Origin of the sequence: Massilia sp. CCM 8734, from assembly GCF_011682155.1 — a bacterium.
Classification (GTDB): domain Bacteria; phylum Pseudomonadota; class Gammaproteobacteria; order Burkholderiales; family Burkholderiaceae_D; genus Telluria_A; species Telluria_A rubra.
On sequence record NZ_WHJI01000034.1, the window covers coordinates 1 to 56,067 of the forward strand.

Annotated in this window: 59 protein-coding genes (1 of these 59 only partly in view); 25 read left to right on the forward strand and 34 right to left on the reverse strand. The window is 58.9% G+C overall.

Annotated features, from left to right (window positions below; translation table 11 throughout):
• Positions 1-203 precede the first annotated feature (203 nt).
• The 12 genes from F2P46_RS25410 (at position 204) to F2P46_RS25465 (ending at position 9,981) form a co-directional block, all read left to right on the forward strand.
• Positions 204-647, forward strand: a complete 444-nt coding sequence (locus tag F2P46_RS25410) for an antirestriction protein (protein WP_166895502.1) — start codon at positions 204-206, stop codon at positions 645-647.
• A gap of 138 nt (positions 648-785) precedes the next feature.
• Positions 786-2,714 (forward strand): ParB/RepB/Spo0J family partition protein, encoded by a 1,929-nt coding sequence (locus tag F2P46_RS25415; RefSeq protein WP_166895504.1) that lies wholly within the window; start codon positions 786-788, stop codon positions 2,712-2,714.
• A 95-nt stretch (positions 2,715-2,809) separates the two neighbouring features.
• Positions 2,810-3,364, forward strand: coding sequence for a hypothetical protein (locus tag F2P46_RS25420; protein WP_166895506.1), 555 nt, complete (start codon positions 2,810-2,812; stop codon positions 3,362-3,364).
• A 20-nt stretch (positions 3,365-3,384) separates the two neighbouring features.
• Positions 3,385-3,888: a single-stranded DNA-binding protein gene (gene ssb, locus F2P46_RS25425; RefSeq protein WP_166895508.1), complete on the forward strand. Its 504-nt coding sequence runs from the start codon at positions 3,385-3,387 to the stop codon at positions 3,886-3,888.
• Positions 3,889-4,661: 773 nt separating this feature from the next.
• Entirely contained in the window at positions 4,662-5,168 is a 507-nt protein-coding gene (gene ssb / locus F2P46_RS25430) for a single-stranded DNA-binding protein (protein ID WP_229509463.1), read from the forward strand.
• A 128-nt stretch (positions 5,169-5,296) separates the two neighbouring features.
• The gene (locus F2P46_RS25435; RefSeq protein ID WP_166895512.1) at positions 5,297-5,590 is read left to right on the forward strand and encodes a hypothetical protein; all 294 of its coding nucleotides are present in this window, start codon (positions 5,297-5,299) and stop codon (positions 5,588-5,590) included.
• The gene (locus F2P46_RS25440) at positions 5,587-6,444 is read left to right on the forward strand and encodes a phosphoadenosine phosphosulfate reductase family protein (RefSeq protein ID WP_166895514.1); all 858 of its coding nucleotides are present in this window, start codon (positions 5,587-5,589) and stop codon (positions 6,442-6,444) included. Before F2P46_RS25435 ends, F2P46_RS25440 begins: the two co-directional genes overlap by 4 nt.
• A gap of 66 nt (positions 6,445-6,510) precedes the next feature.
• Complete coding sequence (locus F2P46_RS25445) at positions 6,511-7,425, forward strand: DNA cytosine methyltransferase (protein WP_166895516.1); 915 nt, start codon at positions 6,511-6,513, stop codon at positions 7,423-7,425.
• Between the two features lie 169 nt (positions 7,426-7,594).
• Complete coding sequence (locus F2P46_RS38870) at positions 7,595-7,780, forward strand: nuclease domain-containing protein (RefSeq protein WP_368737958.1); 186 nt, start codon at positions 7,595-7,597, stop codon at positions 7,778-7,780.
• Between the two features lie 684 nt (positions 7,781-8,464).
• Positions 8,465-8,983: a hypothetical protein gene (locus tag F2P46_RS25455; protein ID WP_166895518.1), complete on the forward strand. Its 519-nt coding sequence runs from the start codon at positions 8,465-8,467 to the stop codon at positions 8,981-8,983.
• A gap of 85 nt (positions 8,984-9,068) precedes the next feature.
• Positions 9,069-9,623: a hypothetical protein gene (locus F2P46_RS25460; RefSeq protein ID WP_166895520.1), complete on the forward strand. Its 555-nt coding sequence runs from the start codon at positions 9,069-9,071 to the stop codon at positions 9,621-9,623.
• 55 nt (positions 9,624-9,678) lie between these two features.
• The gene (locus tag F2P46_RS25465) at positions 9,679-9,981 is read left to right on the forward strand and encodes a DUF3717 domain-containing protein (RefSeq protein WP_166895522.1); all 303 of its coding nucleotides are present in this window, start codon (positions 9,679-9,681) and stop codon (positions 9,979-9,981) included.
• Positions 9,982-10,140: 159 nt separating this feature from the next.
• On the opposite strand, the gene F2P46_RS25470 is transcribed toward F2P46_RS25465, so the two are convergent.
• Genes F2P46_RS25470 through F2P46_RS25490 form a run of 5 tightly spaced genes read right to left on the reverse strand, consistent with a single transcriptional unit; the run spans position 10,141 to position 12,982 of the window.
• The gene (locus F2P46_RS25470; protein WP_166895525.1) at positions 10,141-10,941 is read right to left on the reverse strand and encodes a hypothetical protein; all 801 of its coding nucleotides are present in this window, start codon (positions 10,939-10,941) and stop codon (positions 10,141-10,143) included.
• 19 nt (positions 10,942-10,960) lie between these two features.
• Positions 10,961-11,167 carry a hypothetical protein gene (locus F2P46_RS25475; RefSeq protein ID WP_166895527.1) on the reverse strand — a complete coding sequence of 69 codons (207 nt, stop codon included), beginning with the start codon at positions 11,165-11,167 and terminating at the stop codon, positions 10,961-10,963.
• Positions 11,167-11,898 (reverse strand): hypothetical protein, encoded by a 732-nt coding sequence (locus tag F2P46_RS25480; RefSeq protein WP_166895529.1) that lies wholly within the window; start codon positions 11,896-11,898, stop codon positions 11,167-11,169. The genes F2P46_RS25475 and F2P46_RS25480 overlap by 1 nt, the downstream gene beginning before the upstream one ends.
• Positions 11,870-12,598, reverse strand: coding sequence for a conjugal transfer protein TraL (locus tag F2P46_RS25485; RefSeq protein ID WP_166895531.1), 729 nt, complete (start codon positions 12,596-12,598; stop codon positions 11,870-11,872). Before F2P46_RS25485 ends, F2P46_RS25480 begins: the two co-directional genes overlap by 29 nt.
• 9 nt (positions 12,599-12,607) lie before the next feature.
• A complete protein-coding gene (locus tag F2P46_RS25490; protein ID WP_166895533.1) occupies positions 12,608-12,982 on the reverse strand; it encodes a hypothetical protein in 375 nt (124 codons plus the stop codon).
• Between the two features lie 624 nt (positions 12,983-13,606).
• Between F2P46_RS25490 and F2P46_RS25495 the strand changes: the two genes are divergently transcribed.
• From F2P46_RS25495 to F2P46_RS25515, 5 genes are all read left to right on the forward strand, one after another.
• Complete coding sequence (locus F2P46_RS25495; protein ID WP_166895535.1) at positions 13,607-13,954, forward strand: hypothetical protein; 348 nt, start codon at positions 13,607-13,609, stop codon at positions 13,952-13,954.
• Positions 13,951-15,699: a type IV secretion system DNA-binding domain-containing protein gene (locus F2P46_RS25500; protein ID WP_166895537.1), complete on the forward strand. Its 1,749-nt coding sequence runs from the start codon at positions 13,951-13,953 to the stop codon at positions 15,697-15,699. Before F2P46_RS25495 ends, F2P46_RS25500 begins: the two co-directional genes overlap by 4 nt.
• Positions 15,683-18,568 (forward strand): MobF family relaxase, encoded by a 2,886-nt coding sequence (gene mobF, locus F2P46_RS25505; RefSeq protein ID WP_166895539.1) that lies wholly within the window; start codon positions 15,683-15,685, stop codon positions 18,566-18,568. The genes F2P46_RS25500 and mobF overlap by 17 nt, the downstream gene beginning before the upstream one ends.
• 90 nt (positions 18,569-18,658) lie before the next feature.
• Positions 18,659-19,375 (forward strand): M48 family metalloprotease, encoded by a 717-nt coding sequence (locus tag F2P46_RS25510; protein ID WP_166895541.1) that lies wholly within the window; start codon positions 18,659-18,661, stop codon positions 19,373-19,375.
• A 40-nt stretch (positions 19,376-19,415) separates the two neighbouring features.
• The gene (locus F2P46_RS25515; RefSeq protein WP_166895543.1) at positions 19,416-19,733 is read left to right on the forward strand and encodes a hypothetical protein; all 318 of its coding nucleotides are present in this window, start codon (positions 19,416-19,418) and stop codon (positions 19,731-19,733) included.
• Positions 19,734-20,595: 862 nt separating this feature from the next.
• On the opposite strand, the gene F2P46_RS25520 is transcribed toward F2P46_RS25515, so the two are convergent.
• Genes F2P46_RS25520 through F2P46_RS25635 form a run of 24 tightly spaced genes read right to left on the reverse strand, consistent with a single transcriptional unit; the run spans position 20,596 to position 40,514 of the window.
• Complete coding sequence (locus F2P46_RS25520) at positions 20,596-20,862, reverse strand: hypothetical protein (RefSeq protein WP_166895500.1); 267 nt, start codon at positions 20,860-20,862, stop codon at positions 20,596-20,598.
• The gene (locus F2P46_RS25525; RefSeq protein ID WP_166895545.1) at positions 20,859-21,113 is read right to left on the reverse strand and encodes a hypothetical protein; all 255 of its coding nucleotides are present in this window, start codon (positions 21,111-21,113) and stop codon (positions 20,859-20,861) included. Before F2P46_RS25525 ends, F2P46_RS25520 begins: the two co-directional genes overlap by 4 nt.
• A gap of 13 nt (positions 21,114-21,126) precedes the next feature.
• Positions 21,127-21,447, reverse strand: a complete 321-nt coding sequence (locus F2P46_RS25530; RefSeq protein ID WP_166895547.1) for a hypothetical protein — start codon at positions 21,445-21,447, stop codon at positions 21,127-21,129.
• 45 nt (positions 21,448-21,492) lie between these two features.
• On the reverse strand, positions 21,493-24,330 hold the full coding sequence (locus F2P46_RS25535) for a conjugal transfer protein TraG N-terminal domain-containing protein (protein WP_166895548.1): 2,838 nt from the start codon (positions 24,328-24,330) through the stop codon (positions 21,493-21,495).
• A 12-nt stretch (positions 24,331-24,342) separates the two neighbouring features.
• Positions 24,343-25,740 carry a conjugal transfer protein TraH gene (locus F2P46_RS25540; protein WP_166895550.1) on the reverse strand — a complete coding sequence of 466 codons (1,398 nt, stop codon included), beginning with the start codon at positions 25,738-25,740 and terminating at the stop codon, positions 24,343-24,345.
• 2 nt (positions 25,741-25,742) lie between these two features.
• Complete coding sequence (gene traF / locus F2P46_RS25545; RefSeq protein ID WP_166895552.1) at positions 25,743-26,549, reverse strand: conjugal transfer protein TraF; 807 nt, start codon at positions 26,547-26,549, stop codon at positions 25,743-25,745.
• Positions 26,549-26,905: a hypothetical protein gene (locus tag F2P46_RS25550; protein WP_166895554.1), complete on the reverse strand. Its 357-nt coding sequence runs from the start codon at positions 26,903-26,905 to the stop codon at positions 26,549-26,551. The genes traF and F2P46_RS25550 overlap by 1 nt, the downstream gene beginning before the upstream one ends.
• Positions 26,906-26,915: 10 nt before the next feature.
• Positions 26,916-27,995 (reverse strand): conjugal transfer protein TraN, encoded by a 1,080-nt coding sequence (gene traN, locus F2P46_RS25555; RefSeq protein ID WP_166895556.1) that lies wholly within the window; start codon positions 27,993-27,995, stop codon positions 26,916-26,918.
• A gap of 9 nt (positions 27,996-28,004) precedes the next feature.
• Positions 28,005-28,994, reverse strand: a complete 990-nt coding sequence (locus F2P46_RS25560; RefSeq protein ID WP_166895558.1) for a hypothetical protein — start codon at positions 28,992-28,994, stop codon at positions 28,005-28,007.
• The gene (gene trbC, locus F2P46_RS25565) at positions 28,991-29,686 is read right to left on the reverse strand and encodes a type-F conjugative transfer system pilin assembly protein TrbC (RefSeq protein ID WP_166895560.1); all 696 of its coding nucleotides are present in this window, start codon (positions 29,684-29,686) and stop codon (positions 28,991-28,993) included. Before trbC ends, F2P46_RS25560 begins: the two co-directional genes overlap by 4 nt.
• Positions 29,687-29,718: 32 nt before the next feature.
• Positions 29,719-30,783 (reverse strand): conjugal transfer pilus assembly protein TraU, encoded by a 1,065-nt coding sequence (gene traU, locus F2P46_RS25570; protein ID WP_166895562.1) that lies wholly within the window; start codon positions 30,781-30,783, stop codon positions 29,719-29,721.
• Positions 30,767-31,390: a type-F conjugative transfer system protein TraW gene (traW, locus tag F2P46_RS25575; RefSeq protein ID WP_166895564.1), complete on the reverse strand. Its 624-nt coding sequence runs from the start codon at positions 31,388-31,390 to the stop codon at positions 30,767-30,769. Before traW ends, traU begins: the two co-directional genes overlap by 17 nt.
• Positions 31,377-31,895, reverse strand: coding sequence for a S26 family signal peptidase (locus F2P46_RS25580; protein WP_166895566.1), 519 nt, complete (start codon positions 31,893-31,895; stop codon positions 31,377-31,379). Before F2P46_RS25580 ends, traW begins: the two co-directional genes overlap by 14 nt.
• A gap of 7 nt (positions 31,896-31,902) precedes the next feature.
• Positions 31,903-32,310, reverse strand: a complete 408-nt coding sequence (locus tag F2P46_RS25585) for a TrbI F-type domain-containing protein (protein WP_166895568.1) — start codon at positions 32,308-32,310, stop codon at positions 31,903-31,905.
• On the reverse strand, positions 32,307-34,913 hold the full coding sequence (gene traC / locus F2P46_RS25590; RefSeq protein ID WP_166895570.1) for a type IV secretion system protein TraC: 2,607 nt from the start codon (positions 34,911-34,913) through the stop codon (positions 32,307-32,309). Before traC ends, F2P46_RS25585 begins: the two co-directional genes overlap by 4 nt.
• Positions 34,910-35,491, reverse strand: coding sequence for a TraV family lipoprotein (locus F2P46_RS25595; RefSeq protein ID WP_166895572.1), 582 nt, complete (start codon positions 35,489-35,491; stop codon positions 34,910-34,912). Before F2P46_RS25595 ends, traC begins: the two co-directional genes overlap by 4 nt.
• A 14-nt stretch (positions 35,492-35,505) precedes the next feature.
• Complete coding sequence (locus F2P46_RS25600; RefSeq protein ID WP_166895574.1) at positions 35,506-36,288, reverse strand: DsbC family protein; 783 nt, start codon at positions 36,286-36,288, stop codon at positions 35,506-35,508.
• Positions 36,266-37,540: a TrbI/VirB10 family protein gene (locus tag F2P46_RS25605; RefSeq protein ID WP_166895576.1), complete on the reverse strand. Its 1,275-nt coding sequence runs from the start codon at positions 37,538-37,540 to the stop codon at positions 36,266-36,268. Before F2P46_RS25605 ends, F2P46_RS25600 begins: the two co-directional genes overlap by 23 nt.
• Complete coding sequence (locus F2P46_RS25610) at positions 37,533-38,288, reverse strand: type-F conjugative transfer system secretin TraK (RefSeq protein WP_166895578.1); 756 nt, start codon at positions 38,286-38,288, stop codon at positions 37,533-37,535. The genes F2P46_RS25605 and F2P46_RS25610 overlap by 8 nt, the downstream gene beginning before the upstream one ends.
• The gene (locus tag F2P46_RS25615; protein WP_166895580.1) at positions 38,245-38,823 is read right to left on the reverse strand and encodes a TraE/TraK family type IV conjugative transfer system protein; all 579 of its coding nucleotides are present in this window, start codon (positions 38,821-38,823) and stop codon (positions 38,245-38,247) included. Before F2P46_RS25615 ends, F2P46_RS25610 begins: the two co-directional genes overlap by 44 nt.
• 3 nt (positions 38,824-38,826) lie before the next feature.
• Positions 38,827-39,111, reverse strand: coding sequence for a type IV conjugative transfer system protein TraL (traL, locus tag F2P46_RS25620; protein WP_166895582.1), 285 nt, complete (start codon positions 39,109-39,111; stop codon positions 38,827-38,829).
• Between the two features lie 10 nt (positions 39,112-39,121).
• Positions 39,122-39,445 (reverse strand): TraA family conjugative transfer protein, encoded by a 324-nt coding sequence (gene traA, locus F2P46_RS25625; RefSeq protein WP_166895584.1) that lies wholly within the window; start codon positions 39,443-39,445, stop codon positions 39,122-39,124.
• Positions 39,442-40,053, reverse strand: a complete 612-nt coding sequence (locus tag F2P46_RS25630) for a hypothetical protein (RefSeq protein ID WP_166895586.1) — start codon at positions 40,051-40,053, stop codon at positions 39,442-39,444. Before F2P46_RS25630 ends, traA begins: the two co-directional genes overlap by 4 nt.
• Positions 40,017-40,514 carry a lytic transglycosylase domain-containing protein gene (locus F2P46_RS25635; protein WP_166895588.1) on the reverse strand — a complete coding sequence of 166 codons (498 nt, stop codon included), beginning with the start codon at positions 40,512-40,514 and terminating at the stop codon, positions 40,017-40,019. Before F2P46_RS25635 ends, F2P46_RS25630 begins: the two co-directional genes overlap by 37 nt.
• A gap of 220 nt (positions 40,515-40,734) precedes the next feature.
• Here F2P46_RS25635 and F2P46_RS25640 point away from each other — a divergent pair, with 220 nt between their 5' ends.
• Together F2P46_RS25640 and F2P46_RS25645 are read left to right on the forward strand one after the other, a co-directional pair.
• A complete protein-coding gene (locus F2P46_RS25640) occupies positions 40,735-41,184 on the forward strand; it encodes a hypothetical protein (protein ID WP_166895590.1) in 450 nt (149 codons plus the stop codon).
• 14 nt (positions 41,185-41,198) lie between these two features.
• Positions 41,199-42,035, forward strand: a complete 837-nt coding sequence (locus tag F2P46_RS25645) for a restriction endonuclease (RefSeq protein ID WP_166895592.1) — start codon at positions 41,199-41,201, stop codon at positions 42,033-42,035.
• Between the two features lie 298 nt (positions 42,036-42,333).
• Here the strand turns inward: F2P46_RS25645 and F2P46_RS25650 are convergent, their stop codons facing one another.
• Complete coding sequence (locus F2P46_RS25650) at positions 42,334-43,530, reverse strand: DUF1173 domain-containing protein (protein ID WP_166895594.1); 1,197 nt, start codon at positions 43,528-43,530, stop codon at positions 42,334-42,336.
• Positions 43,531-43,879: 349 nt separating this feature from the next.
• Between F2P46_RS25650 and F2P46_RS25655 the strand changes: the two genes are divergently transcribed.
• A complete protein-coding gene (locus F2P46_RS25655; RefSeq protein ID WP_166895596.1) occupies positions 43,880-44,743 on the forward strand; it encodes a helix-turn-helix domain-containing protein in 864 nt (287 codons plus the stop codon).
• Positions 44,744-44,753: 10 nt separating this feature from the next.
• Here the strand turns inward: F2P46_RS25655 and F2P46_RS25660 are convergent, their stop codons facing one another.
• Genes F2P46_RS25660 through F2P46_RS25670 form a run of 3 tightly spaced genes read right to left on the reverse strand, consistent with a single transcriptional unit; the run spans position 44,754 to position 47,821 of the window.
• Positions 44,754-45,530, reverse strand: a complete 777-nt coding sequence (locus tag F2P46_RS25660) for an SDR family oxidoreductase (protein WP_166895598.1) — start codon at positions 45,528-45,530, stop codon at positions 44,754-44,756.
• Positions 45,531-47,336 (reverse strand): hybrid sensor histidine kinase/response regulator, encoded by a 1,806-nt coding sequence (locus F2P46_RS25665; protein ID WP_166895600.1) that lies wholly within the window; start codon positions 47,334-47,336, stop codon positions 45,531-45,533.
• Complete coding sequence (locus F2P46_RS25670; RefSeq protein WP_166895602.1) at positions 47,333-47,821, reverse strand: molybdopterin-dependent oxidoreductase; 489 nt, start codon at positions 47,819-47,821, stop codon at positions 47,333-47,335. The genes F2P46_RS25665 and F2P46_RS25670 overlap by 4 nt, the downstream gene beginning before the upstream one ends.
• A 730-nt stretch (positions 47,822-48,551) precedes the next feature.
• Here F2P46_RS25670 and F2P46_RS25675 point away from each other — a divergent pair.
• From F2P46_RS25675 to F2P46_RS25695, 5 genes are all read left to right on the forward strand, one after another.
• On the forward strand, positions 48,552-49,391 hold the full coding sequence (locus F2P46_RS25675) for a ParA family protein (RefSeq protein WP_166895604.1): 840 nt from the start codon (positions 48,552-48,554) through the stop codon (positions 49,389-49,391).
• An 18-nt stretch (positions 49,392-49,409) separates the two neighbouring features.
• Positions 49,410-50,663: a ParB/RepB/Spo0J family partition protein gene (locus F2P46_RS25680; RefSeq protein ID WP_166895605.1), complete on the forward strand. Its 1,254-nt coding sequence runs from the start codon at positions 49,410-49,412 to the stop codon at positions 50,661-50,663.
• Positions 50,664-50,724: 61 nt separating this feature from the next.
• The gene (locus F2P46_RS25685) at positions 50,725-51,096 is read left to right on the forward strand and encodes a TrfB-related DNA-binding protein (protein ID WP_166895607.1); all 372 of its coding nucleotides are present in this window, start codon (positions 50,725-50,727) and stop codon (positions 51,094-51,096) included.
• A 267-nt stretch (positions 51,097-51,363) separates the two neighbouring features.
• Complete coding sequence (locus F2P46_RS25690; RefSeq protein ID WP_166895609.1) at positions 51,364-51,942, forward strand: helix-turn-helix domain-containing protein; 579 nt, start codon at positions 51,364-51,366, stop codon at positions 51,940-51,942.
• A gap of 416 nt (positions 51,943-52,358) precedes the next feature.
• Positions 52,359-53,756: a hypothetical protein gene (locus F2P46_RS25695; RefSeq protein ID WP_166895611.1), complete on the forward strand. Its 1,398-nt coding sequence runs from the start codon at positions 52,359-52,361 to the stop codon at positions 53,754-53,756.
• Positions 53,757-54,366: 610 nt separating this feature from the next.
• Here F2P46_RS25695 and F2P46_RS25700 read toward each other — a convergent pair.
• On the reverse strand, positions 54,367-56,067 hold the 3' portion of the coding sequence (locus F2P46_RS25700; protein ID WP_166895612.1) for a phage integrase family protein. The gene runs 144 nt beyond the window's last position; the window shows 1,701 of its 1,845 coding nt (coding positions 145-1,845); its start codon lies beyond the right edge, outside the window; the stop codon is at positions 54,367-54,369.

A 56,067-nucleotide genomic window follows, 5' to 3' on the forward strand; every position in this document is an offset into this window, starting at 1 on the left:
GGGGGGCTTGCTTGGGGATAAACGACGGAACGGGCTAGATACAGCGGCCCGTTACCTCGCTGCCTTGGACCCCACCCATCCCAACCCTGCCCGTGAGGGCAGGGCTTTCCCACCCCCCGCCCGCCCAGGCGGGAGCGAGAGAGTTCGAGCAAGAGGATCGATTTCCGAACCTTTCACCTGATCAACTTCTTAAGGAAACCAACATGCATGCCATCGTCAATGAGCACCTGAAAACACGGCTACCAATCGGGATTATTGCAAAAACGCTGGTCGAGCATCAGGGCGAGCGCCTGCAATGCCTACCGGAAATCGCTGGCGACCGTCACCCGGTCTTGGTACGAACGATCCACGAGATGATGCGTGGCATGACCGACGACCATGTGGGCGACCAGTGGAATTACTACACGTTGTCCAATGGTGCATTCTTCATGGCACCACGTACCTACAGGACATTTGACCTGGCATGCGAAAACGGCTTCGCGCACGAGGTTAGCGCCGACACGGCCGGGATCATCGCCTGCGCATCGGCCTATAGCCATCTTTCGATGGTTGAAAGCAGCGCGACATTCCGCATCGCGTACCAGCTCCTCTCCCTTTACATTTTTCAGCACCCGGACGCAGGAATTATTCGCGCCGCGCTGGACTAGAGCAGCAAGGCAGCACCCTTGGTCCAAGTGCTGCCTTTCGCTCCGCAAGGAGCAAGTGGACCGACAGCAGGGCCGTAGCGGGATGAGCAGATCGCGCAGCGGCCGTGAAACCAACCAGTCAGACTTTAGGAGCAGTATATGCAACTCGCAACCATTCACACCCCTTTCGCCAATGGCGTCCCGCACCTGAATGTCATCGCCTCGGCTATCGCAGAACTGACACAGCACTCGACGATCCGAACGGCACCTCTCTGCGATATGGTCCGCAGCAAACTTAACGTCCGGAAGAAAAACACCGATATCAGCGAATTAAAGGCGCTGATCGCGGCGCAGGGCTTGCTGCAAAACCTCGTCGGCTTCACGCAAGTGGTCGATGGCAAGGAGACTGGCATCATCGAAATCGTCGCCGGTGGCCGTCGCCTGATCTCGCTGGGCGAGTTGATCGCCGAGGGCGTTTTCCCGGATGACTACGCGATCCCCTACCTGCTGGTGACCGAGGACGAAGCCGTCGCGATCAGCCTTGCGGAAAACTCGGGCCGCGAGGACATGCATCCAGCCGATGTGTACGACGCGATGATGGAACTGTCCAAGCGCGGCAAGTCGGTGGACGATATCGCGCTCCTGTTCCGGCTCGATCCGCTCACGGTCAAGAAGCGCCTCAAGCTGGCCAACATCGCGCCGCGCCTGCTTGACCTGTATCGCAACGAGCAAGCCAGCTACGATCAAATGCAGGCGCTGGCGATCACCGACGACCACGCCGCCCAGGAACAGGCGTGGGACAGCCTGCCGAACCATAGCCGCCATTCCAGCGCCCTGCGCCGTCTGCTGACCGCGCAGCAGGTCAACGTGCGTTCCGACCGGCTGGCACGCTATGTCGGCATGGAAGCGTTCGAGAAAGCTGGAGGGGTCGTGACCCGCGACCTGTTTAGCAACGCGAACGACGGCTACATCGCCGACGTCGCACTGTTGGAACGGCTCGCGCTGGCGAAGCTGGAAAAACAGCGCGCCAAGCTGGTGAAGGAAGGCTTCGGCTGGGTTGAAATCGTGCCCCGCGCCGATCATTCAGAACTGTCTGCCTTCGGCAGCGTACGCACCAAACAGAGCGCACTCACAGATGAGCAGCAAGCGCGTGTGGCCGAACTGGACGAGAAAATCAGCCTGCTGGACGAAGCCATGGAAGCGCTTGACGAGGAAGACGACGCGGACGAATACGACCGTCTGGACAATGAGCGCAGCGCGCTCGACGCCGAGCAGCGCGCCATCTACAAGACCCGCGCCATGATCCCGAACGCCGACGACAAGGCGCTGGCCGGGGCTGTCGTCACCTTGGACGACTACGGCAACGTCGAGGTCAAGCGGGACGTCATCCGGCCTTCGGACAAGAGCAAGATGGTCAAGCTGGCCGACGACGCCGACACCGGTTCGGCACCGCGCCGCGTCAAGTCGATCCATTCCGACCGGCTTACGCATGAGTTGACGTCCCAGCGTACGGCCGCCCTGCAAGCTGAGATGATGGACCAGAGCGACATCGCGCTGGTCTACCTGACCTATACCCTCATGCGCAAGGTCCTGCCGGTCTATTCGGATGGCACGCTGGCGAAGATCAGCATCACCAAGCCAACGCTGGCCGAGGTGGCGAAGAAGAGCCGCGCCGCCGAGGCGTTCCACGAGCGCCGCGAGCAGCTGCTGGCGCGCCTTCCAGACGACAAAATCGGGTGCGGCTGGCTGGAATGGCTGGTGAACCAGCCCACCGCCGTGGTGATGGAATTAATGGCGTTCTGCGTCGCGAGCACGCTGGACGCCACCCAGCAGAGGGAAGGGGGTAATCCCCAGTTCGTCACGCTCGCCCAGGGCCTCAAGCTGGACATGTCGAAGTGGTGGAAGGCTACGGCCAGTGACTACTTCGGCCATGTCTCCAAGGAGCGCATGGTCGCCGTGGTAACGCAGGCAGTCTCGCCCGAGGCGGCAGTCCCCTTGGACAAGATGAAGAAGGCGGCGGCGGCGGACGCAGCCGAACGCGCCCTCGCCAACGTGGCGTGGTTGCCGGAAGCGATGCGGGCCGAGTAGTGCCGAGGCCCGGCACCGTGCCGGGCAATTCCATGTAGGTGAGCGGCGGCGTACCCGCCGCTCACTTTCGCGCGCGAAAGTAAAGAGGATCGATCATGCGAACTCAATTTGACGTTTTGACAATACCGGGCGGTGGCGTGGCGAGACTGGACGCGCATCAGGATGCTGCCGATCTGATTGCCGCAAGGCTGGCCAAGCCGGAAGCGGTGCGCGAGCGGATGCGCAAGTTAAATACGCTGGTGCGCAACCGAAACGCCAAGGGCCTGAAACGCCTCGGGTATGCCGACTCCACAGTGGCTCGCCTCCTGCAGCCCGACAGCGAGAACCGTTGCGCCTTCCACACCGAGTACAAGCTGCGCACCAATTACCAGCAGATCGTGGTGCTGCGCCGCATGGCACGCGAACTGGAGTCCATGGATCGGATAAACGTGAGCATCGACCAGGAGGACTACCATTACCGCGAGGACGCGAGCGCCCAGACGATCTCGTTCCGGTTCACGGCCAAGCCCGACAAGGCGTTGCGGGCGCTGCTACGCCGCGCCGGCTTCATTCTCAGGCCGTCGCGCAACACCTACGAGCGCACTTTGGACTGCGCCGGGATCGCGGCCGCTTCCCAACTGCGCGACCACCTGAACAAGTGGATGCACTGACAGGCGAGCGGCGAGCGATCATGGGCACGATAAACAAGGTCACATTGAAGGGGAGGCTTGGGAAAGAGCCCAGCTGGGGGACGCTGCCAAGCGGCGCGCTGGCTTGCCGCCTCTTGCTGGCTACCACCGCGTTCGAGGATGACAACTCCACCGGCAATGCGCGCCGGTGTACCGAGTGGCACAGGGCGGTACTCGAAGGACGGCTTGCCGAGCAGGTGCGCGACAGGCTGGCCAAGGGCGACGAGGTGTATATCGAAGGCGGGCTGAAGACGCGTACGTGGACAGATGGACAAGGTATTGCCCGCTACTGCACCGAAGTCTTCGCCCAAAATGTTCAGGTGTTTCCGCAGCTTCGCGCCAGATGCGCAACATTGGCGGAGAGCGAGCTGCTCGCTTGGGTATCGGACTACGACGAAGCCACGGCGCGGGAGGCGGCTGCAAAAGAAGAAAAGGACAAGGTGGTCCGGCAGCATCTGGCATCGTTCCGGTCGCGCCCGAGGCGGGGATTAGGCACTAGAGAGTAACTTCAGCTGCTTACCCGAGAGCGGTTCGGCGGTACCGGCTCGCGGACAACGCCGAGTACGCACGCTTTTACGGCGTGTCTTTAGGATGGGGCTAATGGTGGACGTGATGCGTGCGGGTACAAAAGAAGGCGGCGGACTGCCCGCTAAAACTTTGTAAGCGAAGGCGGGTCGAGCCGCCAGCATGCCCCACTACTTCGGCACGTTTTACTTCAAGTGCCACAGCCGGCTTCGAATACCCACAAAGATTTTGCCCTTCGGGCCGCTTGTGCTCAGCTGGACGAGTGTTGCTATTTCAACACGATATATTTGTGGTAAATCTGCGTTAGTTATACTTTTGTCTATTGACGGTCAATAGCAAGCCGCCTATAATACTTACATGGGTTCGGTAAATAGATGGTTTCCAGGTTAGTGATTTTGATGGGCTGGAATTCGTCGGTGTCGGGATGTTTTCGCTTAGGAGATCGGTCATGTACTCATGTAATTCTGTTCGTTACTGGAGAATTAACTCTATCGAAGGGCTAAAGATGGCGATGGTATACGGTGGCCCCCCGGCCGATTCCGAGGACAAGCAAAAGCGGGAGGATCGCCAAGCGGAATACCAATCTCTGCTGGCAATGGAAGCGGCTGTCTTGGCACGCTACCAGCGCATTTACGCTTCAAGGAATAGCCAGCGGTTGGCTGGTTAGGAATACGTAGCGTCGCGGGGATTTTTCGGAAATCAGTCATCGGAAAATCTAATTCCCGAACCAAAGAATCGAGGTCTCGTCATGGGAATGATCAATACAGTAACGTTGAAGGGGCGACTGAGCAAAGAGCCGAGGTGGAATGGCGCACCTGGTGGCAGGCTGGCGTGCCGCTTGGCCCTGACCACCATTGATGAGGGCGATGAGTACGCTCCCGGCAAAAGAAGGCAGCACACGGAATGGCACTTGGCCATACTTGAGGGCGAGTGTGCTGAGCAGGTGCGCAACAGGATATCGAAGGGCGACGAAGTGTATATCGAAGGCAGGCTGAAGACGCGTACGTGGACAGATGGACAAGGTATTTCCCGCTACTGCACCGAAGTCTTCGCACGAAATGTTCAGGTGTTTCCGCAGCTTCGCGCCATCTGCGCAACATTGGCGGAGAGTGAGCTGCTCGCTTGGGTATCGGACTACGACGATGCAACCGCGCGCGAGGCGGCTGCAAAAGAAGAAAAGGACAAGGTGGTCCGACAGCACCTGGCATCGTTCCGATCACGCCCGAGGCGGGGCGTTAGGCATCAGAAAGTAGCTTTCTGATGCTTAACGAGAGCGGTTCGGCGGTAATGGCTCGCGGACACCGCCGAGTACGCACACTTTTACGGCGCGTCTTTAGGATGGCTAATGGTGGACGTGATGCGTGCGGGTACAAATTCACCGCGGCCGGCATGATCAGCGAGGTCCAATCGACCTACGGCACCCGCGACGGCAAAAGCTCCGAGACGGAAATCGACGCGATCCGCAGGAGCGAAGACGCCGACCTGCTGCTGACCGAAATCATTAACCGCCGCTTCAACGAGGGCAAGCCGATTGTGGCGATCAGCAACCAGGCGCTCGACGGCCTGAAGCAGTTCGTCGGCGCGCGCGTGCACAGCCGGCTCTACGAAAACTCGTTCCCCTGCGCCTTCACCTGGGGCGACTTCCGCCGGGTCGGCGCTCACCTGACTGGAGCAACAGCATGAAAGCAATCGATCCATTCAAGATCGACGGTCTGACCGCGATCAGCTTTTCGGGGGGGCGCACCTCTGCGTACATGCTGTGGCGCGTGTTGCAGGCGAATGACGGGAAGCTGCCCGAGGGCGTCGAAGTCTGCTTCGCTAACACCGGCAAGGAGATGGAAGAAACGCTGGAGTTCGTGCGCGACTGCGGCAGCGCCTGGAACGTGCCGATCCGCTGGGTCGAATACCGCGCCGACGAAGCCGGGTATGCGCTGGTCGACTTCAACACAGCTAGTCGCAACGGCGAACCATTCGCCGCGCTGATCGCAAAGCGCCAGTACCTGCCGAACCCGGTGACGCGCTTTTGCACGGTTGAGTTGAAGATTCGCGCCATGCACAAGCACCTCAAGTCGCTGGGCTGGAAGGATGGCGACGGCTGGGACCAGATGGTCGGCATTCGGGCCGACGAGCAGCGCCGCGTATCCAAAATCCGCGCAAGGCCATCGCCAGAAACCGTCAAGGAAACGATGATCTTGCCGTTGGCTGACGCGGGCGTGACGAAAAAGGATGTGGGGAATTTCTGGCGCGCACAGCCGTTCGACCTGAAATTGCACAACAACAACAACGGCGTGACGATGCACGGAAATTGCGACCTCTGCTTTCTAAAGGGCGCAAACCAGGTGTTCACGCTCATCAAGGAAAAGCCATCCAGGGCAATCTGGTGGGCTGCACAGGAGGCTATCGGTCTGGCATCCAAGCCCAGCGGCGCGCGTTTCCGCAGCGACCGCCCCAGCTATCAGCAGATGCAGGATTACGCTCGCGACCAGGACGATATGTTCGACGAAGAAGAGGCTATCGCATGCTTCTGTGGAGACTGAGATGACCACCGCCACCATCTGGCCCGACTTCCGTCGCGCCGGCGCTCACCTGACTGGAGCAACAGCATGAAAGCAATCGACCTTTTCGCCGGCGCCGGCGGATTCAGCACTGGCGCGCACATGGCCGGCATCGAAGTCGTGTGGGCCGCGAACCACTGGCCGGCCGCTGTCGCCATCCATGCGCAGAACCACCCCGGAGCCGCGCACGCGTGCCAAGACCTGCACCAGACCCGCTGGGAGGACGTGCCGGCGCACGACTTGCTGCTGGCGTCCCCATGCTGCCAAGGCCACAGCAAGGCGCGCGGCAAGGCCAACGGCAACCCGCAGCACGACGCCAGCCGCTCCACCGCTTGGGCAGTCGTATCGGCCGCCGAGTATCACCGCCCGGCGTTCGCCATCATTGAAAATGTGCCCGAGTTCACAAAATGGACGTTGTACCCAGCATGGTGCGCGGCCATGGGCGCCTTGGGTTATTGCCTCACCCCGATGATCGTTGACGCCGCCGACTGCGACACGCCGCAGCACCGCGAGCGCCTGTTCATCGTCGCCGCGCGCGCCGCGCACCCGATCATGCTCAACCTGGAGAAGGGTGAGCATGTGCCGGCCAGCAGTTTTATCGATTTCGGCGCCGGCAAATGGCAGCCAATCGAAAAACCAGGGCGCGCGCCTAATACCTTGGCGCGTGTGGCCGCTGGCCGTCGCCTGCACGGCGACCGCTTCATCAGCAGTTACTACGGCGCCGAGAAGGGCGGGCGCTCGATCAGCCGGCCTGTTGGCACGATAACGACCCGAGACCGTCATGCCATCGTTGACGGCGACCGCATGCGGATGTTCTCGAAGCAGGAATGTCGGGCCGCGATGGGCTTCCCTGACGACTACTGTCTGCCCGAGAAGCACGCCGATGCCATTCATATGCTCGGGAATGCTGTAGGGCCGCTGGTCGCCAAGAAAGTTATCACCGCAATGCGGGCGGCCGCATGACGCTCAAGCGCACAGCATTCCTCCGATGCCCGCCCGCTGCTGATTACGCCGGCGTCCAGGTAAAGCGCGCCGAGCCGAAACCGGCCAAGGGGCCGCGCCCGAAAACTTGCGCCACATGCAAAGAACGATTCACGCCATCGAACACGATGGCGCGCGTGTGCTCGCCTGACTGTGCTGTGCTACTGGTGGTAGCCGAGCGCAAGGCCAAGAAAGCCAAGCAGGACCGCGAGGACCGCGCCAAGACGCGCGCGACCAGGCGTGCACGATCTGCCTGCCTGGTATCTGCAACCGTGACCCTGGCACCACCGTGCTTTGCCACACCAACTACCTCATGGACGGCAAGGCATGGGCCTGAAAGCGCCGGACACGCCAGTGACGTACGGTTGCAGCGCTTGCTATGACCTGCTGAACGGGCGCCGCCCGCAGCCGTGCGGCACGACGGCCGAAGCCGTAGAGGCGGCGTTCCGGTCAGGAATCAAGCGTACACACGTGTCGCTGCACGGGGGCGGTTGCGAAAGAGGGAAGGGACAAGGTGGTCCGGCAGCATCTGGCATCGTTCCGGTCGCGCCCGAGGCGGGGATTAGGCACTAGAGAGTAACTTCAGCTGCTTACCCGAGAGCGGTTCGGCGGTACCGGCTCGCGGACAACGCCGAGTACGCACGCTTTTACGGCGTGTCTTTAGGATGGGGCTAATGGTGGACGTGATGCGTGCGGGTACAAAAGAAGGCGGCGGACTGCCCGCTAAAACTTTGTAAGCGAAGGCGGGTCGAGCCGCCAGCATGCCCCACTACTTCGGCACGTTTTACTTCAAGTGCCACAGCCGGCTTCGAATACCCACAAAGATTTTGCCCTTCGGGCCGCTTGTGCTCAGCTGGACGAGTGTTGCTATTTCAACACGATATATTTGTGGTAAATCTGCGTTAGTTATACTTTTGTCTATTGACGGTCAATAGCAAGCCGCCTATAATACTTACATGGGTTGAGTGAAAGTGGTGGACTTTTCAGGGAGGCGATTATGCGTGGATTGGATACTCGGGTAATGCTGGCAAATGCACGGATCGAGCAATTGTTGGGCCTACAAGCTGCAGCGGATCTTATGAAGTGGGTCGCTCGGTTCGCCGAAGCCGACGGAATGACTGATGCGGCGCGCGGCATCCACACTATGCCGGTGCTGTTCGATGACGAATTGATGCTGGCCTCTTGGTGGTGCCAGGGACAGGAACGCCACGCAAAGGGTCTGGACAAGGCCCAGTGGCGCATGCTCTGCGAGAAGTCTGCACATGCTAACCGTCAAGGATGCGGCTTATCCCACGACGAGTTTATCCGTCGACTAAGCGCTGACATTGACCGGGCGATGGAATTGCTTCCCTACCATGAGCTGCCAGATGCTTTGACGATCGCAATTGATGAATTTGATTATCAGACGGCTCAGCAATGTGAGCAGGTAGCCATCGACAACTCCAACGATGGTTACTGCTGCCACGGAATTCAGATGGGATGCTGCCCAGCTGGTTGCGACTTTCCCGACGAATATTTTGAAGACGAATTTCACGGTTAAATTTTCATTGCGCACAAAAAGACTGCGTTAACGAATATTGAAGGGGCGTCGAGATTGACGCCCAGTTTAGGAGAGGATCGAAATCATGCACACTATTGAGCACAGCGTAGGACAACAACTCAGGACGGCCAGCCGGGAAACATTGTCCCTTGGCGTGGATATGGATGGTCGCGGGTTGCATTGGAGACTCGCAAAAGAAGTCCTGCCACAGCAGCGACTTGAATTTGCCCTGGCGGTTTACTTCTCCCACGGACTGTACGTACTGGTCACTGCCAAGCGTGGCTTTCTGTGTGTGGAAAGAATTGCACAGAATTTTGCCCAGTTGATCAAGGCGCGCCAGTCCGGCTCCTACTTAATCGGGCATGCCTACGCCAAGCTGCTCGATGCCCTCGGTTATGCGGACCACGAGACTGTCGCATTTGAACTGATCGAGTCAGGGGATATCGAAAATCCCAAAGCGTTCATCAAGGGTTTTTCGGATAGCGTCGCTCAGTCTTTGGAATCGGACGTGATGCGGATCGTGCGTGGGATGCATGGCACGGTGGAGCGTAGCGGCGGAGAACTGCTGGTCGAAAACCTGCGTCACCACATTGCTGAACGTTGCACGAACGTTCGCGTTGAGCGTGGTCTCGCCGTCTAAACGGAGCAGCCCACGTTCAATTGTGGGCTGAAGTTATTTCTTGTCGGAGATAAATATGACTATCATCACAATTGCACGTCTGGAAAAAGCCATCAACGACTGCCGCCGCGTACATCCTCCGGTTGATTACGTTCTGGGACCCGACTTGCGCAAGCTTGCCACGATATGGGGCGAGATGATCGCGAGAAAGCAGAAAGAGCTGGACATTGGCGCTCAATCTTTCGACCACCAAGAGGTACTATTTAAGTGGCTCGGAGCAGCTGCGGGGCATACCGACGTCAGGGTTGACGATTCCGCTACCCTTCAAGTCTGCCCGATTCGGCAGGATCCGGATGACGAGTGCGAGGTATGCCAGTAGATCTAGAAACCGTAGGCCATCCGATGCGTGCTGTTGCCCAACGGCACGTGATCGGTTATTGACCGGTGTCCAGACTTTCGCGCGCGAAAGTAGGACGACCCCGAGAAAAGGCGTCTTCGGAGACCATAACGTCGCTCGCGCTGCACGACTCCGACCAGGCTAACGTTCCTGCGACTGGTCTTGATGCTGGCAGAGGCCTCGCTCGGCGCCAGCATGTTCCGGGAGGCTGTACATGATGGTGGCAACCGCGTTGAGCGCCAAGCCCGCGCCACCGGTTGCTAGCAGGCTGACATCATGAATAATGTGAAGTGCCTCGCCGATCTGCTGCAGGACGTGAAACTCGCTGACGGCAACCACCTTGCCAACGGAGATAGCGGCACCGGCACCACTGACTTGCAGTATCGGACTGATCGACGCATTGGCGGCGATCGCCTGGTACATTGTCCGCACAGCCTTGAACGAAGCAATGCGCGCCAGGCGCGGCGCAAGGATGCGCTGTGCCACCCACGTCGGCCTGGCGTCGAGAATCTTCACCTCGCCGGCCTCGATCGTCGCCGCCACGAACGGGGTTCCGGTGCTGTTGTCGATCGCGACGACACGGCGGGCGTTGTCGACCGCTGACGACATCCGCCGCACCGCGTCGATCAGCTTGCGCTTGTCCTGGCGGCGGGCATGTCGATCGAGTAGGAGCTGATCGTTATCGACACCTACCACGACCAGTTCCACCGCAAAGCCGCGCTCGGCCGCCTTGATCATCCATTGGACGACGCCGGCATGATCGAGGCTCGTCTCGACCGCTATTGACTGGTTCAGGGCGATGGAGCGCGTCATGGAGGCGTCAAGCGCCTCCATCCCATCGAGGCCATCCACTACCACCTGCGCCGGAAAATCTCCCTCCACCAGCAGCTGCTCGAGCAGAGTGGTCTTGCCGGCACCATGGAGACCTGCAATGACCGCCATGACTGGGGGCACTGTTCCTTCAGGGCCTTTCGGGGGCTTCATCATCGACATCCTGGTGAATGGATTCGCGGCGGCCATCGGGGTACAGCCTGTACAGCTTTTCGCCATCCCAGACGGCGACGGTGTGGCCGTCCGCAAGTGCCCTGGCTGCTGCGGCCGACGCCGAGGCGAGAAACCGGCAGAAGACGCGACGCCTGGCAAGCAGGTCGACCACGGAGGCGGCCATTACTTGCCCGTCTTTGCTTGTCCGGTCGGCACGTCAGTCCCTTTCGGCGCAACTCCAAACAGCTCCCGGGCCGGCTTCGGCAACTTTGACCAGGTGCCATCGAGTAGCATGCCATTGTGCATCAGCCTGACCTGGTCGTCGGACAGCTTGGGCGCAAGGCTCTTGCCGACGGTGAAACCGCCGGCGAGACCGGCAAGCGCGCCCACCAGAAAGACGGCCGACGCTTTCCACCACAGGCCCCCAGGTGCCCTGGCGGAAGCTTCGCGCCGCACCTGGTCGAGGGTATCGCTCGCCATCCGTGCAAACTTGCCCTGGATGCCGGTCAGCTCCTGCTCGCCCATTTTTTTTGCGCCGTCAGCAATATGCTGGAAGGCGTTCGCCACCGACTTGTCGAGGCTGGCCGCCTGTTCGCGCTCCTCTTTCACCACCTCGGCCAGCTGGGCGACCGATTTGGCGACGGTATCTTGAAACAGTGAGGCGGCGTTTTCGCCGGCCTTGTTGATCAGCTCGGACTGGAAGAGGGCGGCGAGTAGAATCGGATCGTCCCTGGTCACCTTATGCCCGGTGAGCCGGTAGATCTCGGCACACAGATCCTCGATCTTGTCGGCCTGGCGTTTGGCGGCGTCCACCTTGCCACCGACCTGGCCGAGTTGTGGTTCCTGTTTTTTGCTGGCGAGCGGCAACTGGCCCTGGTTCTTCATATCAGAACCCGATTTCATCGAGCTGGCCATAGAGTGCCTCCCGGACCATTTTCAGACGCTGGCGGGGCATGATGCCGAACAGCGGTGAGTGCATCGCCTCATCAAAGGTGAGCTTGTTGTTGCCCAGCATTTCCATGTCCTTGCCGAAGGTGTCCGCGTTGCCCTTCTCGACCCGGACGACTCCGCGAATGCGCTCCGCATAGTCCCTATACAAGGCAGAGTCAGCGAACGTCTTGCCGTCCCGTGAAACCTGGCCGTAGAACTCGTTGAGCCAGACGACAACGGGTGCGTTCTGGCTTTCTAGCATGAGCGACAGCCCTTGCAGGGTATCGTCGAAGGCCTGGCCGCCCGTTATCACGGAATGCACGTATACCACCTTGCCGGCCGACTGCAGAACTTCAATCGCCTTGTTCTCGACTAGGTATGCCATAAGCGGGACGAAGGTCGATGCTCCATTGTCTACCACACACACGTTTTCGGTCGAAAACAGGTCGTCCATTAGAGTGTCAAATACTCGGGCGTCGATATTGTTGGTGTCGTCGTTAAGAATATTGACCCGCTTGGCTTCGAACCCCTTGTACTGCGACAGGGTGTCATTAACCGGATCCGTGTCGAATGGCTTGACAGCGCCTGCTCGATCACGAAAATACTGAACGAGGATGGCTGAAATAAAGGACTTTCCGACACCACCCTTACCTTGCAAAATAAAATGTACCTGGTTCGTTTTCATTTCAGTCCCTTACCATTTGGCTTTTTCTTTACCCATGCTTTCCCTGAACTTGAATTTGGGTCGGCTCTGGTTTTCTTGATGGTCCGGTTTCGGCACTGCCGATTCAACCGGGGCTTCTGATGTTGATGGAATACTCCTGCGGACCGATTCCTGCTCGGTTGGTATCACGGGTTTGTCGACCAATAGATGCCGCCGCTTTTTTCGATGAATAAAACGATAGACCTCCATTTTGGTGGATTCCGACCCATTCAGTTTCAAGAAGTCGGCGATATTCTGATAAGACACGCCGGCGTGGTGTAACTGAAAAATGTCGGTTTCCCAGCGTTCCAGTTTTCCCTTCTTGTCGTTAAGTTGGGCGAAATAATTTGCGATGTCTACGGTCATGAATTGTTCTAACTTTCTGCGAAATAGGCATTGCGACTTCTTAAGACCGGAAAAGCAACTTCTGGGGCCGAAACCCCAACAATGCCGGGACTCGGCCCTGTGGGCTCGGGTTGGCGGTCCTCCGCTTCGCATAGCGTTTGGCCAAATCAACCCCAGTTCGCCATCGCCGCATGGAGGCGTGCCGCCTGTGAAAGTTTTACACCAGGACGCGCCACCGCCTGTGGGTACAACTGCGCTGCATCCCTTTCCAGCCTGGCAATTCTCACGTTGTGTAAGCCTGCCACGCCATTCTAGTACAAAATCCACTCCTCGTATCCTTTTCGTATCCTATTTGTAGTATAGTCGTATCCTGTCGTATCCTGTTCGTATCCCTAAAGTTCCTTGGAGATGCCGCCACCGGCCGAAAAACAGGCCTGGTGGACGAACATAGCAAGGGGCGGGGAAGATGGGTGGTTGCCACGGGGAAACCCCGTGGCCCCCTCCTTAGATTCACACATCACGCAACCTTCAGTTGCAGCGGGAACCCGCGCTGCGCTTGGGTTCCCGCGTATGACACATCGCTTCGCTCGGTATGACACTAGGCGGTTAGAAGATTGGTAAACCATTGATGCAAAAGGGGAAATCATGAATTTCAGAGATGAACGCCGTCTGAGCCTGCGGCTCCCGACCGACATCCGCAAATGGATCGAGCATCAAGCGGGGCTGCACAAGATGACAATGACCGATTACGCGCTGCAGCTGCTTGCCAAAGGTATCCAGGCGGAAACCGTGGACGAAACCGTGACCAGGATCAAGGAGGCGAGCCAGTCCGGACCGGCGTTGGAGATGCTCCGGCAGACCCTGGCGATCCGCCACATCGTTGAGCAGTTGGCTAGGGGGAAAGTCAGCATGACCGAAAAGATCAGCACGGACGCGCTCGTATGGGCGGACAAAGAACTCACCAGGCTGTTTCCAGAAAGGAGTGCATCATGACCATCACCAGGAACGAGGCGCGTCATCAATTCACGCGCGGCGCGGAAATCATGCGCCATGAATACGGTTTGTATTTCAGTGCGCTATTTTTCAGTTTCATGATCGCGCTTCTGACTTCAGTGGGGACGTGGGTCTTTACGGCCAACGCGGCTTTATCGGAGGACGAGGGCAAAATTACGCTTGGTCGTATCGTCGCCGAGTTTAATGTCCGCACCGGGAAGCCAGCCGATAAGGTAAAGATGGAATTCGACCGAGGAGAACTGAAAAGGGTCTACGTGTTGGGCGCTTCGGATCTTCTGGAATCGACCCAGCCGGAATGGGTCGATATCAAGCGCAAGCTTTGGTGGTGTTTCTGGTTCGCGTTGGCGGCAGGTGTTGGCTTGTTCTTTCTCATTAATTGGGTATGGCGACAATTCGGAAAGAACGTCGGAAAGGATGTGGTGATCAGGGGTGCAATATTTGCGAAAGCCAAGGACGTAATCAAGGAATTGGAAAGGAGCGGTGATGCAAGCCCGATTCGCTTGGCGGGCATTCCCATTCCAAAGGGCAAGGAAACGCTAAACGTGGGGATTTCTGGAGCGATTGGTACCGGTAAGTCCCAAGCAATTTCATCAGTATTGGAGGACTTGCGGGCGACAAAACAGCGCGCCATCATCTTCGACTCTACCGGCGACTATATTAAGCACTTTTATCGCGAGGGAGTGGACGTCATTCTCAATCCGTTCGACGTGCGCAGTCCCGACTGGGCGCCGTGGAATGAGGCACGTAAGCCCTACGACTATGCGAACCTGGCGGAATCCTTCATTCCAATTATGAATCGACGCGAGCCGTTCTGGGAGGAGGGGGGGCAGGCGGTGCTGGAGGATCTGATGAGCAGGTTGGCGAAAAACGGTAAGGCCACCAATCGGCACTTGGTCCAGGTAGTCAATACGCTCACCCTCAAAGAAATTCAGGAGATCGTCAAGAACCTGCCAGCCGCCGTCTACATGGACCCGGATGCGGCAAAGACCGCGCTCGGAATCCGGATGAACGTTGTGCGGGCGGCCAAAGCGATGCGCTACCTGTCGGACGGTACGCCTGAGAACCAGTTCTCGATCCGCGACTGGGTCCAGGACGACAGCTCCGACAGTTGGCTGTTCCTGTCCACCAAGGAAGACATGCTGGCCACCATGCGGCCGCTGCTGACAGCGTGGATCGACATCGCCGCGCGCGCGATCATGTCGCGCAAGCCGAACGAGAGCAAACAGATCTGGCCGATCGTCGACGAACTGACGTCGCTCAACCGGATCAGCATGCTCACCGAGGCGATCACGCGGGGCCGGAAATACGGTATGTGCTGCATTCTCGGCTATCAGAATATTGCCCAAATGCGCGAATGCTACGGGGACAATGACGCGCAGACCATCATTTCGCAGTTGCGCAACCGTATCGCCCTGTGCGTTCCGGATTTCCAGACCGCCGAGTATGTGTCGAATAACCTGGGCTCGCAGGAGATCTTTGAGAAAGACGAGAATATCAGCTACGGCCAGGACTCTACCCGTGACGGCGTGACGATCTCAACGAGTAGGGAGGAAAACGTACTGGTACTACCGTCAGAGATCCAGGGCCTTGAGGACATGCACGGGTATGTTCGTTTGGCCGGCCGCAATGAGGTAATGAAAATAGAGTTCGATTACAAGAAGCGGGCGCTGGTGGCTGATCCGTTCATCGAGAAGGAGGAGATCCCCTATGCTCTCGATGAGTAACGTTTCCAGCGTAGCCAGCGCGGCAAGCTACTACGCCGAGGACAATTACTACAGCCAAGACGAAAACAAGGCGATGTCCGAGTGGGCAGGCAAGGGGGCGGAGGCGCTTGGGCTGTCCGGCCCCATCGACCCGGCCGACTTCGCCAAGGTGCTTTCGGGCGAGCTGGGCGAAGAGAAGCTCGGAAAGATTCTCGGCAAGGACGCAGACGGCGAATTTATCAGAGAACACCGGCCCGGCTTCGACGTGACCCTGTCGGCGCCCAAGTCCGTGTCCATCGTTGCGGAAGTGGGAGAACGCGCGGACGTGCGCGAAGCCCACGAGGCGGCCGTCACCAAGGTCCTCGAATACATCGAGAAGAACCTGGTCGGTGCGCGCGTCACCGAGGCCGGCGAAACGCGGTTTGAAAAGACGGGCAATGTGGTTGCAGGCCGCTTCGCACACACGACCAGCCGTGATCTGGACCCGCAAACACATACACACCTGGTGATAGCCAACGCCACGATGACGGAAAGCGGGCACTGGCGCTCGATCTCAAACGAGTTGATTTACAAGAACCAAAAACTGCTCGGAAATATTTACGACAGCGCCCTCGCGGCAAACCTCCGGGAAAAGGGGTACAGGCTGGAGTCAACTCAAGATGGTCGTTGGGAGATCGCCGGCATTACCCGAGAGCAAGTCGAGCATTTCAGCCAGCGCAGCCAAGCTATCGCGGAGCGGCTGGAAAAGTTCGGGCTGACGCGCGAGACTGCAAATGCCGCCCAGCGTGAGAATGCGGCGCTGCGCACGCGCGATTCCAAAACAACCGTCGACCACGGGGCCCTACGCGAAGAATGGAAAGAGCGGGCACAGGCCATCGGCGTCGACTTCGACAAGATCGAGGCAGATCGCAAGGCCGGCCTCGAACGGCCTACCGATCCGGCGACGAGGGACGCTAAAGTTGAAGAAGCCGTGAGCTTTGCGATCGCCCACCTGACCGAGCGTGAAAGCGTTGTGGACCGTGGCGAAGTGCTGAGCACGGCGCTTGCACATGCCGTCAAGGAATCAGCGTGGGCCGGCGTGACGGCGGACCAGGTCTCCGCGGCGCTTGAGGACAAGCTGGGGAAGAAAGTCGCGCTGGCGGTCGGAGAAGATCGTATAACGACCACGGAGGCGCTCGACCGGGAGCAGGCGATGCTGTCCATGCTTGAGAGCGGACGTGGCGCTGTGAAGGCTGTATTGAGCGATTCCAAGATGGATGCGGCCATCGCCGCTTTCGAGGCACACAAGTCGAATGGCATTGGAGAGCCGTTCAAGCTTACTCTAGGCCAGGAAGAGGCATTTCGTGTTGCACTCAGTTCCGAGGATCGCTATGTCGGCCTGCAGGGGTATGCCGGGGTCGGCAAGACGACCATGTTCGAGCTAGTGCGCTCCGCCGCCGAAGAATCGGGCTACACGGTGCGAGGCATGGCAATGAGCGCCCAGGCGGCGTTGACGCTACAAAACGAAACAGGCATCGAGAGCGTGACAAACGCACGATTCATCCTGGACGAGGGCCGGCGGGCTGTCGAGGTGGCTAAGCCGGAAAAAATAGAGGTGTTTGGTGCTATAGATATGAAGGGGAGCGAGTACCGCACCTGGACTGTCGAAGTGCCGCGTTCAATGAAGGCACCGGACGGCGCCAAGGAAATGTGGGTGATGGATGAGGCGTCGCTCGCCGGTCAGCGTGAAATGACGAAGATTATGGAAATGGCGCAGAACGCCGGTGCCAGGCTGATCCTCGTAGGCGACAAACTCCAGCTCAATGCTGTGGAAGCGGGAAAGCCGTTCGAGATGCTGCAGCGCGCCGGGATCCACGGCGCTGAGATGACGGAAATCAGCAGGCAAAAAGTGGAGGACCTGCAGCTGGCCGTCGCCGCCGCAGTGCGGCGTGAGAACGGCGCGGCACTCGGTCATCTGGAACAACGCATCGTGGAGATCAAGGACAAAGGCGATTTGCTCGCGCGGGCCGCTGGCGATATCCTTAACAAACACCCGAATGACCGTCACGATGCTTTGCTGATCGTGCCGCTCAACGATGACCGCAAGGCCATCAACAACCTGGTGCGCGAGGGCCTGCAGGATCGCGGGGAGATTGCGCCGGACAAGATCGAGCGTAACGTGCTGGTGCCGAGCCACTTCACCGATGCGCAGACGCGGTCGACGGCATATTACGAGCCAAAAATGGTCGTCCGGTTCGGACGTGACTACCGCAGCCTGGATGTCGAACGCGGCGAATACGCAACGGTGAAAAGCGTCGATAGGCCTGGACATGTGGTCACGTTGGAAACCTCAGACGGCCGACAAGTGAAATGGAGCCCAGAACGACATGGAAAGGTAGAGGTCTACGACCAAGACGTGCGCAACCTCGCGGTCGGAGACGAGTTACGCTTCACACGGAACAATAAGGAAATGGGCGTAAATAATGGCACACTAGGCAAGGTTGTCGAGATTAGCGGTGACGCGATCGTGCTCAGCACCAAAACGGGACAGGTAACGCTCAAGGAGAACGTGAAGTCGGACGCCCATTTTGATTACGCCTATGCCATGACGGTCTATGGGAGCCAAGGAAGGACGACTCAGGACAATAATCTGCTTATTACCAGCGACAGCGGCAAGGCGATGAGCGAGCGCGCATTCTATGTCGGCATCACGCGTCCCCGCGAGGACATGACGGTTTACACAGATTCAAAAAGAACCGCGCTCAAGCTGATCCAGGAAGTGCAGGACAAGACGAGCGCTGTCGAAGAACTCAAGACGGGAGACCTGGTGAAGGGCCTGCCCTCGGATGACGAGACCGGGAAGGCGGCTAAAGGCTCGAGCGGCGGACGCAGTACCGGAGCTGAATTGTAATGGGCGCGGCAGTTCGGTATGGACATCACCGCTCGGCTCGAACACGACACCGAATGACGGACAAACGAAGGACTTTTGAACGGAACAAACATGGAATTGTTGCCGTCGCGCATAACCCGATACCTACTTCTATTTGTCAGTCTGTTGGCGATAGTGGAGCTGATTGAGTCGCTAGCGAAGGCTGTTGCCGGCTACGGCGGCTTCGGCTTCGCTGTGACGCTGTGGGCGTGTTTTGGCGCCGCCTACGGTTGGTTGCTGGTCGAGCCGATGATACGGCCGCTGCTGTTGATGCGGCGAACCGTGCGCGGCAGCAGCGAACGGCGCGTGCGGCGGATTGGCGCCGGCATTGCCCGGGATAGCGGCACGGCCAATCCGAAGTTTTACGTGTATGAGAGCGAGAAATTCGATGTGATGGTCAGCGGGATTGGCAGGGGTGTCACGATCTTGGTCAGCGGCGCGGCCGCGGACGTGGACGACCAGCAGCTGCGCTCCATCCTCGCACACGAATTCGGCCATATCCGGCTCCGGCACTCGCTGATCCGATTGACGATGTACGGCTCGCTGCTCTCGCTGGCGATTGTCGGCCATAGCATGACCGCGATCGTGCTGCCGGCGAACCTCTTCGTGCTGTGGACGATGCGCCAAATGGAATTCGCGGCGGATCGGGATGCGGCAAGGGTTGTGGGCCGGAACGATGTTCGCACCGCGCTCGAGCGTGTCGGCGGGGTGCTGGGGGACATTCCGCAATGGCAGGCGGTGTTCAGCACCCACCCGACATTTCGGGACCGGATTGCACGTTTGAGTTGATGTGTCCCAATGGAAATTTAACTTTTATGAGGAGAAAGCTATGAAGAAATCTATGCTAACTTTTGTAATTACGACAGCGATTGCTGTGAGCAGCAACACATACGCACAAGACAACGGTGGTTCTAACAACAACGGCGCTGAAAAAGTATGCTTTGTTGGCCCCAATGGACAGAGTGAACAGGGATTGGTAGAGGCGCTGAAGGGGTGTAAGCGAGGAGATATTCTGGACTTAGGCTGGGTGCAGTCGCCAGCAGCGCTGCAATTATGCGATTTTACAAAGGCAATCGTGTATCACCCACCAAAGGGCAGTGTTGTCGGGTGTGTCTACACAGGTACCCGTCGGCAGACCAGTAAATAGCCAGACGGAAGTTTGCCTGCAACAGATGACTCTTTCGCGCGCGAAAGTCGTAAGGCATGAACGGGAGGAAGTATGACCAGGAGAATGAACAAAGAGCAGGCTGAAAGGCTTGGAGACGAATTACTGACTCAACAGCCGCGAAGACGAGATCTAAAACTGGTAAAGATACTCCAAGCACTCGCCCAACTATCTCAGACTCGCGCAGATACGTACGAGTTCGATCGAAACCCTTGGGTTGATCCAGCTGCCCCGGCGTGGGGCGTTATGCACCGCGATACCGATACGTCTAAATGAACTCGGGAACGACGGCCTTGGCTGCATCAATAGGATTTCGCGGGGGCGCCGCGGCCCAAATGGCGTAGCGGCAATCCAAGCTCAACAAACAGTCCGACGCGTCCTGCTATGCGAACGCTTCGTTCGCTTGCTTGTTCACGTTAGAACTATTTGAACTCGCATCTATCTGCTCCCAGCGGCGCTGGCTAATAGGGCGGGGTCGCTATAGGAATTCAACAGGGAAAGTGCAGTACCAGTCGCGACGCAGTCGAGGATAGGAGCCATACCAGCATTGCAGATCTGCCGCAGAACTGCTTCCACGCATGCCATTTCCGCTGTGGCCTCTCTCCTGCGGTGTTCGCTTGGAAGGGACCGCAGCTCCATGTTCAGGTCCTCGAACCGATCGATACACACCGCGTAAACGGTCTTGAGATCGGACGCGGTGAATCTAAAGCTTGGGTTGATAGACTCGATACGGACGTTCACCAAATTTTCCATCGATTATCTCCAGTAGAGTTAAGGCCTACGCACGGAGAAGTGAGATCGGCACGGGACAGAATTCGCAATAAAAGTTTTGACCGCAGCACGTCTAGTGAATGATGCGGATGTTTGCTCCTAGGACGCGTCGACTTTCCTCCAGAACCGGCTCGACGGCACCATCAGTAGCCGCCTGCCGGCAGCAGCTCAGGACAGCGTCAGCGCGGCGGTCGAGCAACGCGGCAAGTAGGGTTGAGTCATTGGCGGCGTAGACGGCGTCCCTCTGCAACGCCGCCATCAGGGCATGCTTCAACCAGTTGGACGCGGCCGGATCGCTCAGCACTTCTTCGATCAGGGGCAGGCGGTCGAATTGATTCATGGCGTTCTCCTGAGTTGCAAAATGTGAACGCTTGCAGGCTTGTTACGCTGAGCGTCGCGCGCCTGGACGTCCTCGATCCACTGAAGTATCTGGTTTGACGTGACCTGTTCGCTACTTGGATACTCGGTGGCCAGCCATTGGAAAACTTCCATAGCCGCCTCACGGACAGCAGGCGGCAGTATTTCCAGCAAAATACAAAGGCACTGTTCCTGCGCGCACGGCGACAGGTTCCATAATTGTTCGTGTGTCATTCAACGTTCCTTCTCAAAATCGAATTCTTCGGGCTCGATAGACCAACAAGGGTCTGCCGGTGCCGGCACACCGGCAGAGATCGCCCACCGGAGAGCCGCAGTGATCTGTGACGATGTGGCCAGTTGCGCCGACATGGTCGAGCGCGTCGGCCAGTTCCGGATCACTGACGCCAGCTGAGGCTAGATACATCTCAATGCTCATTCCATGACGCCGTAGAACTGCCTCGGCCTGCTGGCGTCGCCGGCGTTCCTCGTCGCGCTCGATCGCAGCAAGTATCCTCAGACAGCCAAGCGTCAACATCACACCAATTGCGATAAACCCCAGTTCATTCATACGGCGGCTCCCAAGAGCAGCAGGTGCTAATCGGTAATCCCACGCCTATTTCTTCGGCGGGGTATCGTTCTTGTTGAAAAGGCTTTTATGGGCTCTGTCCTGCAGCTCAGCCGCAGTGTTCTTTGCGGGTTGCTCGCTTTCACCGGGGGTCATCCCGGGGCCCATCTTGGAACGCTCAAGCGTATTCTCCGCACGTGCGCGGCCAGCCGAAACCTGCGGGTCTATCTCGCCGGTTGCCTTGTCGATGCCAGCCCTAGTGACCTTGTCAGCCGCTTCAACGCGTTCGCCGACATTGTTGTGGACTTCAGGCTGCTCGTACCCGCCTCTGCGGACCGATCCTTGATAGCTACGATAGGCACCGGCCGTCGCATCGCCCGGCGCTCCAAGGCGCTTCGTTTCGCCCGCGATCGTCCTATCAGCGAGCTCGGGGGAGCCCTGCTGCACATCTTGGATCTTGGACGAAATTGGCGGCATGCTCGGCATAGCATCGAAGTTTGTTTCGGCAAGGTAGCGCGCAGCCATGCTGGCGGCACGTTCCGGATTGGTCTGGTAAAGCATGTTGAATGCATCGAGCTTGCCGTCCTCATGCAATCGATTCGCCAAGTAGCCCTCGTAGTTCATGGACGAATGCAGCCAGTTCTCGGAAACTGTGCGCGCTTGGTTGGACAATGTGAATGCCTCAGACTGTGCGACTTCCGCGTTGCGTGTATGTTGGGTCGCCTTTGTGAGGGCCGCCTCTTGACCCCTCACGGACTCGGAGCGGTTTTGCTCACCCCACTGATACGCCTCGGACGATCGGAAGTCGCTTGATAAAGCTTGGTCGGACGTCACGTTGCTGCTGCGCAGTTGGTCCCTTGCATAACCCATGGCAGTCTCGAACGTCTTCTGTTTAGAAGCATCGTTGACCCTGCTGGCTTCCACGCCAGCCTTCCCGGCGACAAATTTGGCGTCGAATTTGACCGCACCTCCCATCGACAAGGTTCCGACGATTTTCTGTCCCACGCTCGAACTAGCTGCCAAGCCGAGCCGCTCGTTGACGTTCTCCGCGATCTGCTGCAGTTGCGAGACGGCCTGGCCAGAGCGGGAGCCGCGGCTCGCGTCTTGCAAGCTGTTGGTGCCGTGCTGGTTGGAGTACGCTTTTAGAATGCCCATGCGCTCGACCAGCGCAGCGGTCTTCATCTGGGTAGCCGCAGCAGTTTCACGGCCCGCAACTTCCTGGCGTTCGGCCGCCTCGGTGCTCAGGGCATTGCCGATTTTCTGACCGAAGTTTGCATTGAAACCGAGCGAACTCTGGTTGGCTTGGTAGCGATACGTTCCATCTGCACCGCTGATCGATGAACCTGCCGCATTCGTTACCCTGGTGAAACCGGAGGTCACTGATGGCGCTGTGTCGTACTTGTTCGCGTTGACCGTGTTCGTCGCCGTTGTGTCGGCCGAGACGTTGCCCTGGTTGATGTTACCGGAGGCAATTTGGTTCGCTGCACCACTACCGGCCCCGGACGCAGGCGCCATCACTGCGCTGAAGAGGGCTGCTCCGCCTACCTCTCCGCCTTTTACCAAAGCCCAGGCGATCAGCGGTATCGAGAGTGTTAGATATCCAGCGATTGCCGACTCGGACAGACCACGCTGACTCAACTGTCCGATATTGACCAAGGTGACTGCGGCCGCCGAAGTGGACGACTCGGCGATTCCAACCAAGCCATGCCGTGAGGCGCTCGTCATCGCGAAATTGAGGACGGCGTACAACGGCGGGATCAGCTGAATCCACACAAGCGACATCACATAGCCTTTGAACACTTTGCCCGCATGCTCGCCGGCGACAATCAAGAGGAGGACGACCAGCGGGAATACTGCGTAGCAGATCAGTTCGACGACATTGCGGATCACGGGACCTGCCCGCTCAGCAACCCTGGCCATCGTCAGGTAGTTCGTGTTAGCCGTCATTTCGGCCTGAGCCTGTGCGGCCCCGATAATGGCCGAGCTGGCTGAGTCGAGGCGCTGCGCCGACACCATCTGCGAATCGCGCACAGAATTCAGCGACATGTTCTGCCTTAGCATCGCGGTCGCCGACTGGGATATATTCGTCAACTGGGCGTACGAATTAGATATCTGCGAGCCAAGCAGGGCGGCAGCGGCGACATTCGAGGGTGCGCCGGGATTGAGGGCGCGGCCACGGGCCTGCATGGTTGCCGTCATCTCGACGGACCAACGGTTGGAGAGGTCGGTGTAGGCGTCCGAGCACAGCATGCTGCCGGTGGGCGCAGTCGAGACGGGAGTGCTCAGGGTGTTGGACGTGTTGCCCATCATCGTCCAAACGTCGTCGGAGCGCGCAAAGTCGTCCTGCGAGATCCGGCCGGCGATCATGTCGTAGTAGGTGCAGCTGTTGATGAATTTGGCGAGATCGTCCCGGAAAGCAGGGTTGGTCGGTGTGGCCTGGAGCGAGTCGACAAGGATAGTATTGCCGAACATCATGCCGTTCTTCTGAAACTGGAGATCATCCGGCAGGGCGAATACGGTTTCAAACGCCCTGGTCAGAGCGTCGCCAACGTGGGAGGTAACCGATGCGAAGAATGCGAGACCTACGGGCACGTTGGAGCGAACGGTGGGCGGAGCGGACCCGGTTCGGTCGATGAGGACAACATCAGCCTTTGGGACCAGCAGGACCGTATGTACCAGTACAACGATGATCAACCAGCGGAAAAATTCAAAAGGCTCCTGGGACTTGTTGACGGCGAGCCCCGCTATGAAGACCAAGAAGCTCAGTATGGCCACAATTCTAAACATGTCCATGAAATCGCCGCTGCCAGCGATCGCGGCGATTCCGTCGAACAGCGTCGACAATTGGTCAACGTTGAAGTAGGCGTACACGGTAAAGGAAGACATGGGAAACTCCGGTTACCTGCCTGCGGATGCGAAGCGAAGGTTGCCGGCTAAATTAGCCGGCAGGTTGGCGATCAGATTGCGCTCCATGTAGATAATCTCGTCGGCAATCTTATTCACCGACTCGACCTTTCCATAGGCAGCGCGTAACTCTTCTCGGGCGTCGACTCTCAGACGCTCGACATTGGCCGACATCGCTTTCATGTCGTCCTGCGCCATCGCTGGTGCGTTGGACGCCGCCTGGGAATACGCCTGCTTGATCTGATGCGTGGCTTGGACGATGTACTGGTAGGCATACTCGGCGGCAATCAGGTCCGCGTACTTGCCGATCCAGATGGTATCGAGGCCGACGTTCGGCGCCGCTGTTGACACAGCAAGAGCCTTGTAGACCGGCAGACCGGTGACGTTGATAAAACTGATCTCGTCAGGGGTCAGCTTGGTGTTGGTCTTGAACTTCTCGGCAATAGCCAGGAGCCGAGTCTCGACTTTCTTGGCGTAGGGAGTCACGGCCAGCTCACCGTCTGCTAACACAACGCACTTGTCAGCGTCGTTGCTGTCAGCACATGTGTAGACAGGAATCTTTCCGTTCTCGTTTCCGCGGATGAACTGCCTTATCGTTATGGCCTTCGGTTCCTTGTACAGCGGCTGGACATTTGCAGGCTCGGTCGGGGAGATAATGGTGGTGCCCGACAACGCCATCAGGATTTGCCGGTCTTCGACGTCGAGGCCAGGTAGCTTGGCGAGAGCGCGCCAGGCGAGGTTGCCTGGCTGGACTTGTTCTTTGGCGGCGGCGTCCGTGACGGCAGAGACAGCCTGGTTGACCTTAGCGTTGTCGCCCTGGACTGCGGCGCGCGCCTCACTATGATCGGAGAAAAGGCCGGTGACAGGAGCCGTAACCTTTGCGAAATACTGCGATGTGCGCTGCCAGTCGCCGCCGGCGCCGCGCGCCACAGCTTCCCCGGCTTCACAGGAATTGATGTTCATGCCGTTCAAGTCCTGCGCGGTCTGCTGAAGCTCGGTAAGCGTCTTGTTGATTTGCGGACTGATCGAGTCGAGCGCCAGCTTGAAAGCGTAGGACACGGCACTCGACCCGATATTTTTCATCATGCTTACCAGCTCGGACTTCGAGATAAACGAGAATGACCCCGCATAGAGGTCGATGCCGCCGCACCCCATCTTGAGGCTGGGCAGGGCCACGCTGGCGGGATGGTAGTTGCGTTGGGGCACTCGCATGAACAGATTTCCCCCGGTGACGATGTTCCTGCTTTGGGCGCGGTATGCGCCTGGACCGGTGACGTTGCCGAACGCGCCCATGTCGTCGAAGAGCTGCTGCATGCCGTTGTCGCCGGCGTCAGCCGTCTGGCAGAGCAGGGCGGCCGCCACGGCGCTGGTAATGAGTTTCTTTGCCATCATGACTAATACTCCTGTCCGGGTTGGGTTGAGGTGAGGACGTACACGCGGTTGACCAGCTCGTCGAGCGACATCACGCCATAGCCGACGGGCTGGATCCGTCCGCTGCGCTTATCGGCAAGGAAAACGGCAGGCACTGTGCTGACGTTGAAGTTCTGCGACATCCCGTTGTCGAGCTTCGCGTTCGGGAACGCGGCGATGGTGCCGCCGTCGAGCGAGACCGGAAATACCTCGACGCCGTACTGACGCTGGTACATCTTCAGGATCGGCGCGAGCTGGTGGCAGTAGGTGCAATTGCCGCGAAAAAAGAAGAACATGCCGTGCGTCTTGGCTAGCTGGTCGGACGCCGTCGCCTTCTTGCCGTCGCGTTGCTGGTCATACGAGGCCAGGGCCATGGCGTTGGTCGGACGGCTGCGCAGGCTGTAGTCGAGTTCCGGCGTGGTCCAGACAGTGCGGCGGAAAACGTCGGAGAAGCTGCTCGCGCGGTCCATCGCGTACTGCTGCAGGAACAGGTATTCCTTGACTGCTTCCGGGGACTGTTTCTCGACCGCGAGGGCGAGCAGGCGCTCGATCTCGGCGCCGAGTTCCTTGTTGGTGAGCTGCTGGTAAGCCTTTTTCACCCTTGGCTGCTGTTCGGGCTTGTCCGACTTGGGGGGCTTCGGCGATGCGTACCAGAGAAAGCCGCGGTCCGGGTCGTGCCACGTGGAGCCGCCCCAGTAGGTCGGAGCCGGGGCAGGGGTGGTATCGGCGGCTTGGGCCGTCAGGGCCATAACCGCAGCCGCGGCAACAGCGAATTTCGCTATGGGTTTCATTAGTCCCTCCGTTTGAGATTGGCTGGCGGATGGCCGTCGGCGCAAATGTTCATTTGGGTCGACCAGCTGTACGGCACGGGAAGTGCGGTACCTGGCAACAGCGCGGCTTCCTGGGTGAAGTCCAGCTGCACCCGGGCGCAGCCCGGCTGGTCGAACCGGTATATGCGCTTGACCGCCAGCGTTAGCGGGCCCGTGGCATTGAGCCTCTTGCGGGTTTCCTCGGCGACCGGCCCGTCCACACGCCCTGTAGCCTGGCCGTCCTCGAGCGCCTGGCGGACCATGCTTTGCGGCTCGGCGGCGTGGGCAGGCTGGAGCGAAAGAGCGGTGATGGCCGCGAGCATCGATAGGATCTTCATAGACGCACCTTTAATTGTTGAAATACGAGTTGACCTTGTTGACGGCGTTGTTCAAGATCGCGTTCTCGTCGGGGCCCTTCGGCTTGATGTCGTCGTAAAAGTCGCTGAAGTCGATTGCCGAAAAATCGAGACCCTGGAACTGGTTGATCGAGATCCCCTGGCAGCTTGGTTTTTCTGGCGTGCCCCAGGTGAAGCCCGGATACTGCGTGCGTGCGGCCATATTGATGATCTTGGCGATCTTGCTGTTGAAGCAGCAGTAGGTTTCCTTGTGCTGGACGCAGATCTTGGCAAACAGGAGATTAATCTTCTTGGAGCAATACTCGCCGACGTAATGACATAGTCGGTGGTCGCGCTTGACGGTCACGAGCTTTTCCTCGTTGTCGCACTGGAGCATCTGCTGCACGACCATCACGGCGATGGACAGCGCGAACGTCGTGGGATCGAATCCAAGCGCTAGCGTGGACTTCATGCCGGCGCCGTTGAGCACGTCGAGCACGTAGGCGCTGCCTCCGGTCAGGGCAAGATTGGTCAGGCCGTTGACCGGCGCGTTGGCACCCTTGCAGCAGTTTTTGAGCACGCTTTTCGAGCAGCGGTTGTCCTGGCCCTTGAACAGCTGGAAAGTGCTCTCGTCAACGTACACCCCGGCTTCGCGCGCCGCCTCCATGGCGGTCACGGCCTTTGCGAAGTCGGGGTCGGGCACGCTGCCGGTGTCGAAGCAATTACCCTCGACACAGAATTGCTGCGATCCGCAGTCGACGTTGCTCGAACTGGTGGCGTCGGCGACCTTGCAGGTGTACTCGCGCTGTTCGGTGATGCATTGGAAGACGCCATTGATCGTGACGCCCTGCTGGCACGCCGTGCTGCCCACGGTGCAGCCCTTTGCAATGGACGAATCACAGGAACTGGTGATGGCGTCCTCGAGGCAGGCGTATTGCGTGGTGTTTTCCCAGCACGCCCTGGTCACCTCCATATTGTCGATCATGACAGTCATCGGGCCGGAGGTGCAGGCAGTGCTGATAATGCCGCACTGCTTTGCGGCGGTCGCGTCGATGCTGAAGGCGAACGCGAAGAGGAAAATGAGTGTGCGCATGGCTGTCACCTAGTTTTGGATCACGGCGCCGTGGGCGTTCAAGTCCGCACACGCGCTATAGTCCCAGTTGTCCACGAAAACGGGTACCTGCACCTTGGCGGTGAAAACGCCTGCAGCGGTAAAGCAGTTCTCGTTGTTGCGCGGCGCGTTGGTGCACGACTCGGTCGGCTGATGTGGCGGATCGACGAGCAACACGTGGGGCGGCGCGGAGCATCCGGTCGCGTTATAACCGTGCTCCGCCTCGGTACCGGTGCAGTCCTTGTAAAGAATGCGGATGTAGACGCCCCCGCCCCATGCACGCGAGGAGCATTGCAGCTCCTCGGTGCGGTAGACATTAGTCAGAGGAATGGTTAGTTGGTCGCCGCGCACCTCGCCGGCGGTACAGCGGCCATAGCGCATGTCAGCGGCGGGCTGATTGGCAAAGCCCTGCCAGGTGTACGTCACGTTGAGCGTGGCCGCGCACTGACCCTCGACAACGGGACGCCCGACCTGGCACCGTTCGGTGTCGTACTTGGCGGGCTGGTTGGTTGTCTGGTTGACGCAGGCCGAGTAATTGCCGGCTAGGCCGCTCGTGCCCGCAGTATGGGCACCGGGCGTGTTGCGGATATTGTTGCTCTTGACTACCAGCGGGTCATTGACCTTGTCGATCACGTACTGCGGACGTGTGGTCGGATTGCCTACCATGTAGTTCACGGTCTCGCATTCCTGGTTCTTGTACGCGTCCGACCCGGGCACATAGGATGCGCAGGCGGTGACCTTGTTCTGGCCCTGATTGATCAGGTTCGAGCCGTACATGCTTTTCAGGTCGTTGGTTGTCGTTGCATCCTGGGCGGGGACGTTGGTCAAGGCACCGGCGTTGATGCTGTTCTTGATGTCCGCGTTCTTGGATTTCTGGGCCTTGCCGTCGGCGAACGCCTCGGCCTGGGTTGCCTGTCCGCTTGCCTCGGAAGCGGCAGCCACCAGCGACACCAACGCTGCACTAAAGATGCGCAGATTCATGGTGCGCTCCGCAGGCGCTTGAGGCGAGTCTCGGCCAGGGCGGCGAAACGGCCGTCGCGCTGCTTGGCCAGGTACTCGAGCGCGTAATCCAGAGTCACGTCGCCCGCCACGCTCGAGAACGTGTTGCGCGGATCGCACTCTTTTCCGCAGGTACTGGTATCGGGCGGTCGGGTCGATATAACAAATGCCGGCACCTGCGCGACGGCGAAGCGCTTGAATACGGTCGGATCGATCTGGAACTGCGCGCCGGGATAGCGCTTGAGGAAATCGGCGACAGTCTCGGCGGTCTTTTTGAGGGAATCGTCCACCATGCCGCGCAGGACCAGTGTGGCGCCGGCCTTGTTGGCCTGCGACGCGAGTCGTTCGATCGACTCGCGCGGCATCGAGAACGAAACCATGATAAACAGGCCTGACTCTTCTGCGGGACCCATGCCTTCGTAGCGTTTGGCGATCGAGGCCGGATCGAGGGCGGGAAGCGCGGTGGGTGCCGACACATCGGGCACTGGCTGGCGGAGCTTTTTCGATTGCTGTTCTGCCTTGCTGATTGCCGCAGCCGAGCGCGGGGCCTGCGTGGCCGCGTGCCGCGCGATGGCGGCGTTGTCCGGCATGCTCGATTGCGCGGCCGCCAGCGAGGCGGCCGCAAGCAGCACAATAGTAACTTTCGCGCGCGAAAGTAGGGTGGGGGAGTTCATGGGTTCACCTGTTCAAGTATGCGAAGGGCGTCTTATTTCTTCCAGCCGTAGATGCGCTCGCAGCAGTTGCGCTTCCGGTACATCATGTAGGCGAAGTCTTCGCCCTTGATGGGGTATTCCTTGCCCGCGCTCCACAGGTGGGTCGTACGGCCCATCGGCTGGCAGCAGCGGTTGTCGGGCCCCTTGCCTTGCGCAGACGGGTACAGCATCGAATACTTGTAGATGCGCTTGTCGAGGACCGGGGCCGGATACATGCCGCACCAACCCGGTATGCCATTGCCGGCGAACGCGAGAAATTCGCGGTGCAGCTTCATCGCGTAGCGCTGGAGGATGAGCGATGAGGCCTGCGGTCCGCTGACATGGGCCTGAACATGCCCGTTCAACGGGAACATCGAGCCCTGGCATCCGCCGCACCATTGCATCAGCGAGAGCGGAAAGCCGATGGTGGCGGCGACGCAGTCCGCAGCGCACGCCGCCTGGGCGGCCGGATTGGCGAACAGGAATACATCGGGACTGAGGATCACAGCCAGTTCGTCATCGTTCCACGACGGGTCCAGCTCGGTGACGTAGGCGATGTCGAAGCCAGCCTGTTCGAGGCAGCTCGTTTCGGACAGCACCTCGAGCCAGTAGAGCACCGGATTGACGTACCAGTGCGCCTGATAGAGCGAAGTGTTGGACGCGCGGCGGCCCTTGTTGCCCTGGCTGACGGACGGATGGGGGACGGACGCGCCATTGCCGATCTTCTTGCCGCCAAGAGATGTGAAGCACCAGGGCGTGCGGGTGACGTCGACCTGGCGCGCCGGCTCCCAGAAGCCGATGCTCACGCCGATCTTGCCAAACGGGAAAACCCCGCACTGGCAGATCGGGGAGCCCACGTTCTCGATGTCCTCCTGTCCCATCTGCAGGATCGTGGTGCTGCCGATCGACAGCGGGAAAATGCATGACCAGCACACGTCCGTGATCGGGTTCATGAACTTGCCGGTGCAGGTGTCGGTCGCGGTGGCCGGCGGCGTGGTCGTCGACTGGGCGCCGGCGAGCGGCACGAGCGAGAGCGACAGTGCGAGCGCTGCGGCGAGGTGCTTAAAGAGCGATTTCATCGATTCTCAACCTTTTTCCTTCCTGGACGACGATCGCTGGAACATGCTTGATCCCGAGCTTGCGGATCAAGGCGCTCTGCTGGTCGAAGTACACGGGCGTATCCCAAAGTTTCATCAGGTCGAAGTAGCTGCCACCAACGAGGATCGGCTTGGCCAGCCCGGCGCGGGAGTCAAGGAAGCGCTTTGCAAATGCCACCTGCGAGGTGTCCCGGGCATCGAAGAAGATCAAGGGGCGCGACAGGCCGACACGGTCGAGAGGATTGATGGTCGTGCCCGCAGCGACGAGGATGCGGCCACGGTCGTCGGCCACGTTCTCGTCGACCACAAAGGTCGGATCGTAGTAGGCGGTCCTGCCCTTCGTCGCCTTCGTCACGGACTGCAGCGGTGCCGGGTTCAGGAGCTTGCGCTCGATCTTTTCGGTCTGCTGCTGCTGGTAGCGCAAGGCCTCGCCGCTGGCCACCTTGGCGGCGACACGCTTCTCGATCCATTCGAGCATGTCGGGCTCCTTGATCGGATACGTCGGCCCGATGCGGCCGTGGTCGATCGCCGACGCGAGCGACGACGCCAGCGCCAAGCCACCCAGCAGGATTAGGTCAGAAAATCGCATACGCTTTTCCTATGACCCGCGACGACTGGATCAGCCCGGTGACGTTGTAGCGGCTGTCCAAGCTGTCGGGATGCGGCGCCTGGGCGTACACGTATCCTTCAGGAATGACACCTTCCTTGATCGGTTCGAGCGGTACGCCGCGCAGGCTCTGGGGCTTGGCGTAGCCAACCGGCTTGCCGTCGATGAATACGGCCCGGTTGGTCACGGAGACCTTTTGCCCGGCGATCCCTGCCACGCGCTTGACGAAGGTCCAGTCGCGGCGGTAGAAGGCGTTGCGCTGCCACTCGAAGGCGACGAAGTCGCCGACGGCGGTTGGCTTCGCGTCGAGCACAACCAGGTAAATCGACTCGGGCAGGCTGTCGGACATGTTGAGCGCGATGCGGTAATGCGCGCCACAATAGGCGAACCCGGCGCCGGCAAGGGCGTAGGCCCACCAGCGCCGACGCGCATGCGTGCCCAGCACGCCGGCAACGAACTTCCATTGATTCAGGGTAGGTATTCTCATGGCGACCTCAGTGCTTGTTCAAGCGGGATAGAAGGGCGGGCGTCAAATCCTCAACTTCGCCTGCCACGACGGCTTCGCGCATGAGCAGGACGCAGCCGCATTCCCTGCTCAGTTCGACTACCTCGGCGTCGAGGCGCTTGCCGAACCCCTGCGCTGCGGCCAGGGTGGCGTCGCGTGTGCGCTGGTCGGCCGTGCCGCTGGCCAGCAGGGATACGGCAGCCTCCTGATTCTTGCGCACGACCGACGCCAAGTCGACCACGGCAAAGCGCGCCTTCGCCTTGCCCGGCACGCGGCCGGTCAGGCTGGCGACGAGAAGGGCCAAGCAGGCGCCGAGCACCACCAGACCAGCCACGATCGCGGCGGACTTCGCGGTTGACCTGGCCGGCACGGCCCCGGCTGTCAAATGTTCGCTCATGCGTCTGCCCTCCCCGCCGCGTGCCGGTCGCGATCCTCCAGCACCGCATTGATGGCATCGGTGACCGACAGGCCGGCATCGCGGTACTCCTGGATGGCGTTCCAGTCGGTCGGGTCGGTGCTGTAGGCCAGCAGGGTGAACGGGTCGATCAGAAGGCGGCCGATGCCGGAGCCCATCGGGGAATTGATGTAAATCTCCGAATACAGACCCTGTTCCGTCTTGACGGACGTGATGAGGCGCTTGGTCGCCTCGTCGAGCTTGAGCTTACCGCCGCGGTCGAGCTGTTCGATCGATTCCTTCTTCTGCTTGAGCAAAAACAGCCAGTCCGAGTTCTCCAGCGCTGCCTGCGCGGCAGAGTTCTTGTAGTAGTCGGCGATCGACTGCGTAAGCGTACCGAACGCGCCAAAATATTTGCGCGCCCTGCGATAGCCCACTTCGATGAACTTTCCTGAATTGGCGCCGTCCATCAAGTCCCAGGCTTCGTCGATGATGCAAACCTTCTTGCGGGCGCGCGACTCTTGGTACATCGACTGCGTGATGCGGAACATCATGATGAACAGGATCACACTCTGGAGATCCTTTTTCGAGTTCAGTTCCTCGAGTTCGAGCACGACCAGATCATTGTCGAAGTTGACGTTGCTCTTTCCCTCGAAATACTTGCCGTACATACCGTTGACGGTGTAAGGAAAGAGCTGGTCGCCGAGGCGTTGCGCAATCGGGTCCTGGTGCGCGGTGAGCCATTCAGCGATGTCGGTGATCGTCATTTGATTCTGCTTCTCGGCCCACTTCGAGACAATTGCCATCTCGATCAATGAACGGTCGTGGTCGGTCAGCGTTCCGGATGGTGAGGCCATTTGCACCACCAGTGGCTTCACCATCTCCATGTCTTCGTCGAAGTCGATGATGTTATCGAATGGGTTCACGCAGATCTGAAAGCCCGGTTTATTGACGAACTCGATGTACTCCCCGTTGTAGCGCCGGCAGATCTTTTCGTAGCTGCGGCCCACGTCAATGATGAACACCTTGGCGCCGACGCCCAGATAACCGCTGGCGATCTCGTTGGCCAGGACGGACTTGCCAGAACCGGACGAGGCCGCCACGGAGAAGTTGTAGTTGCCGCCCTTATTGTCGAACAGGTCGACACCCATGAGTTGGCCGCGCCTGCCGATCAGGTTCAACACAGGTGTCGGAGTCCCCTTCCACTCCCCAATGAGCGGTGCAAGGTTGATCGCGTTCAGAGTTGTCTTGCGGCAGATTAGACCTGTGCGCTTGTAGAAGCGGTGCATGGTAGGCGTGAAGCCGAGCGGCAGCGACGTCAGTATCCCGGGCACCTGCATGTACTGTTGGCTCACCAGATTGAATCCGCGGGAGCGCCAGATCGCCTGCGCCGAGGTCTCGGCGGCGTCGATCTCGCTTGGCGGCGCCATCAGAAGCACCTGATGGTACATGTCGACCTCGCCCATGCCCTCGGCATAGGACCGGTTCACAATGTCCCAATCGCGCTTCTTGTCCTGCATTTCAGGCATGAAACGGGCCATCGGCGACGTCGCGTTTGTCGTTGCGCGCGCGCCCTTCATCTGGGCGATGTTCTTGTGGTCCGATTGATCGAGCACACGAATACCCATCGTGATGACGAAGGGACAGGGGTAGCCCAGCTGGCCCTGGTAAAAATCGCCGATCAGGTGTCCCATCGTCCAAAGCGAAAAATCCTTTGGATAGCCGCTGACGCTATAGAGCCTGCTATGTATTTCACTCGGATCGCCCGGCATGCCGTAACGCAGCGATCGACCGTCGTCAGTCGGCCGGCAGATCGTGTCAGTGTCCACGATTTGACGACGGATGAGCCTACCACTGTCGTAATTCTTCTTGTAATGCGCCGTCCGGCTCAGTACCTTATTCGGGTTGGTCAGTTCGTAGCACCAGTTAATCAGCTCGGTCGGCCCCCAGTTCCAACAATCGAAATTGGCTGCCTTCAGCGTGGCGTGAATCCCGTCGCGCTGGCGGACGAGCGCATCACTGACCTTTACGTCGCGCGGATCGCATGGAATCGCCACCGTCAATACGATGCGAAAGTCGCGGATCAGGAACGGCATGTGCGGCACCAGGCGCTTACGCGTGCCGCGCAGGTAGAACTCGGTGCGCCGGCGGGACATGACCCGGTAGATATTGTCGCTCCGCTTGTCGCCGTCATCGGCCGGGTCGGCCGATGGCGCATTGCGCAACAGCGCAGCGCTCATCATCTTGTCGATGATCCTCGAACCGCCCGACATCGAAATCTGGATGAACGTGCCGCCTGGCGCGCCGCCGACGATGGGCGCGAGGATATTGATCATCTCGACGGTGGCGCCGGTTTGCGGCGAGATCTCGATGCACATGCCCAGCGCCTCGGCTTTTCCCTTGGCGTTGCGCTCCCCTGTATCGAGGACAAACAGGCCATCGACCTCGTGGAATGCGCAGTGCGGCAGCAGCGCCGCGAAGCTCTCCGTGTTGGTAATCTCCCGCATCGCCTTCATTGGCTGCGGTTCATAGGCCTGTTCTTCGCCGCCGCCCATAAAAGAGAACAGCTGCGCAAGGTTGCCTCGAATGGTGGCGGCAATACTCATTTGGATTCCTCCGTGTCGCCTGGCACGACGGTCGCTTCGCGCGCCGACGCCTGCGCGCCCGCGTCGTTGCGAACGCTGGCAAGCGTGCCGGCGGAGGCGGACTGCTCGTTCGAGGGCTGCGCCGCTGACGCCGCGCGGGGCTGGCCGAGCGGGCGCAGGCGGGTCATGGTCTTCCTGACGGTCGACTCGCGGCTGCGCTCGACAAGCCACTTGCCCTGGTCGACCATGACGTACATGTAGTTTTGGTCGTGGAGCGTGTCCTCGTCGTCGCGCCATGGGGCCACCCAGATGCGCAGAACGCGCGCCTGGCTGCGGATTGGCATGCCGGCGGCTGCAAGTGGAAGCGCCGCCCCGCCCGTCGGCATGGCATAGCTGGCCATCGTAGGGCGGGTGCCTGTCTGCAGCGCCGGCAAGTTGCCCTGCTGGGCGTTGGCGTATACGCCGCTCACCGACGTGCAGGTGACGCCATTTGGAGCCTTGCAGGCGAACTTCGAGCCGGAGTCCGTAAAGCCGGTAATCGAACCGCATCCGCTGATAAAGGATACGGCTGCTGCCAGCGTGATAAGGCGTGCGTACATGGAGACCTCCAAGGCTAATTGCGGGACAACCGGCGCTCGAGGCTGGCGGAATCGAGTAAACCCGCTGCCTTGTCGCCGTTGGTGAAGATGATGTAGGGCGTTCCGCCGATCCCGGCCTTGTTGGCCAGCTCGACGTTGCGCTCGATCGGCGCGGCACAGCGCTGCGACTGGGGCGACTTCCCGGTGGCCATGAAGGCCTTCCACGCGCCGGCGCGGTCCTTCGCGCACCAGATCGACTGCGCCACGTCCGCCGCTTCCGGATGAATCGAGCCGATCGGGAATAGGAACGTGTAAATCGTGACGTTGTCTACCTGGCTCAGTTCTTTCTCAAGGTCCCGGCAGTACGGGCAGTGCGGGTCGGAGAACACGGCCAGCTTGCGCTGCCCGTTGCCGCGCACGGTCTTGATGGCGTCCGAGAGAGGCAGGTCGGCAAATATCAGCTTCGGCTTGGCCGCTTCGATCTGCAGATTGACCTGTTCCCTCTTCGCGGCGGTGAGGTCGGTTTGTGTCTGCATGTCGTAGAGGTGGCCGAAGACAAAATGGCGGCCCTCATCGGTTACGTAGGCAACGTTCGCGCCCATCCACACTTCCCACAGCCCGGGGACGGCGCTGCGCTGGATGTCACCGAATTTCGTGTTGGGGTAGCGCTGGGCGAGCATTTGCCTCATGGCCGTCGCGGCTGGATTGGGCGCTGCGGGCGTCGGCGTGCTGCCGGCGAAGGACAGAGCCGGAGCGGCCAGGGCCAGCGCCGCCATTAACTTTCGCGCGCGAAAGTTATTCATCTTGAAGGTCAACATCGACGAGCACTCCTTGTGTAATGACAATATCGACCATGCGGCCGGCATCGACTTCGATAACGGGAAACATTTTTTCAGCCAGATTGATGTAGTACGACGCGAGGCGGTCGAGCGACTTGCCAACCCCAGAGCCGATGCCGGACTGGAATTCCTGGCCGGGCTTGATGCTGGTTGTCGATCCAAGCGGCGAGATTGACTGAATGCTGGAAGAGCGCTCCAAGCCGGTTCCGATGCCCGACACGACGCCTGCCAGCAAGGCATTGCCGAGGACTTGGCCTTGTTTGCTTACAAGGCGCCCCCGCATGCCGGCCTTGCCGTCCTCGCCGACGATATAACCCTTGAGCGGAACGTCCAGCACCTTTCCATCCTTGGAAACGCAGGACAGCGTTTCCGTCCGAATGTAGCCACGCTCGCTGCTCAGATCCCCGTAACCTGCGCCGGTCACAAGGCACTGAGCCCAGTCGTAGCGATAGCGATTGGGAAGCTTGGCCAGATCATGCAGCTGCAGTAGAACCGGATGCGGGTTAGACTGCGCCTGACCGCCGGTCGGGGCATCCAGACCGGCGAGCAAAAGGGCCTGACCGAACATGCCGGGTGGGAGATAGTTCTGGGTGGTCTTGACGGTCTTCTTGGCGCCGCCCTGCTCCGCTTGTCCGGCTGCTGCTGTTTTGAGACCATCGGCTTGGCGCGATGGCGCCACGCGCACCGTCAGGAAGCCGCTTGGCTGAACGGCAGCAGCGCTTTGCGGAGCGGCGGGAACTCCCGGCGCACGCGCTGTCCCGGGCTTCGCTGGTGGAGGCGCGGCTTGGCCGGCCACCGGACTCGCCGGTGTGCCGGCCGGGTAGCCATCCTTCGGCTTCTCTACGCTACGCTCGTATTCAGCCAGGCGCTTGTCCAGTTCCGTGTCGCTCATCTGCTCTGCAGACTTGCCGGAAGGCGCCGCCCCTGTCTTCGTGCCGATCTGGCCCTTGAGGATGCGATTTTCCGCCTCGAGCGAACTAAGCTTCTGTTCCAAATTGTTGAGGCGCGAATCGGACGCGCCTCGCCACGCTTCTTTCGGGTCGACCGCTTCGCCGGGTGCAATGTACGACTTGGTCTGGATGTCGGCCTTGCGTGTGACGCCGAGCGCTGGCTCGCTGCTCGACGTCATGGCTACGCCGACGGCGGCCACGGCGAAGATTCCGGTGATGACGCCCACGGCCATGTAGATTTGCTTGCGCTTGGCGCGCACGGTTGGGGAAATATCATTCATTTTGGGCCTTCTCCCTGATGACATACAGGCGGGTGGAGGCGCCCGGGGCCAGGTTGAGCTGGTCCAAGGCAACTACGCTGACGCCCTTGCGATAGAACTCGCGCTCGTCGAGGACCATTGGGTCCTTCGATACGTTGGCGACCAGGTAACGTTCACCGACGATGTCTCCGGCGACGTACTGGCGTTCGAGTGTCATCGCAGCTTCCTGCCACAAGTCCAGGCGCTGCCCGATTTCCTTGATCTGCATGTCGTCGGGCACCTCGTCGTTCGCCATCGCCGATACCAGGCGCTTGACGGCCTTGTCGTAACTGGTGCTCTTGAAGTCGTTCTTGGCCGCCGCCTGCTTCGCGCGCGGCTCTTTGATAACGATCGAATCAGACGGAGTGTCGACGACCTGCAGGATGAGCGTATAGGTATGACCCGAGTCCGTGGTCAGGAAGCCATTGATAGGCTTGACGGCGCCGGCCTTGTCGCCTCCGGGGATAGACAGGAAGAGCTGGCCAGTCTCGTCATCGGGATCGATCGCCAGTTCGCCGTCCTTGACGCGCAACGACGCCACGCGGCCGCGGTCGATGCTGAGACGCGTCATTTCCTTCTTGCTGACCTTGGCGTAGATCGTCGCTCCGTCACCGGCCTCGATAATCTGGACGGCCAGGGCGTTCGACGAAAACAGGGCGGCCACAAGTGCCATCGCGAGGATGGGCCTATTTCTTCTGCGCAAATGGGTCATTTGGATCAGCCTTTTCATGATTGCCAATGTAAAAGCGGCCGTCCGAATGGACGAACTGCAGGACGTAGGATTCGTTGTTGCGGTACACCTTGTCGGAAATGACCGTCGTGAGGACGCCGGTGAAGACGACGCGGCGGTTTTTCGCGTCGGTCCTGATGCTGCCGGTCGAGAAACTCTGGCTTGCGCCGTCGCGCTTGACGCGCGCGGCGGTAAAGTCGCATTTCTTCTTGTATGCGTCGCGGTCGCGTGGCAACACATATGTGAGGTACTGCTTGCAGGCCTGCCCGACTGTCTCGGGCGTCACGTTCAGTGGAAGCGAGTTGATGAACTGTCCCATTTGCTCGAAGTATTCGGGTGAAGCATCTTCAGAGCTGATCCAGAATGGCCGCTGGATTTCGGGTGGAAGAAAGGCCGTCTTCGTTTCGCCCGTTTGGGCGCGGATCGAGCTGGCCTGAATGAGGATAATTGCAACGCAGGCGGCGACCACCCACTGGAGTTTGCTGTTCTTCCGATTCGCCGCGTCCAGCTGGCCAAAATAGTTATCTGTGTCCATGATTTAACCGATGAATTCGCGCGTTGAGGAAGGTGGCAGCGAGGGGAAGGAAAAGACCCATTCGCTGGGGAGAAACCAGTACATGATGTGAACCACGTAGAACTTGTGCTTGCCGGCCTTCTTCTTGCCGTACCAGCGCACGCCCCATACGCCAACCACCACCCCCAGGAACAGAAACCCGGACAAGATGCCGAAGACCGTGCCGCCCATGAAAATCATGGCCTGGTCGAACTCCCACCACAGCATCTTGGGAGGGGCGTCGTGTTTCGAGGGGATGGGGAAGTCCATGACCGCTCCTTTAGACGGTGGCTGTGAGGATCGACTCGATCAGGCCTGGGCCGAAACCGATGATGAGCGCAAGGACCAGGCCGAAGATGGCCGGCATCGGGTTCTGGCGCGCCGCGGAAAAGCCGGCGCCGATCAGGAAAGCCGCCACGGCAAAGATCTTGCCCAGGTAGCCTTTTGCCCAGCCCACGATCAGGTCGTACGTCGCCTGGAATTCCGTACCTGTGACGCCGGCCTTAGCCGCCGTCATCATGGCGATAACCGACAAGAAAACGAGCGAGGCGATGATGATGGTCTTGCGGTTTGGCAAGACGTTGGGGGAGAGTACAGAATTCACTTTGGTGTTCCTTTCAATTGAACGTCAATGGGATGGGTGAAACGAACCGTGCCCTTACGCTGCTGTGCCTGTTCGGCCTCAGAAACACGTGTGGGTCGGGCTACCTCGCGACGCTCGGTGATCTGAGCGTCTTGAGTTTGTTTCGCCACGATGGCGCGCATCGCTTTGGCGCGCGCGTCCGCGACTTTCTTCTGGCCACCTGTGGGGCCGACGAAGTCGGATCGGGCAATGATTTCAATGTCGCCGCCTGCATACAACGACGCAGCTTCGGCGAGCAACTTTTTATCTACCTTGCTGATGCGAGGCGAATTGAACGGGAACCCGATTTCCAGGGCTATCAGGCGTTTGGGATAGAAGACGTTCGCCTTCGCAGGAAGCGATGCAACGACAGGCATCGGTGTTTTCGCGGTCGGCGAAGGGCACGCACTTTGCTCGCAGTACACGTACCGCGCCGTAGGACCGAAGCCCGCCTGCGTGATCGAAAGTTGCGCGGCCCTAAGCGGCGCGGCCGGCGCCGGTGGCGCCGTTGGCGCAGTGGTGCAGGCGGTCAAGAGCGAGGCCAGGAGCAGAGCTACCGGAGCGCGTTCAGTTGTGAATTGATTTTCCATGCGTATGCAATCCGTTTGTGTTCACTGCGGGCGTTGAAGGCGCCGATCGCGCGCCAGTTGTCGCCGTACTGGCGAACGTTCCTTGCATGAATCCAGGCGCCGACGTGAACGTTGGTGCATGGGTCATACAGGTCCTGCTCGGTAATGCCGAACTGCCGTTGCAGCTTAGGCAACCAGCCGCTGTTGATGCCCATGCAGCCGATGTCGTAAGAGCCATCTGTATTGACAGGGTGGCGCCGAGTGCACATGCCGCTCGACTCCTGCAAGGCGAAAGCGCGCAGCACGTTCGGATTGGCGTGTCCAAAAAGTGCGCTTGCTTCCTCGAAGCACGTCGCGACCCGCTGACCAGCGGAAACGGACGCTGTCAATGACAACGCAAAGGTAGCAACCACTAGATGGCTCAATAACCCGTGTACACCTGCGCGGCCACTTGGGAAGCCTTCTTCACGCATCCAACACATGCTATTTCTCCTATTTCCTACAGGAACCGTATTCGTCGCGCTTTGGTATAACTTGCTTCACACGCTATTTTTCGGCAAGAAAACTTCCGCGTCAAGGAAGAAATCGGATTTATGATTAAAAATAATACAATTAACTTCCGTGTGACGAAAACTGTTGACTTATGTACTATCGTGAGAACGAAAGTTTTATTCATGATGAATGTTTCCCAAAGGGGCACAAATGACAGTAGGCATCCAAGAAAAGGTCGGCGTAAGCGACGTGACACAGGCGACGGGACTGCTGTGCGGGACCGTCGCAGCGGTCGGGCTGGTGTACGGCGAGTTCAATGCCGTGCCAGGGTTTGTGTGGCCCGCACTAGTGGCGGTCGCCGCATCGGCAGTCGAACTGGGGCGACGGTGCTGGACAAAGCCGGCGGAGGCCAGCGCGTTGGCCAAGCTCACGCCCACATTTGTTAGTACGGCAGTCGGGGCGGTGATATTCGCCTTTGTCATGCCGGCGCTGTTCCCCAACGAGGCATACGAGCACGCGCGCTGGCTCGTGTGGATCGACGCGATCTTTCTGCTTGGCGGTCTGCTGGCCGTACCTACGGCGCGCCTGATGCTCAACATCGCGGAACGGCTCGCACGCAGGCGGCTGAACCACGGCCGCGGCAAGGGCGCGCAGGATTAGCGACGGAGGTCGTCATGAAACTGCACAGATCGCGCCGGGGACAATATGCGTGGCCTTTCAGGCTGCGTGCCAAGTACCTTTTGGCATTGGCGGTAGCCTGCTACTACACGCTCGGTAGTGTCTTGCCTTACGCGCTGAGCGGGCAGCAGGCACTGGCGCCGCTGGCTGGGCTGGGGACGGCCGCGGCGCCGTTGGTAGCGCTTCTGCTGCTCGTGCCGCTACCCGGTGCGCTGTGGCGCGCATGGCGGGAGCGCCGACTGGTGCGCAAGCTGCGCGGCATCGACGCCTTGCGGGCCATGAACTGGCGTGAGTTTGAAATCCTGATGCGGCGGGTGTTTGAAAGCCAAGGATTCAGGGCGGAAAGGGTGGGCGGCGACGGCGCCGACGGCGGGGTCGACATCATCCTGCGCAGGCGCCGGCAAGTCGTGCTCGTTCAATGCAAGCATTGGAAAACCCGGCAGGTCGCCGTTGGCGTCGTGCGCGAGCTGCTGGGCGTGATCGCCTTGGAAGGTGCCGACGCCGGCATCGTCGTTACCTGCGGCGTGTTCACCAAAGATGCACGTGCATTCGCGCAACGGGCGAACATTACCTTGATCGACGGCATGGCGGTGCTGAGGCTGGCCGATGGCCTGCAGCTTGCGCCGCCCGGCCGTGCCGGCGGTGCGTCAGAGGCAGGCAGTGCAGTGGGGGCTGAGGACCGTTGCGTTTGCCCGTCGTGCGGCCGGCAAATGATCCGCCGCGAGGCCAGGACGGGGCCGCGACGGGGCGAGCATTTTCTCGGATGTGCGAATTACCCGGACTGCAAAGGCACCCGCCGCCTTGAGGGAACCTGTCCGCAACGCATGGACTGAATGACACTGGCTAGCGTCTAATGCGATCGGCCGCGCACCGAGCATGGCGCAGCTTCGCGCTCTCAAATGGACTTAATGGATTCCACTATCAGCCCAGCCATACAAGCCACGCGCCGCCTGGCTGGGAGCGTCGGAATCTTTTGCGCCCTGCTGGATGCGCGCGGCGACTTCCTTGAACTGCGCTAGCATGTCGTTTCGGTTGCTGCGCCTCGTGTTCTGGAGCTTGATAACCAGTTGCTTAAGGGGATAAGCGTGGCTGATCCGGATATCTATACCGCCGAATTGCAGCCATGAAGCGCTATTGCCTCGGGATCGCGGGCATTTCTCCCTGTTCTGGATGCCATACCCAAGACTCCATTTTGCTGTCCCTAATTAGTCCGTCAAGCGCCTCGTCATAGTCGTCGCCGCCAGACTGATGGATGTACAGCGCCGTTGGCGTCGGGGTGTCGGTCAATACGACAGTTGCTAAGGGGCGGGTCGCGGCCAGGTTGTAGCGCATGCCCTTGAGGAAGCGTCGGCCATCACGCGTGAGCGTGTCGAGCAGCGTCTTATCGGATCGGTTCTCGAACGGGATCCAGTTGTCAGTGGTGGCCATCAACGCCATTTCTTCGACGGTCGCCACGCCGGCCTTGTTTACGCCGAATGTCGCTACCGCGACCAGGTGAACCCCCTCAATGGCGTCCCACAGGCTAAGCTCCGTTTCGAAGCGTTTGTTGAGCCGCTTGTGCAGGTCCTCGTTGAGCATGAAAGCGAAATCAGGCAAGTGTTTGACGACCAACTTGTGCCCGTACCGCGATGGATTGATAGCCTTCACTTCACCAATGAGAAGCATGAGCTTGCGCGGTCCAGTTTGGCCTGCGGTCTGCGCAACAAGCGCCATCTGAGCGGCGCGAGCTTGGGCGATGGCATCCTTGCGATCAAGGACGAAGGGCTCAGGAATATACAGAATGTCGGACAGGTTCGCACCCTTGGTGCTTTTGTGCTCAGCCGCGAGAAGTAGGTACTTCCTAATGACCCCCCAGTTGCGCTTGTTGCCCATTGACGGCGACCAGCGTTGGAATCCGGCTTCCTCCCACAAATAGTGCAGCAGGCCGCGCAGCGTCAACTTGCTGCCGTCGGTGCGGACACTGTCAGCCCCGCCCTCCCCTGGTTCGGGTGCGCTCTTGCCGGCCATCTTCTTCAATGAGAAGTCCAATTTGAGCGCAGTGGTGCCGAGGTCTGCACTCTCGACAATGGCCGAACCCATCACTTCGCCGAGGCCGGTCAATTCAACGGGCGGCTCATACGAAGCGCAGGCGGCATCATGGTCGCCCCCCGTGTCGGGCATGCGCTTGATGTAGAACTTTTCGCCGATGTGGACAACGTACATCTCTATGCCCTTAGGTCGACACAGGCAGACCGGACGATCCTTGCTCTTGTAGACGGAGGCCAGGATCCGCTCAAAGTCCCCGCTTTCCTTATCGACGATCTCATCGCCGAAGCGGTAGCTCGTCATGCTCGCCGCCTTGGGCGATTGGAACACCCTGTCATGTTTTTTCTCCTTTGCAAATGGCAATCGCGGAATGCGATGCGGGATTCAAGCAAAAACCGCAACTGTGGCTTTCGGCGCTAGACTGTTTGTGCTTGCATCCTATTCATGTGTGTGACTTTAGCACCAATGTTCGCATCAGAAGCAACCAAAATCAACAAGCTTGCGTCCTATGGAAATTTGTGTCTCGTAAATACGATGAAAATTGCTAAAATTGTCTAAAAAATGTAGCAATGACCAAAGTTTCGCGCGCGAAAGTGACCGATAGCGGTCACAATGTCGCGGTTTGATTTCACAATCTCCCTTGGACAAATATATGCACTCATCCGAACAAGGTGCCAGTTCTCAGTCGATCGCGGCGGCCGTCAAAGATCTAATGCATCGCAAACAGGTGCCTGAACGCCAGCAGAGCAAAAAGCTTGCCGAAATCCTCAATCTTAGCTATTCGCACGCGCACCGGAAACTCAATATCGGCGCGGACTGGACAATTTCTCAATTGCAAGTAGTGGCCGAGTTCTTCGGGGAAACGCTCGCGTCCATTGGTCTTGGAGAGGGTGCAGGAAACGAGAGCCAGACAGTGGGAATGATGACCAAAGGCTTGTTCGTGGCGGCGGCCAGACTGCACGAGTACCCCTGCATTATGTGGGTGGGGGAACAGCTCCATGCGACACGACGTATGGACTTCGTCGCCTATCAGGAAAACAGGCTATGGCGTGTCGTCGAGACGGCAAATTGCCCAAACAACGTAGTGCGCTACAAAGTGAATAAGTTGGAGATCGTGTTGAAACAGCCACAAGTGCCGACGGTGGCGGTCGTTGATGACGAACAGGGGTTTGCTGACAATATGCGCGATTTCCTCAATGAGAGCGGATTCAAGGCGACGGCTTTTTACAACACGACGTCAATTGAACGGGTCCTGCATGAAGGTGGCACGTTCGACGGCTACATTCTCGACTGGATACTCGGCCACCGCACGGCAGAGGGACTAATTAAGCAAATCCGCTACTCGGCCAGCCCGGCGGCCCCAATTTTCCTGTTGACGGGCGAGGTAGCAAGCGGCTTGGCCGATGAGGATGAATTAGCAAGGGTGATTACCCAGCTTGACGTACAGATACGCGAGAAGCCGATTCGCCTGAATCAAACTCTTACGGCAGAACTGCACAAGGCGTTCGGCGCTTGATCAGGTCCGGCTATCTGGGTGCGCGATGAAGGGTGACCACGTCGTTGGTAACGGGAATAAGATTCTGGCCTGCGTCGACAACGAAGTCGGTACCCACGAAAGACTGGACCGTCGCAAGCAGCACAACAGCATTTGCCAAATCCTCCGGCCCGGCGACATAGCCGAGTAAGTTGGAGACCTTGCTGGCATATGCAAAATCCTCGGGAGTCTGATCACCGCTCTGACTCATCAATCCGGGGTAGACTGCGTTCACACGCAACACCCCCATCGCGGAGACGGCAAGCATTTTCGTCATGTAGCCAATTCCTACCTTACCGACTGTGTAGCTGAAGTCGTCAGGGTGGAAATTGTCCCGGACCTTCTGATCAACGATATTGACGACCGCTCCGGTCTGTCCGCGGGATTTGGCATGTTGATAGAAGGCCTGTGTAAGCAAAATGGGCGCGCGGCAGTTGATGCGCCACGCTAAGTCGAGGTTGTCGACCCGGAAGTCTTCCAGGTTGTCCTGGAAGTAGGACGAAGCGCAGTTTACCAATACATCAAGGCGATCGAATTGTTCATAGACGCGTCCGACGAGCGAGCGGATCTGGGACTCGTCGCCAAGGTCCGCTCCGATCGCGACCGCGCGGCGACCGTTGACGGCGAGCGCCTTTACGGTAGCGTCGGCCTCCACGATGGACGTATTGTAGTGAACGACGATATCGTAGCCAAGCGCGGCGAAACTTTCGGCGATGACGCGGCCGGTACGCTTACTACCGCCTGTTACCAGGACGACTGGTGAACTCATTTAGATCCCTCTTCCCAAAACATCGTCCATTATATTGCGTAGCGTACCCATACGAACAGGTTTAGCGAGATGTGCCGAGAAAGGAACACGCTGCTCCGGATGAGCCACATCGGGAGAATAGGCGCTTAGAGCAACAATGGGAATGTGTTGGTTCTTGCCTGAAGTGGCTCGGACCGCTGCCGCGACTTCGAACCCGTCCATACCAGGCATGCTGATGTCCAAGAGAATGGCATCATACGAATGGGTTGCCAGCTTTTGTAAGGCTACTTTGCCGCTGTCGGCCACGTCGCACACGTACGCAAGTTCAGTGAGTACATCCTTAACAGACACCCGTACCTCTGCGTTGTCGTCAACAAGCAATATCCGATGATGACCGGGGATATTCATACGGGGGATCTCGGGCCCAGGAACACCGCCGGAGATTACTTCGACCGGCAGAACGACTTCGAAACGCGTGCCGCGCCCGATGATTGAGTGCACATCGATCTTCCCCCCAAACAAGTCAACCAGCCGCTGGACAATGGCCAGGCCCATGCCGGCGCCGTCGTACTTTCTGGTTCGGCTTTGATCCAGCTGTGTGAATGGCTCGAATAGGAATGGAATTTTGTCTGGGCTGATACCAGGACCGGTATCCTCGACGACGAGATGGAGCTCGTTGCCGTTCCTGGTTACAAGATCCAACGAGACCTGGATGCGACCAGTCGGGGTGTACTTGATCGCGTTGGTGATGAGATTAGTCGCGATTTGCTCGAAGCGGCGTGCGTCTGACGCAACTTGGAGCACAGTCTTTTTACGACGCAAGACGAGATCGAGGCCGCCATTTACTGCCTGCCCCTTGAATTCGTCAACCACGCGTTCCAGCAGCTCACCAGGGTCGAATACCACGCGCCGCAAATCCAGCCTGCCAGCGCCTAGCCTCGCGTAATCGGTTAGATCCTCCATTTGAGCCTCGAGACGGGCCGCAGCACTGGTAAGGCGCTCGACGACCTCCAAGTCACGCGTGCTCACCATTCGCTGGACCATAAGGTCGATGGACGAAATAATTGTCTGCAACGGCGTTTTGAGTTCGTGGCTGATTGTGCCAAGGATGGTGTTCTTCGTAAAGATCGCGTCGGCAAGCGCCGCCTCAGCCTTACGCTCGGCCAAAATCGATGCCTCATTTTGCGAGATCAAGTACTTGGCACGAAAATAGTTAAGCATGTACAGACCAATGCCAACGATAAACATTCCCCATAAAACCATGACGAATGCAAACAGCTTACTGCGCTTAGCAGTAAAGTCCTCCAGAGTTGCTTCACGGTGCCTCATCTCTGCGAAGCGCACCGCGTTTGAAAGCTCATTTACCGTTTCACGCATTTCATCGAAACGGCCGACGAGGCGCCCTACCAGCTCGGGTTGCTTTGACAACCCCTCCAAATCCTTGTCAACATGGTCCATGAAGGTTCCCAGTTTCCCGACGGATTCGCGATATACCGGAACGCCCTGGACGAAAAAGTCGGTCAGCATGGATTGCGACGACAGTACGTGAAACTTCGACTGCAGGACGTGATGGCGTAGCTTGAGCGCCTCGACATTGCGATCCATACCAGTGGCATAACGGACAATCTGGTTGTCGAGGCGCTCGAATTGGATCTGGTACTGCGCCACAGTCCAATAATATCCTTCGTTAGGCCCAGTCGTGGCGTCTAACTGCGCCGGCGACACCAACAGACCATGGCTGTAATAGGCCATCCCGGTGGTCGCGACGGCCGCAACGGCGGAAAAGGCTGCAAATTTCGACCAGTTTTCGCGAATGAGTCGAATCATTGAAACACGATGCGATTGACCTGCCAGACAAATTTCGCCTCCGACGTTGGGGTGTTCAGTTCCTTGGAATGCTTATCTTTTGGATAGATAAGAAAGTACGGCCCAAATCTGTTTGACTCTAGAGGTCGCCCGTTCATGGAGTGTGCAAGGACGACGCCATAGCGCTTGAAGTCAGCAACGGGGATCCGAACGGAGTAATCATCAAGCGCGTAGACATGGGCGTATTCACCTTTGGCGCCGGTAAGCCGCATGATCTCCTCCATCTTTACTCCAGTGAATTTTGACACCGGTGTCCACGTCGTCGCGGTTGTGATACTGCTCTGGGGCATTGCCAAGAGTTGATTGGCGCTCAATGTGTATACCTTTAATGAATTTGGCTGTGCGGCAATGTTTCCACGGATTTCAAGCACGGGCGATCCAGATGCCAGGACGAAACCCGACGCGAACATTGCAAAGAAACTAACAGCGGATTTTGATTGTTTCATGGGAGCATCCTTTGCGCAATATACATCAACTAATCATGCATAATGGATAATGACTTATTGTAACTTGTTGTTATTGAGAAGATAACACATTGGAGGATATAGAAGGTCTTTTGCTTTGGTAACTGTAAATGTCGAACAATGATCTGTAGATTGAAGATGTCGTCGCTTTCGCGCGCGAAAGTCAGAGCGCCCTCCCCTCTTGGTGTCGACTATGATTTCGGGCTTCTACTGTCCCGCGAGCAAAGAGTGGGATCTGTACTGGCTGGCCGAACGTCACCCGGATCTGCTCGAGCGCGAACTCGTGATGGAGCGCAGAGCGCTGACGGGACGACACACCAGGTTTGACGAGATAGAGTTTGGGCCTCTTGGGCATCCTTAGTGGCCGGAGCCGACCGCTTCCCAAGTTCGAACACGACCGTTGGGCTGGAAAGAAGCTTCGCTCGGAACCAGTGGGTACGGGCCAATGGCGTGGTTGACGCGCAATACCGGGTTCTCAGATCGCCTGAGCATGTGATCCGTTTCGCGGCTATGGCGGCAGACTGCGAGGCGCCGACAATGCACTCGACACACGCAGCGCTCCGCCGCGAAAATTGGCTGTTTCGCATATTGACCGTCAATAGATAAATTGGTATATTACGTACAGGTCGCGACAGGTGGCCGATTTTTCTTGCCCAACCCCGAGCAGGGCGGTCGTGGCAAGACCTTATGAACAGCTTTAGGAGCAAGCACGATGAAGAACATTCAACCGAGCGCTTTAGTGCTCAAGATGATCAGCTATGTGTTGGCCAATCAAAAGGGTGGCGTGGGCAAAACAAGCGTATCCCGTCATCTAATTTTCCGGGCGCTGGAAATGAAGCTGCGCACACTGGTGATTGACTTCGACCCCCAAGCCAATACCACCAAGACACTGCTGCACCTGGCTAAATCGGCTAATCCGACTTTGGACATCACCGAACCTGGCCAAGTCTCGGATGCAGGCTGGCTCACCACGGCAAGATTGTTCCACAAGGACAGCAAGGCCCAGCCAATGCCGGTGAACGAATACGCAAGCCTGATCGCGGCTGACGCCGAACTGGTCGATATTGCCGACTATTCGCTCGACGCTATCCCGCAGCCGCGGTTGTCGCTCGGAAAGTTCGCAGACCAATACGACGTGTGCATCATTGACACGCCGCCATCACAAGGCAAACTGCTTTACGCCGCCCTAGCAGCGGCGAACTTCGTGATTTCTCCCTGCACCCTTGACGAGGATGCGACCGACGGCTTGGCCGCCCTATTCCAGGACATTGAGCGCGTGCGCGACATGGAGTGGAATAGCGATCTGAAGATTATGGGCATCCAGATCAACAAGATGGACAAGTCGAGCGCGCACGACCGCAAGGCCCTCGCAGCGCTGCGTGACAGTGTTGGGGACCTGGTCATGAAGGATATTATCTATGAGCGCGCCGCGACACGGCTTGCCATCCGTAAGCCGGTATGGCAGGGAAATCGTGGCGAAAACAAGGGAGTGGCTGCAGTAGAGATGAAGGCCGCGTGCAATGCCATTCTCAACCACGTGGCGCATCAATAATTAGCCGGAGACACTATCATGACAAAACCTTCTCCTTTGGGAAACTTGAGTAAGCTCTCCGATGTGGCCAAGACCGCCACAAAGGCCGATGCTTTCATCAAAATCGAAAAAATTTACGCGGTCGCCCAGGTACGAACGATTTTCAGGAATCTGGATCAGCTGGCAGATGACTTCCGCATTAATGGTATCTTGCAACCAGTCGTGGTTCACGAAGAGTCCGATGGCAGGTATCGTCTGATTATTGGGGAGCGCCGATTCCGTGCTGCGCCGCTAGCTGGCTTGACTGAAATACCAGTTCGCATCAAACGCGGGCTTACCGAAGTTGAAATGCGTGCAATGCAGGTCGCGGAAAACGAGATTCGTGATGATCTGACACCGTACGAGCGTGCGATGGGCGTTATTCACGATGTAGACGTATTCGGCGTCAAAGAGGCGATGAAGATTTGGAAGGTCGAGAGCGAAGGCTGGATCAGCAAACGCGTTGGCGTGAAGCGTTACCTTCCGGTCACCCTCTCAATCCTCGTGGACGAACTGTGCGGCGACCTCGAAATTCTGATTTCGATCAACAAGATCGAACATCTCGACATCGGTATTGCTCGTGAATACCGCCAGCAGCTCGAACGCGGCGAATCGTTGCACCGCGACACAGTGCGTAGTCGGCTGAATATGATGGAACTGCAGCGTAAGGAGCAGGATCAGCGCCAGGCGCAAGTGACGGCCGCAGCTGAGCAGGCGGCCGAAGTAGCCGGCGAGACCGATAGCGCAGCGTCGGCCAAAGCAGAGGTCGTGATATTGCATGAAACTCGCCTGGATCCAGTGACCAAGACCACGGCGAACCAGGGCACGACGGCAAACGTCACCAAGCTTAATGTGGCGCCCAAGAGGACGCCGCATGTGGACGCTGCGGAGGCCGCTGCGCGCGAGAGGACGGAAAAAGGGGAACGACTGTACGGGCTGCGGGAAGAGCTGTTCGACTATGGCCGGGACAATGAATCGTGCTTCCAGAAGATCCAAGAGCTGATGTTTGACCTAAATCATTCTCCAGAAGACGGGGAATGGGTCCTTTGGACGGGTTTCCTGGATATGGCGCTGCCGATGCTCGAACGCCTTGGCCCGGAACGGACAAATGCTTATCTCAAGCGGCTGCAAGTCGAACTGAAGGGCACCACGCCGGCAGTACTCTGGACGCAATTGCATCCGGGCTGCGCGATCGACGACCCGGCCACGCGTGACACGCCGGTGCCGGCCAAGCCGGAAGGGTGGAAATTTTAAGAGTCGGAGGCGGCTGGGGCCATGCGCTGGCTGTCGGCCGCCAACACTGATTGGTAAAAATATGAAATTGACCCGACTCACTCCCGATGACTTCGACCAGCTGGCCAACAAGACCGAGATGGGCCCCGACGCCCGGATGATGGCCAAGGGTTTCCTGGTCGAGCGGCGAACCCTGACCGAGGTTGCAAGCCAGTACAATGTCAGCAAGCAGAGAGTCCACTTGGCTGTCGAAACAATACGCAAAGAATACGCGAGATCAAAACTGAACACGGGCTTGCTCGAGTTGGAGCTGGAATTGCCGCATACACTAGCCGTTGACATCGAGCGCTTTGCCAAAGCATTCTCGTTGCAAGCCGACACAGGGCTCCGGCAAGCCGCTCTTGTGAAGATCGCACGGGCGATCGCGTCGGCCGAGCACTCACTGGAAAATTGAAACGCGCTGGATCTCGATCCTGCCGCATGCTATGCTTTCAGCATCCATACGCTCCTAAAGCTCAGTATGGGAAGTAGTGAAAACGCCCTGCCTGCTCGCGGGGCGTTTTTTTCTTCAGGCCTTTCTCCTAAAACATGACCTGTAGACAGGTCATCTGCGACCTACTTCGGGTCAAAAAATCGAAATTTCGTTCAATTTTGACCTTGCAGGGGGCATTTCTTTGATGTATATTGCCCTACACGAAACTTTTCTGTAGCACGGAAGGGTATGAACATGACTACCGACAAGACACAACAGCCTAACTGGGAGGCGATGCTTGATAACGCCCACAAGGAAATTGCTAGGCTGAAGAGAGACGTGGACGATTCCGAGATTGTCCGGATGAGCAAAATCTACATGGAAGAGACTATTGATCTCGCCAAGCAAAATGCCTCGGCGTTCAAGATCCTCATGTTGATGGTATCGAAGATGACAAAGACTAACGCTCTCATGATCAGCAACGAGTCGCTAGAGAAGCTTACCGGGTCGAGCAACTCGACAATCAAACGCGCCGTACGCCACCTTCGAGAAGAAGGGTGGCTCGACGTTCTGAAAGCTGGTTCATCAAATATCTATCGAATCAACTCCGACATTTTTTGGAATGAGACTCGGACCGGAAAATGGGCCGAGTTCCCGACACACGTGGTGTCGAGCTTCGATGAGCAGGATGAGATTACAAAGAATCGTGTGCCGGGCAGGTTCACGCGGCAAATTCCGTTGGTGCTCGATGATGACTATTCCCGCTCAAGAAATCAGCGGATGGGCAGCGACGGCCAGCTTAATCTCCTGCAGCCTGACGCAGGCTAAGTGGCATCACTTCGGACATGAAAACCTACTGGGAGCAAGTTCTGAGATAGCACATTAACGACATAGACAGCAAAAAGCCCGCTTTGGCGAGCGGGCCTTTTTGCTGAAACAGAGATCGGGCGGGGCCCGGACAGACTAGGTTCACTTTGGCGAGTGGCCCCGAGTCAATACACTGAAGCTACTTCAATACCTTCATTGTATGTGTCTTTTCCCCCGCACGCAAGCATTCGCTCGTCCATACGGACAGTGCGGCTAGGGGGACCATGCAGGACGCCACACAAACAGACCTTCATCACGCCGGCCGCTCTAATCGAGACGGTGCGGCACTAAGCCGTCTTCCGAGCAGCACGGCTAGCACGCTTCTGGATCCACACCGGCGGGCGCCTCTCCTTGATGCGGCGTTGGCCGAGGCGGCGATGCTGCATACCGACCAATGGGGCCATTTCACGCTCAGTTGTAATGAGGACGCGACCAAGCGCAGCGGATGGCGAGATACATGCCATCGTCTCGACAAGCTATCGCTGGTGGTATCAGCTGTTGGTGCGGCACCGGATACCTATATTTCTCAAGCGGAATTCGCCGGTCCCAGGCGTCTGACAAACCTTCGTCGGATCAAAGCGCTCTGGCTCGATTTTGACTACTACAAAATCAAGCGGTTTGCCGGCCACCAGGCACAGCATTTTGCTGAGCTAGTCTTATTGGAGTGCCGAGACAAACATATTCCGCCGCCCAGCTATATCGTTGATAGCGGGCGCGGCATATATGCCAAATGGATACTCGACACACCAATACCTCAGTGTGCGTTGCCGCGCTGGCAACTGGTTCAAACAGCCTTGTTCGAGCACTTCAAGCCCTACGGCGCCGATCCGGCAAGCCGCGATGCCACCAGGGTACTGCGCGTGGTGGGCTCCGTTAACAGCAAAAGCGGACAACGGGTCCGAGTGATTTGGGAGAACACCCTGGCCACAGAGGGGGGGACACCACTTGCGAATGGCCTGACTGGCTACCCGTTCGATGTGATCGCCGACACAGTACTCCCATGGACCCGCGAGGAAACAGCCGCGACTAAGGCGCTGTGGGCGAGGGAGAACGCTGCTCGACTTCTGGCGCGTGGCCCCAGCGACATTAACGTCACGCAAGGCACAAAACCCAACAATAGCAGTGGTTTACGCACGTTCCGCCCGACACAGTTGGCATGGGACCGTTATCACGACGTTATTAAACTGCTAACGCTACGCGGTTGGCAACGTGGCGCCCCCGAGGGTAACCGCGATTTGCCGCTTTTCTTGTGTGCGGTGTTTTTAGCCCAGGCTGTGCGTGTTTCAGATTTGGAAGCTGAAGTTGTTGCCATTGCGCGCCGGGTGGCGCCGACTTGGACCAAGGCCGAAATTGACAGTTGCGTTACAAGTGTTATGGCTCGGGCTAATGATTCAGCGGCAGGCAAAATGATAGTTTTCAATGATATTGAAAAAGATCCCCGGTATAGATACAGCAATCGCAAACTCATTGACCTACTTGCTATCACAGCGGACGAACAGGCCCAGCTAGCCACCATTATTGACAAGGCCGAGGTCGCAAGACGAGACCGTGCGCGAGCGGCCCGAAAACGGGCGGAACAAGGTGCGCAGCCCCGAGCCGATTATTTAGAACAGAGCAATACCAAACGCGCCTACGCCCATCAATTGCGCGCCGAGGGCATGAGTTGGTCTGAGGTTGGTAAATCCCTTGGTGTGAGTGCTGGCGCCGCCCGTATGCTCGCTGCTCGCAAGACGAGCGAGTGCACAAGTCCGTCCGTATGTATGGAGGTGGCGTAAGCCTGCAGGGTGTTGTCCTTCGCTTTTCATATCACGCCGGCCCTTTGGCCGGCTTTTTCTCCTTCGCTTCTGACTTTAGGGGTCGCTTTTCAAGGGGTAATATTTTTCATTGGTGGTGGTCGGGGTGGCGGTCAGCAGTCACGCGGCTGCTGTGGACAGAGTGTGTGCAAGCCCTGCACAGGGGCGTGTGCAACGCGTAGCGTTGTGCATCCCCTGTGCAGGGCTTGTGCACACGGCCCGAAGGGCTGTCCACAGCTAGCTTCGCATTGTTTTGGGGTTGGGGTTGGTTTCAGATTGTTTTTCGAAGAAAAACAATCCAATCGACCCAAAGGTTTTCCGAAGGAAAACTGCGGGAGGCCGCGCGAGAGCGTGGAAAGTGTTTTGTTGGCTGTGGCAAGGTGACGCTGGTGACTAACATTCTCAGGAATGTTTTGCCGTCCAGATCTGACCGGTAGCGTTTCGTAACGCATGTTATGTAACGATGATGCGTTACGCTTGGGAAGCGACTTTCGCGCGCGAAACTGGCCGGGCGCCGGGCTTAGTATCTGGGCGTTACTTCAACTCAATTTTGTTGGCGCTAACGACCCGGACGACATGACACGCGACACCGTCAAGGTTCGGGATCTTTCGGCTCCCCGTACAACCTGGCCGCTTCCGCCGCCAGGCGCTTTTCGCGCGCCTTCACGTAGATGGCCGTCGTGGCCGAATCCTCGTGCCCCAGGATCTCCTGCACGACATTGAGGGGCATGTCCTTGTCGACGGCGATCGAGCCGAAGGTGTGGCGGAAGGCGTGCGGGCTGGTCGACGCCAGCTGCTCGATGTCCTCGACCGTCACGCGCGCCGCTTCGCTGTCGGGATCGACGGCTTCGAGTTCCCTGCGCACTCTGGAGAGCGCGGACTTGACCAGGGCGTAGATCGCGTTCGCGGTGTATCCGGGGCGCGCCATTCCGGCGCCATGGCGCGCGGCGGCGGCCGGCGTGGCTGGGACTACCACGGGCGAGAACAGCGGCGCGTCGTCGGCCGGGTCCAGGAAGTCGAGGCCGAGATCGCGCCAGTGCGCCTGCAGCGCGGCGACGGCGCGCGGGCTGACGGGCACCAGGCGCTTCTTGCTGCGCTTGCCCAGGGCTGTGAGAATCCAGACGCCCCTGGCATGCTGGCTCGGTCGCAGCGCCAGGCGCATCGCGCGCGCCGCTTCCTCGCGCCGCAGGCCTGAGTCGCCCATCAGCAGGATCGCCGCCAGCGCCACGCGGTCCTGGACGTTCCGGTCGACCTGGCCACGCCTGGTGAGCGTGTCCACGACGGCGCTCCAGCCCTCAAGCGACAGGGCGCGGTCGACCTGGATATTGTCGACTTCCTGCACGACGATTGGATCCTTGACCACCGTCCATGGGTTGCCGCCGAGGTAGCGCACCTTGACCCAATAGTCGAAGGCCGCGCGCAGTACCGTCAGCGCGAACTTTTGTGAAGCCGGCGCCAACGGCCTCGGTGGGCGAGAACTGTCGCGGTTCTTGGGATCGCGGTCCTTTTTCTTAAGAACGAATGGCCGCCACAATTTGCTCGAGCGCGGTGCCGGCGCGCCGCAGAATGCTTCCGGTGGCGCCGTGAGGAAGCGCTTGTAGGCTTCGCACTCATCTACTAGCAGCGAGGAAAGCGGCTTGCCGGCGACGTGCACTGACCATAGGACAAAGCGCTCCAGTTCCTTGCGGTAGGCGCGCTGGGTATGGGCTTGACCCTCGAACCTGGCTAGGTAACAGTCAATAGCCGCCAGGTCGTCGCGCGCGGAGATGAAGCAGAACGCCGGGGCGCGGTTGGTGCCATCGTGTCCGTCGAGCCGCGGCGGGAGATAGAAATAGCCCAGCGGGACCAGCTCAGCCGATATGGAAGGCTCGAGAACGCGCAGCTTGGCCGGCGACATCGCACGCTGTGTGGCCGCGACTATTTCACCCAGCTGCTCCTCGTGGTTGCGCAGCCACCGCAGCACCACGGCAGCGCGCCGCACGCCGATCCGAGGAACCGATCGCCACCAGGACGCGCCGCGCCGGTTTACCATCCCGACGAGGTCGGCGATTGTCGCTACGCCTTCGGCTCGCAGTGCCTTCACGGTGCGCGGTCGGAACCACTTTGCTACCGAGTCGGCGGGGGAAGGGGGCGTCGGTCTCAAGTCCGCCGCTTGCACCAAGATGTCAAGCATTTTCGCCGGGACATGGCCTGTCTTGCGCGCATGCGTCAGGGATTCCGCGAAGCCAGGGTTGATCTCGATAGCGCGCTCGACCAAGGCGTCTCGCATCTCGACCAAATACCGCTCCAGGCC

Coding starts and splice junctions, on each gene's coding strand:
- F2P46_RS25665 (WP_166895600.1), bottom strand. CDS start 47,336: ATGATTCGACTCATTCGCGAAAACTGGTCGAAATTTGCAGCCTTTTCC.
- F2P46_RS25535 (WP_166895548.1), bottom strand. CDS start 24,330: ATGTCTTCCTTTACCGTGTACGCCTACTTCAACGTTGACCAATTGTCG.
- F2P46_RS25645 (WP_166895592.1), top strand. CDS start 41,199: ATGAAACTGCACAGATCGCGCCGGGGACAATATGCGTGGCCTTTCAGG.
- F2P46_RS25420 (WP_166895506.1), top strand. CDS start 2,810: ATGCGAACTCAATTTGACGTTTTGACAATACCGGGCGGTGGCGTGGCG.
- F2P46_RS25630 (WP_166895586.1), bottom strand. CDS start 40,053: ATGGAAAATCAATTCACAACTGAACGCGCTCCGGTAGCTCTGCTCCTG.
- traW (WP_166895564.1), bottom strand. CDS start 31,390: ATGCGATTTTCTGACCTAATCCTGCTGGGTGGCTTGGCGCTGGCGTCG.
- F2P46_RS25595 (WP_166895572.1), bottom strand. CDS start 35,491: ATGTACGCACGCCTTATCACGCTGGCAGCAGCCGTATCCTTTATCAGC.
- F2P46_RS25500 (WP_166895537.1), top strand. CDS start 13,951: ATGACCATCACCAGGAACGAGGCGCGTCATCAATTCACGCGCGGCGCG.
- F2P46_RS25480 (WP_166895529.1), bottom strand. CDS start 11,898: ATGGCCAGCTCGATGAAATCGGGTTCTGATATGAAGAACCAGGGCCAG.
- F2P46_RS25440 (WP_166895514.1), top strand. CDS start 5,587: ATGAAAGCAATCGATCCATTCAAGATCGACGGTCTGACCGCGATCAGC.
- traU (WP_166895562.1), bottom strand. CDS start 30,783: ATGAAATCGCTCTTTAAGCACCTCGCCGCAGCGCTCGCACTGTCGCTC.
- F2P46_RS25485 (WP_166895531.1), bottom strand. CDS start 12,598: ATGAAAACGAACCAGGTACATTTTATTTTGCAAGGTAAGGGTGGTGTC.
- traL (WP_166895582.1), bottom strand. CDS start 39,111: ATGGACTTCCCCATCCCCTCGAAACACGACGCCCCTCCCAAGATGCTG.
- trbC (WP_166895560.1), bottom strand. CDS start 29,686: ATGAACTCCCCCACCCTACTTTCGCGCGCGAAAGTTACTATTGTGCTG.
- F2P46_RS25585 (WP_166895568.1), bottom strand. CDS start 32,310: ATGAGCGAACATTTGACAGCCGGGGCCGTGCCGGCCAGGTCAACCGCG.
- F2P46_RS25530 (WP_166895547.1), bottom strand. CDS start 21,447: ATGAATGAACTGGGGTTTATCGCAATTGGTGTGATGTTGACGCTTGGC.
- F2P46_RS25515 (WP_166895543.1), top strand. CDS start 19,416: ATGAAGAAATCTATGCTAACTTTTGTAATTACGACAGCGATTGCTGTG.
- F2P46_RS25680 (WP_166895605.1), top strand. CDS start 49,410: ATGACAAAACCTTCTCCTTTGGGAAACTTGAGTAAGCTCTCCGATGTG.
- F2P46_RS25510 (WP_166895541.1), top strand. CDS start 18,659: ATGGAATTGTTGCCGTCGCGCATAACCCGATACCTACTTCTATTTGTC.
- traC (WP_166895570.1), bottom strand. CDS start 34,913: ATGAGTATTGCCGCCACCATTCGAGGCAACCTTGCGCAGCTGTTCTCT.
- F2P46_RS25655 (WP_166895596.1), top strand. CDS start 43,880: ATGCACTCATCCGAACAAGGTGCCAGTTCTCAGTCGATCGCGGCGGCC.
- F2P46_RS25460 (WP_166895520.1), top strand. CDS start 9,069: ATGCACACTATTGAGCACAGCGTAGGACAACAACTCAGGACGGCCAGC.
- F2P46_RS25580 (WP_166895566.1), bottom strand. CDS start 31,895: ATGAGAATACCTACCCTGAATCAATGGAAGTTCGTTGCCGGCGTGCTG.
- F2P46_RS25670 (WP_166895602.1), bottom strand. CDS start 47,821: ATGAAACAATCAAAATCCGCTGTTAGTTTCTTTGCAATGTTCGCGTCG.
- F2P46_RS25540 (WP_166895550.1), bottom strand. CDS start 25,740: ATGATGGCAAAGAAACTCATTACCAGCGCCGTGGCGGCCGCCCTGCTC.
- F2P46_RS25520 (WP_166895500.1), bottom strand. CDS start 20,862: ATGAATCAATTCGACCGCCTGCCCCTGATCGAAGAAGTGCTGAGCGAT.
- F2P46_RS25410 (WP_166895502.1), top strand. CDS start 204: ATGCATGCCATCGTCAATGAGCACCTGAAAACACGGCTACCAATCGGG.
- mobF (WP_166895539.1), top strand. CDS start 15,683: ATGCTCTCGATGAGTAACGTTTCCAGCGTAGCCAGCGCGGCAAGCTAC.
- F2P46_RS25560 (WP_166895558.1), bottom strand. CDS start 28,994: ATGAATCTGCGCATCTTTAGTGCAGCGTTGGTGTCGCTGGTGGCTGCC.
- F2P46_RS25695 (WP_166895611.1), top strand. CDS start 52,359: ATGCTGCATACCGACCAATGGGGCCATTTCACGCTCAGTTGTAATGAG.
- F2P46_RS25600 (WP_166895574.1), bottom strand. CDS start 36,288: ATGTTGACCTTCAAGATGAATAACTTTCGCGCGCGAAAGTTAATGGCG.
- F2P46_RS25615 (WP_166895580.1), bottom strand. CDS start 38,823: ATGGACACAGATAACTATTTTGGCCAGCTGGACGCGGCGAATCGGAAG.
- traN (WP_166895556.1), bottom strand. CDS start 27,995: ATGCGCACACTCATTTTCCTCTTCGCGTTCGCCTTCAGCATCGACGCG.
- F2P46_RS25640 (WP_166895590.1), top strand. CDS start 40,735: ATGACAGTAGGCATCCAAGAAAAGGTCGGCGTAAGCGACGTGACACAG.
- F2P46_RS25635 (WP_166895588.1), bottom strand. CDS start 40,514: ATGTGTTGGATGCGTGAAGAAGGCTTCCCAAGTGGCCGCGCAGGTGTA.
- F2P46_RS25685 (WP_166895607.1), top strand. CDS start 50,725: ATGAAATTGACCCGACTCACTCCCGATGACTTCGACCAGCTGGCCAAC.
- F2P46_RS25660 (WP_166895598.1), bottom strand. CDS start 45,530: ATGAGTTCACCAGTCGTCCTGGTAACAGGCGGTAGTAAGCGTACCGGC.
- F2P46_RS25675 (WP_166895604.1), top strand. CDS start 48,552: ATGAAGAACATTCAACCGAGCGCTTTAGTGCTCAAGATGATCAGCTAT.
- ssb (WP_229509463.1), top strand. CDS start 4,662: ATGATCAATACAGTAACGTTGAAGGGGCGACTGAGCAAAGAGCCGAGG.
- F2P46_RS25495 (WP_166895535.1), top strand. CDS start 13,607: ATGAATTTCAGAGATGAACGCCGTCTGAGCCTGCGGCTCCCGACCGAC.
- F2P46_RS25525 (WP_166895545.1), bottom strand. CDS start 21,113: ATGACACACGAACAATTATGGAACCTGTCGCCGTGCGCGCAGGAACAG.
- F2P46_RS25465 (WP_166895522.1), top strand. CDS start 9,679: ATGACTATCATCACAATTGCACGTCTGGAAAAAGCCATCAACGACTGC.
- F2P46_RS25650 (WP_166895594.1), bottom strand. CDS start 43,530: ATGACGAGCTACCGCTTCGGCGATGAGATCGTCGATAAGGAAAGCGGG.
- F2P46_RS25455 (WP_166895518.1), top strand. CDS start 8,465: ATGCTGGCAAATGCACGGATCGAGCAATTGTTGGGCCTACAAGCTGCA.
- F2P46_RS25605 (WP_166895576.1), bottom strand. CDS start 37,540: ATGAATGATATTTCCCCAACCGTGCGCGCCAAGCGCAAGCAAATCTAC.
- F2P46_RS25490 (WP_166895533.1), bottom strand. CDS start 12,982: ATGACCGTAGACATCGCAAATTATTTCGCCCAACTTAACGACAAGAAG.
- F2P46_RS25610 (WP_166895578.1), bottom strand. CDS start 38,288: ATGAAAAGGCTGATCCAAATGACCCATTTGCGCAGAAGAAATAGGCCC.
- traF (WP_166895552.1), bottom strand. CDS start 26,549: ATGAAACCCATAGCGAAATTCGCTGTTGCCGCGGCTGCGGTTATGGCC.
- F2P46_RS25435 (WP_166895512.1), top strand. CDS start 5,297: ATGATCAGCGAGGTCCAATCGACCTACGGCACCCGCGACGGCAAAAGC.
- F2P46_RS25550 (WP_166895554.1), bottom strand. CDS start 26,905: ATGAAGATCCTATCGATGCTCGCGGCCATCACCGCTCTTTCGCTCCAG.
- F2P46_RS25475 (WP_166895527.1), bottom strand. CDS start 11,167: ATGGCCGCCTCCGTGGTCGACCTGCTTGCCAGGCGTCGCGTCTTCTGC.
- F2P46_RS25415 (WP_166895504.1), top strand. CDS start 786: ATGCAACTCGCAACCATTCACACCCCTTTCGCCAATGGCGTCCCGCAC.
- ssb (WP_166895508.1), top strand. CDS start 3,385: ATGGGCACGATAAACAAGGTCACATTGAAGGGGAGGCTTGGGAAAGAG.
- F2P46_RS25445 (WP_166895516.1), top strand. CDS start 6,511: ATGAAAGCAATCGACCTTTTCGCCGGCGCCGGCGGATTCAGCACTGGC.
- F2P46_RS25470 (WP_166895525.1), bottom strand. CDS start 10,941: ATGGCGGTCATTGCAGGTCTCCATGGTGCCGGCAAGACCACTCTGCTC.
- F2P46_RS25690 (WP_166895609.1), top strand. CDS start 51,364: ATGAACATGACTACCGACAAGACACAACAGCCTAACTGGGAGGCGATG.